Annotated in this window: 38 protein-coding genes; 28 read left to right on the forward strand and 10 right to left on the reverse strand. The window is 59.9% G+C overall.

The annotated features are described in order from the left end of the window. The 4 genes from WBG04_RS10565 to WBG04_RS10580 form a co-directional block, all read left to right on the forward strand. Positions 1 to 602, forward strand: a 602-nt coding sequence (locus WBG04_RS10565) for a DEAD/DEAH box helicase (protein WP_424314396.1), incomplete at its 5' end; no start/stop codon positions are given. A gap of 129 nt (positions 603 to 731) precedes the next feature. Continuing rightward, entirely contained in the window at positions 732 to 1838 is a 1107-nt protein-coding gene (locus WBG04_RS10570) for a Fic family protein (RefSeq protein ID WP_424314397.1), read from the forward strand. 220 nt (positions 1839 to 2058) lie between these two features. Next, a complete protein-coding gene (locus WBG04_RS10575) occupies positions 2059 to 5391 on the forward strand; it encodes an SNF2-related protein (RefSeq protein WP_424314398.1) in 3333 nt (1110 codons plus the stop codon). A 93-nt stretch (positions 5392 to 5484) separates the two neighbouring features. Continuing rightward, entirely contained in the window at positions 5485 to 8862 is a 3378-nt protein-coding gene (locus WBG04_RS10580; RefSeq protein WP_424314399.1) for an AAA family ATPase, read from the forward strand. A 98-nt stretch (positions 8863 to 8960) separates the two neighbouring features. Here the strand turns inward: WBG04_RS10580 and WBG04_RS10585 are convergent, their stop codons facing one another. The 3 genes from WBG04_RS10585 to WBG04_RS10595 form a co-directional block, all read right to left on the reverse strand. Then, the gene (locus WBG04_RS10585; protein ID WP_424314400.1) at positions 8961 to 9698 is read right to left on the reverse strand and encodes a hypothetical protein; all 738 of its coding nucleotides are present in this window, start codon (positions 9696 to 9698) and stop codon (positions 8961 to 8963) included. Between the two features lie 61 nt (positions 9699 to 9759). Next, complete coding sequence (locus tag WBG04_RS10590) at positions 9760 to 11103, reverse strand: DUF1552 domain-containing protein (protein WP_424314401.1); 1344 nt, start codon at positions 11101 to 11103, stop codon at positions 9760 to 9762. A gap of 44 nt (positions 11104 to 11147) precedes the next feature. Continuing rightward, positions 11148 to 13481, reverse strand: a complete 2334-nt coding sequence (locus WBG04_RS10595; protein ID WP_424314402.1) for a DUF1592 domain-containing protein — start codon at positions 13479 to 13481, stop codon at positions 11148 to 11150. Between the two features lie 258 nt (positions 13482 to 13739). Between WBG04_RS10595 and WBG04_RS10600 the strand changes: the two genes are divergently transcribed. The 6 genes from WBG04_RS10600 to WBG04_RS10625 all read left to right on the forward strand — a co-directional run bounded on the left by WBG04_RS10600 (position 13740) and on the right by WBG04_RS10625 (position 19246). Beyond that, the gene (locus tag WBG04_RS10600; protein WP_424314403.1) at positions 13740 to 14138 is read left to right on the forward strand and encodes a hypothetical protein; all 399 of its coding nucleotides are present in this window, start codon (positions 13740 to 13742) and stop codon (positions 14136 to 14138) included. Between the two features lie 97 nt (positions 14139 to 14235). Then, positions 14236 to 15603 carry an efflux RND transporter periplasmic adaptor subunit gene (locus WBG04_RS10605; RefSeq protein ID WP_424314404.1) on the forward strand — a complete coding sequence of 456 codons (1368 nt, stop codon included), beginning with the start codon at positions 14236 to 14238 and terminating at the stop codon, positions 15601 to 15603. Then, positions 15600 to 16289, forward strand: a complete 690-nt coding sequence (locus WBG04_RS10610) for an ABC transporter ATP-binding protein (RefSeq protein ID WP_424314405.1) — start codon at positions 15600 to 15602, stop codon at positions 16287 to 16289. The genes WBG04_RS10605 and WBG04_RS10610 overlap by 4 nt, the downstream gene beginning before the upstream one ends. A 105-nt stretch (positions 16290 to 16394) precedes the next feature. After that, positions 16395 to 17543, forward strand: a complete 1149-nt coding sequence (locus WBG04_RS10615; protein WP_424314406.1) for an ABC transporter permease — start codon at positions 16395 to 16397, stop codon at positions 17541 to 17543. Positions 17544 to 17546: 3 nt separating this feature from the next. Further along, positions 17547 to 18698, forward strand: a complete 1152-nt coding sequence (locus WBG04_RS10620) for an ABC transporter permease (protein WP_424314407.1) — start codon at positions 17547 to 17549, stop codon at positions 18696 to 18698. Positions 18699 to 18715: 17 nt separating this feature from the next. Then, on the forward strand, positions 18716 to 19246 hold the full coding sequence (locus WBG04_RS10625) for a hypothetical protein (protein WP_424314408.1): 531 nt from the start codon (positions 18716 to 18718) through the stop codon (positions 19244 to 19246). A 35-nt stretch (positions 19247 to 19281) separates the two neighbouring features. Here the strand turns inward: WBG04_RS10625 and WBG04_RS10630 are convergent, their stop codons facing one another. Next, positions 19282 to 21069 (reverse strand): SLC13 family permease, encoded by a 1788-nt coding sequence (locus WBG04_RS10630; RefSeq protein ID WP_424314409.1) that lies wholly within the window; start codon positions 21067 to 21069, stop codon positions 19282 to 19284. A 208-nt stretch (positions 21070 to 21277) separates the two neighbouring features. On the opposite strand from WBG04_RS10630, the gene WBG04_RS10635 reads away from it, so the two are divergent. From WBG04_RS10635 to WBG04_RS10675, 9 genes are all read left to right on the forward strand, one after another. Further along, on the forward strand, positions 21278 to 21547 hold the full coding sequence (locus WBG04_RS10635) for a hypothetical protein (protein WP_424314410.1): 270 nt from the start codon (positions 21278 to 21280) through the stop codon (positions 21545 to 21547). Positions 21548 to 21644: 97 nt separating this feature from the next. After that, positions 21645 to 22727, forward strand: a complete 1083-nt coding sequence (locus WBG04_RS10640; protein ID WP_424314411.1) for an SPFH domain-containing protein — start codon at positions 21645 to 21647, stop codon at positions 22725 to 22727. 35 nt (positions 22728 to 22762) lie between these two features. Beyond that, entirely contained in the window at positions 22763 to 23974 is a 1212-nt protein-coding gene (locus WBG04_RS10645) for a zinc ribbon domain-containing protein (protein WP_424314412.1), read from the forward strand. A gap of 318 nt (positions 23975 to 24292) precedes the next feature. After that, a complete protein-coding gene (locus WBG04_RS10650) occupies positions 24293 to 25063 on the forward strand; it encodes a hypothetical protein (protein ID WP_424314413.1) in 771 nt (256 codons plus the stop codon). 310 nt (positions 25064 to 25373) lie between these two features. After that, a complete protein-coding gene (locus tag WBG04_RS10655) occupies positions 25374 to 27305 on the forward strand; it encodes a hypothetical protein (protein ID WP_424314414.1) in 1932 nt (643 codons plus the stop codon). Between the two features lie 112 nt (positions 27306 to 27417). After that, the gene (gene trmD / locus WBG04_RS10660) at positions 27418 to 28113 is read left to right on the forward strand and encodes a tRNA (guanosine(37)-N1)-methyltransferase TrmD (RefSeq protein WP_424314415.1); all 696 of its coding nucleotides are present in this window, start codon (positions 27418 to 27420) and stop codon (positions 28111 to 28113) included. Positions 28114 to 28208: 95 nt separating this feature from the next. Continuing rightward, a complete protein-coding gene (locus WBG04_RS10665) occupies positions 28209 to 31067 on the forward strand; it encodes a PSD1 and planctomycete cytochrome C domain-containing protein (protein ID WP_424314416.1) in 2859 nt (952 codons plus the stop codon). Next, on the forward strand, positions 31067 to 32536 hold the full coding sequence (locus WBG04_RS10670) for a DUF1501 domain-containing protein (RefSeq protein ID WP_424314417.1): 1470 nt from the start codon (positions 31067 to 31069) through the stop codon (positions 32534 to 32536). Before WBG04_RS10665 ends, WBG04_RS10670 begins: the two co-directional genes overlap by 1 nt. 53 nt (positions 32537 to 32589) lie before the next feature. Continuing rightward, positions 32590 to 33543, forward strand: a complete 954-nt coding sequence (locus WBG04_RS10675) for an alpha/beta hydrolase family protein (protein ID WP_424314418.1) — start codon at positions 32590 to 32592, stop codon at positions 33541 to 33543. Positions 33544 to 33786: 243 nt separating this feature from the next. Here WBG04_RS10675 and WBG04_RS10680 read toward each other — a convergent pair whose 3' ends face one another. Together WBG04_RS10680 and WBG04_RS10685 are read right to left on the reverse strand one after the other, a co-directional pair. Continuing rightward, positions 33787 to 35655 (reverse strand): hypothetical protein, encoded by a 1869-nt coding sequence (locus WBG04_RS10680; protein ID WP_424314419.1) that lies wholly within the window; start codon positions 35653 to 35655, stop codon positions 33787 to 33789. Positions 35656 to 35805: 150 nt separating this feature from the next. Further along, entirely contained in the window at positions 35806 to 36405 is a 600-nt protein-coding gene (locus WBG04_RS10685; RefSeq protein ID WP_424314420.1) for an alpha-ketoglutarate-dependent dioxygenase AlkB family protein, read from the reverse strand. A 151-nt stretch (positions 36406 to 36556) separates the two neighbouring features. Here WBG04_RS10685 and WBG04_RS10690 point away from each other — a divergent pair, with 151 nt between their 5' ends. The 7 genes from WBG04_RS10690 (at position 36557) to WBG04_RS10720 (ending at position 41710) form a co-directional block, all read left to right on the forward strand. Then, positions 36557 to 38143: a glycosyl hydrolase gene (locus tag WBG04_RS10690; RefSeq protein ID WP_424314421.1), complete on the forward strand. Its 1587-nt coding sequence runs from the start codon at positions 36557 to 36559 to the stop codon at positions 38141 to 38143. A 76-nt stretch (positions 38144 to 38219) separates the two neighbouring features. Next, complete coding sequence (locus WBG04_RS10695) at positions 38220 to 39242, forward strand: permease (RefSeq protein ID WP_424314422.1); 1023 nt, start codon at positions 38220 to 38222, stop codon at positions 39240 to 39242. Beyond that, positions 39239 to 40054 (forward strand): DUF1980 domain-containing protein, encoded by an 816-nt coding sequence (locus tag WBG04_RS10700; RefSeq protein WP_424314423.1) that lies wholly within the window; start codon positions 39239 to 39241, stop codon positions 40052 to 40054. The genes WBG04_RS10695 and WBG04_RS10700 overlap by 4 nt, the downstream gene beginning before the upstream one ends. A 56-nt stretch (positions 40055 to 40110) precedes the next feature. Further along, a complete protein-coding gene (locus WBG04_RS10705; protein ID WP_424314424.1) occupies positions 40111 to 40563 on the forward strand; it encodes a glycine zipper 2TM domain-containing protein in 453 nt (150 codons plus the stop codon). Between the two features lie 16 nt (positions 40564 to 40579). Then, entirely contained in the window at positions 40580 to 40768 is a 189-nt protein-coding gene (locus WBG04_RS10710) for a DUF4250 domain-containing protein (RefSeq protein WP_424314425.1), read from the forward strand. A gap of 211 nt (positions 40769 to 40979) precedes the next feature. Beyond that, positions 40980 to 41288 (forward strand): type II toxin-antitoxin system HigB family toxin, encoded by a 309-nt coding sequence (locus WBG04_RS10715; RefSeq protein WP_424314426.1) that lies wholly within the window; start codon positions 40980 to 40982, stop codon positions 41286 to 41288. After that, the gene (locus tag WBG04_RS10720) at positions 41285 to 41710 is read left to right on the forward strand and encodes a helix-turn-helix domain-containing protein (RefSeq protein WP_424314427.1); all 426 of its coding nucleotides are present in this window, start codon (positions 41285 to 41287) and stop codon (positions 41708 to 41710) included. Before WBG04_RS10715 ends, WBG04_RS10720 begins: the two co-directional genes overlap by 4 nt. 69 nt (positions 41711 to 41779) lie before the next feature. On the opposite strand, the gene WBG04_RS10725 is transcribed toward WBG04_RS10720, so the two are convergent. Together WBG04_RS10725 and WBG04_RS10730 are read right to left on the reverse strand one after the other, a co-directional pair. Beyond that, positions 41780 to 42337 (reverse strand): hypothetical protein, encoded by a 558-nt coding sequence (locus tag WBG04_RS10725; RefSeq protein WP_424314428.1) that lies wholly within the window; start codon positions 42335 to 42337, stop codon positions 41780 to 41782. Between the two features lie 311 nt (positions 42338 to 42648). Further along, entirely contained in the window at positions 42649 to 43467 is an 819-nt protein-coding gene (locus WBG04_RS10730; RefSeq protein WP_424314429.1) for a glycoside hydrolase family 16 protein, read from the reverse strand. Positions 43468 to 43644: 177 nt separating this feature from the next. On the opposite strand from WBG04_RS10730, the gene WBG04_RS10735 reads away from it, so the two are divergent. Then, a complete protein-coding gene (locus tag WBG04_RS10735; RefSeq protein WP_424314430.1) occupies positions 43645 to 44922 on the forward strand; it encodes a hypothetical protein in 1278 nt (425 codons plus the stop codon). A 24-nt stretch (positions 44923 to 44946) separates the two neighbouring features. Here the strand turns inward: WBG04_RS10735 and WBG04_RS10740 are convergent, their stop codons facing one another. Next, a complete protein-coding gene (locus WBG04_RS10740) occupies positions 44947 to 45930 on the reverse strand; it encodes an oxygenase MpaB family protein (RefSeq protein WP_424314431.1) in 984 nt (327 codons plus the stop codon). Positions 45931 to 46066: 136 nt separating this feature from the next. Between WBG04_RS10740 and WBG04_RS10745 the strand changes: the two genes are divergently transcribed. Beyond that, positions 46067 to 46852: a PEP-CTERM sorting domain-containing protein gene (locus WBG04_RS10745; RefSeq protein WP_424314432.1), complete on the forward strand. Its 786-nt coding sequence runs from the start codon at positions 46067 to 46069 to the stop codon at positions 46850 to 46852. Positions 46853 to 46868: 16 nt separating this feature from the next. Here the strand turns inward: WBG04_RS10745 and WBG04_RS10750 are convergent. Then, positions 46869 to 47452: PQQ-binding-like beta-propeller repeat protein (locus WBG04_RS10750; RefSeq protein WP_424314433.1), on the reverse strand; the 584-nt coding region annotated here is incomplete at its 5' end.

Raw genomic sequence — 47452 nt, forward strand, 5'->3', positions numbered from 1 at the left:
TCGAAGCCCTGCTCAAGCTCCGCCAGATCTGCTGCGAACCGAAACTCCTCAAATTCGAAAACGAATCCAAGATCGAAGCCGACGCCGCCGGCTCCGCCAAACTCGACTACCTCGCCGACCTGTTAGACACCCTCGTCGAAGAAGGTCGCCGCATCCTGCTCTTCAGTCAGTTCACCAGCATGCTCGACCTCATCGCCGCGCACCTCCAGCAGCGAAAGATCCGCTACCTCATGCTCACCGGCGCATCGAAGAACCGCGGCGAACTCGTCGAAAAATTCCAACAAGGCGAGATCCCCCTTTTCCTCATTTCCCTCAAAGCCGGCGGCACCGGTCTCAATCTAACAGCCGCCGACACCGTCATCCACTACGACCCCTGGTGGAACCCTGCCGCCGAAGCCCAGGCCACCGACCGCGCCTACCGCATCGGCCAGAAGAACCCGGTCTTCGTCCACAAGCTGATCTGCCAAGGCACCGTCGAAGAGCGCATCCACCAGCTCCAACAGAAGAAGTCAGAGCTCGCCGACGCCCTCCTCTCCGACGCCGCCAAAGCCGCCGCCCCCGACCACCAAACCCTCGCCGCCCTCCTTGCCCCGCTGGGTTAACGGAGTAAGGGCATTTCTGCCCTTACTTATCGTCCAACCCACTCCAAATTAACCAATTGAGCCGATTAAACTCCTTAATCGGCTCATATTCCTATCGATATTGAGCCGAATAGAGCCTATATTCGGCTCATGAGCTACAATTGGCAGCAATCGGACTGGCCAAACTTCCGTTTCGACCTCGGTGGGATGGAGGAGCAATTGCTCTCTTTTTCTTATCATGCCGGGCAGGTCGGAGGACTCCTCGAAGGGCTCCCGGACGATCTCGGGACCGAGGCGGTGCTCGACCTGATGATCACCGAAGCCGTCCGGACCTCCGCCATCGAGGGAGAAAACCTCCGCCGGAGCGATGTGATGTCCTCGATCCGCAATCGTCTCGGCCTCAACCCCGTGCCCGAACCCGTCGACAGCCGCCTGGCCGATGGCGCAGGCGAGTTGATGGTCGCCGTCCGTAACAGCTTCCGGGAACCACTCAACGAAGCAACGCTCTTTTCCTGGCACGAGATGCTCCTCGCCAAGACTCCCGGACTCCGCGTCGGCTCATGGCGAAAAGGCGGCGATCCCATGCAGGTCGTCTCCGGGCGTATTGATCGGCCGACCGTCCACTTCGAGGCTCCTCCATCCTCTCAGGTTTCCAGCGAAATGGCGCACTTCATCCAGTGGTTCAACGAGACCGCCAGAGGTGGACCAAAAGCGATCCCGCACGCTCCTGTTAGATCGGCGCTCGCCCATCTCTACTTCGAAAGCATCCACCCTTTTGAAGATGGCAATGGCCGCATCGGTCGCGCCCTATCTGAAAAAGCTCTGTCCCAAGGCCTGGATCGTCCGGTGGTCCTCAGTCTATCAGCGACCATCGATGCCGAACGCAATGCCTACTACGATGCTTTGAAAGCCGCACAGCGAGACAATGAAGTGACCGAGTGGCTTCGCTGGTTCGTCGGCGTGGTCGTGAAAGCCCAACAAGGTGCCGAAGCTCAAGTGCGTTTCGTCCTCCGGAAATCGACATTCTTCCAACGCTTCGAGCGCGAACTAAACGAGCGGCAACTTAAAGTCGTCCGCCGCATGTTCGATGCCGGGCCCGATGGATTCACCGGTGGCATGAACGCCCGCAAATACATCGCCCTCACCGGCACCTCAAAAGCCACTGCCACCCGCGACCTCCAGCAACTCGCCAGCGTCGGCGCACTCGTCCCCATCGGCAGTGGTCGCAGCACTCGCTATGAGCTAGGTGGACTTTGATCTGAAACATCTTGTCCACGGCGAGCCAATCACCACCTCACACGCTGCTTCTATCAGAATCGAAGACCTCGTCTTTGACATTGGGAAAACTCACGACCCTACCGGCTATTGACGCTCGGCGACGGTAGCCTCGTCCAAGCATGAAAGTCCGGTCTCTATCCTGTCCTTCCTTTACTTTGACAAGGCGCTTTCCGAGGGTCACGCCCTCAACCCGACGATCATGTCCTTTGCCTTACCCGCCCCCATCATCCGCTGGCTGGAAGACCGTGGATGGCATGGCGAGTTCGAGCGCAAGGACATTTCCCGGGGTCTTGGCTATGCCTACTCTCCTCCCATCTCGAAGCTGAAGCATTCCATCGATGTCGAAGGGGACCTGCTCATCGAGGCGGATGTGCAAGGAACCCGCCGCGCACCCTACCACGTCGAGCTCGAGATCTATGAGCTGGATGGCGAGTTGTTCTGTCATTCCGACTGCTCATGCCCTGTCGGAAGCCAGTGCAAGCACGGCGCGGCAGTGCTCGAATACCTTTCCCGCAAGCCCCCCGCAGCCGCACCTGCGGCAACTTCCTCCGCCAAGCTTCCCGGCGAGGTCTCCCATTGGTTGAAGCTGCTCCAGCTGGAGAATCAGACGAGAAAGAAGCCGGGCACGACTCAAAACTTTCTGGCCTACTGCATCGAGCCGGCCTCGGGTTATTCGTCGGACAGCAGCCCGGTCCTCGAGCTGCGCAAGGCGAGCGAGAAGCCGCGCTCCGGTCTCAAAGTGACCGACACTCGTGCCCGGGCGAGTGTCGCCACGCCCGCCGCGTATTTTGCACCGGAGGACCTTCCCATGGTCGCAATCTATCAGGCCCTCGCCCATACTTCCTACGACACGCCTCAGCTGATAGGTGCCGAATGGAGCTCGGTGCTGGATGACGCCATGCAGGCAGGCAGGCTTTTCTACCGCACAGGGGGGAAAACCTACGTCCGGCTCGCTCCCGGACCCGCCCGCAAGGTGAAGGCCGCCTGGCGCGAAATGCCAGACGGTAGCGCCCAGCCGGTTCTCGCATTTGACGACGAGGCAGACCGTCTCGTCTTCCTGCCGGTCAATCCACCACGCTACGTCGATCCGGACAGCGGTCTCCTTGGAACTCTTGAGAGTGAGCTTCCCTCCGCCGCACTCCAGCGCTGGAAGGATGGCCCCACCATCGCCGCCAACTCGCTCGACCTTCTCGAGAGCGCATTCCTGCCACTCAGCGCCATCGGCATGCCAGCCCCGAAATCGAGGCCTACCGAAACGCTGCCGCCAATCAAGCCCGCACCCCATCTCCACATCACCGAGGCCCCGATCGGACCAACATATCTCCGCCACAAAACCATCCTCGGCGAACTCCGCTTCTCCTACCATCACTCGCCGCCGCTCGACCCTCTGAGCAATCAGCAATCTCCCGAAACCGCCTGGATCAAAGATGAAAAACGTTACCTGACGACCCGCAATCTCAAGCAGGAACGCGCACTTGAGAAAAAACTCGAGGCCATCGGCATGGTTCCACTCCACCGGGTATTCCGCCCTCACGAGTTCCACTCATCGGAAGCCCACCGCATCGTCTTCGAGGACCCCTTCCCCGATGTAATGTCCGCCTGGCTGTTCTTTATCGAAGAGCATGCCGAGAAACTCCGCGCCGAGGGCTGGACGATTTCCGTCGATCCCTCCAGCGGTCTCATCGTCCACGACGCCAGCGACTTCATCCCCGCCATCGAGGCGGAAACCGACCACGGCATCGACTGGTTCCGCTTCGATCTAACAGGCGAGATCGACGGAAAGCGCGTCTCGCTCATCCCCTTCATCGCCTCCGCCATTCGGCAAGGCCTGCCCGACCCCGACGACCCGGAGCTCCCGAAATTCCTGCTCTTCGCCGCCGAGAATCCCGAAGACGGCTTCATCCGCTTCCCGACCCGGCGCTTCCTCGAAATCTGCCAGCACGTCGCCCACCTCTTTCAGGGAAATCCGGACGGCCCACCGAAGCTCGACCGTCTCGCCGCCGCCGACATCGCGCACACACTGGAGATCGACGGCTCGGAAACCGTCCGCCAGCTCGCAGCCTTCGGTCGCAAGCTCACCGACATCCGCGGCCTGCCCGCCACCAAGCCACCCGCCGCACTCAAGGCCGAGCTGCGCCCCTACCAGCTCGACGGCTTCCGCTGGCTGAGTTTCCTCGCCGAGCACCAGCTCAACGGCATCCTCGCCGACGACATGGGCCTTGGAAAGACCGTTCAGACGCTCGCTTACCTCGTCGCCCGCCGCGCGGCGCGGAAGAAAGACCGCAAGCCCTCGCTGGTCATCGCGCCCAAGAGCGTCATCACCAACTGGGAAGCGGAATCCGCCCGCTTCACTCCACGGCTGAAAACACTGCTGCTCCAGGGACCGGACCGCAATGCCCTCTTTTCCTCAATGGCTACGGCAGATCTCGTACTGACTTCCTATCCACTGCTTGTCCGTGATCATGAGATTCTTGCCAAGCAGCAATGGGACACCGTGATCCTCGACGAAGCCCAGGCGATCAAGAATCCACGGACCGCCGCCGCCCGCCACGTCTGCACCCTGCGATCCGACCACCGTTTCTGCCTTTCCGGCACCCCCTTGGAAAACCACCTCGGCGAGCTCTGGAGCCTGATGCGCTTTCTGATGCCCGGCTTTCTTGGCGATTCCGATACCTTCCGTGAGACCTACCGTCGCCCGATCGAGCGCGATCGTTCATCACAGGCCCAACTCGCCCTCAACCGCCGCATGGCACCGCTCATCCTCCGCCGCACGAAGGACCAGGTCGCCACCGACTTACCTGAAAAAACCGAGATCATCCACCACCTCGATCTCTCGCCACGTGAGACCGACCTCTACGAGTCCGTCCGCGCCCTCATGGACAAGCGGGTTCGCGACGCCATCTCCGAGCGCGGTCTCGGCAAATCGCATATCATCGTTCTCGATGCCCTTCTCAAGCTTCGCCAAGTCTGCTGCCACCCTTCCTTGCTCAAGATTCCCGAAGCCAGGAAACCCAAGGACACCACCAAGTTCTCCTTCGTCACCGAAGACCTGCTTCCGCCGCTGATTGAGGATGGCCGACGCATTTTGATCTTCTCCCAATTCACCTCGGTGCTCGCCCTGATCCGCAGCAAGTTGGAAGAGACCGGGATTCCCCATCTGGAACTCACTGGAAAGACGAAGAACCGCGCCGCGCTCGTGAATCGCTTCCAAGAGGGCAAGACACCGGTCTTCCTCATTTCACTGAAAGCAGGCGGCACCGGTCTCAATCTAACAGCCGCTGACACCGTCATCCACTACGACCCCTGGTGGAATCCCGCTGCCGAAAACCAAGCCACCGATCGCGCCCACCGCATCGGCCAGACCAAGCCGGTCTTCGTCCACAAGCTCATCTGCCGCGGCACCATCGAGGATCGCATCCTCGAACTCCAGGCCCACAAGTCACGCATCGTCAAATCGCTACTCAGCGAGGAAACCACCTCGCTGCGCATGGACTCGGAAACCCTCTCCGCCCTGCTGGCACCGCTGGGTTGACGGCACTTGCGGAGCAACGACATTCCTGTCGCTGGGCAAGACCCGCCCCGACCTTGCCTTGGCACAAGGATAAAGACTGCCTAGCTTGCCCGAGTGGACACGACAACCATCGGAGTGATACTTGCCGCAGGGCTGATCGGCATGACTTTGGCCTACTTCGCCGGACGGGCGGCAGGCCCTGCGAGTCCCGTTCCAGAGAAGAAGCCCGATGAGGCGCCGAACTCATTGGAAGACCTAAAAGAAATCACCGATGACCTCGAAGAGGACACCACTGAAGACTCTTCAGATATAACGAGCATCGTCGATGGTCTCAGCGACGCTCTCGACAAACTTCCCGGGCCCTCGTTCATCCGTGAATCCGATCCATTCCAATCCGCACTTCAGAAAATCGCCGAACTCAAACTCGAATCGAACACCCTCCTCGCCTGGTGTGCCCACGCCGACGAAGACAAGGCAATCCTTGCCATCGCGCATGCAGCCGTTCGCGACGACATCGACTCCGAACCCTTCCGTCAGACCCTACTGGCTCGACTGCGCAAGGACCCGACACCTCGCGACGCCCATTTCATTCTGGAAGCACTCGGCGAATTGGACGGCACCATGATTGGAGAAACCTTCGTCCTGCTCGATAGCGATTGGGAAAAAGAACCCTATCTCACGATCCTCGCCGACTTCCTCAGAAAGCGGACGGAGAAAGGAGAGACTTTGAGTTTCGGCAACCATCTCAAAGGGCTCGATTCCTGGGAAGTGACCCAGATCCAGGACATCGTCAAGCGACTGCCCCCTGAGCTCCGCGATTCCCTCAAAGCTGCGATTTCTCCCACCGAAGCAAGCGCAGTCGATTGGCCGGAAACGAGCAAGTTCCTCGAAGAATTCGGCACGCTTCTCAAACCAAAAAAAGACCTCCTCCCCGATGGCTCGCCCCTCATCGCGGATGACACGCTACTCTCTAACAGGGACTCACTACTCCAGCGCCTCGACCGCGAGAAAAACCCTCGCTCCGTTCTTCTCTGCGGCGTGAAGGGTTCTGGAAAGAGCGCCCTCTGCCATGCCCTCGCCGCCGATCTGGTCTCTCGCGGATACCATGTTTTCGTCGCCTCAGCCGCCGAAGTCCAAGCCGGTCAAAGCTACATCGGCCAAGTCGAAGAACGGGTGCGGAAGCTCATCGCCGCCCTCCGCGATCACCGTGTCGTGTGGCTTGCTCCGGATTTCCAGGACTTCGTCCTCGCCGGGCGTCACCGCTTTTCCTCGACCTCGATTCTCGATATGCTGCTGCCCCCGCTGCGTGCCGGAGAGATCCGACTGGTCGGAGAAATTCGCGACCGAGCGCTGGAGAAAGTCTCCGCCGAAGCCCCCGCCATCGACGCCGCACTCGATATCATCCGCCTTCCGGAAAGCAGCAAGCACCGGACCATGGAAATGGCCAAAGAGTGGCTCGATCGCCATCCCGGGCGCTCTAACATACGCCCCGAATGCAATTCGGATGCCCTCCGGGAAGCTGCCGCACTCATCGATTCCCACTCCCCCGGTGAGCATCGTCCGGGCAATCTCATCGAGTTCCTCAAGCGCGCCTTCGAACGCCGCATCGAACTCGACGGTCCCTCCGGAAACGGCATCGCCAAACTCACTACCTCTCATTTCCGCGAAACCATCGCCGCTATTTCCGGCCTGCCCGTCGCCATGCTCGACGACCGGATCCCGCTCGACCTTGGCGCTCTTCGCATCCGCTTCGAAACCAGTGTCCTTTCCCAACCGGAAGCCACCGACGCCCTCGTCCGCCGGGTGGCCATGATCAAGGCCGGCCTCACTGATCCCTCGCGCCCACCCGGCGTATTCCTCTTCGCCGGCCCCACCGGCACCGGCAAGACCGAGCTGGCGAAAGCCCTCGCCACATTCCTCTTCTCCTCAGCGGAACGGATGATCCGCTTCGACATGTCGGAACTCCAAGGTCCGGGTGCCGTCTCGCGGCTCAATGGAGGCCGCGAAGTCGCCGACTCGCTCACCTCCCAGATCCGGCGCCAGCCCTTTTCCGTAATTCTGTTAGATGAATTCGAAAAAGCCGATCGCACCGTCTGGGATCTTTTCCTCCAAGTCTTCGATGACGGACGCCTAACAGACACCGATGGAAATCTCGCCGACTTCAGGCAGGCGATCCTCATTCTCACTTCGAACCTCGGGGCCAAGGCCGCTCAAGGAGTCCCGCTTGGCTTCAACACTCAGACCGGAGCCTACCGCGACGAGGAAATCCGAAAGGCCATCGAGACCACCTTCCGCCCTGAGTTCGTCAACCGCATCGACCAGATCGTCACCTTCCGCCCGCTCGATCGGGAAACCATGCGCGGCATTCTCGGCACGCAGCTCGAACGTCTCACCACCCGTCGCGGCTTCCGCGACCGGCCTTGGCAGCTTGAATTCGATCCCTCCGCGCTCGATTTCCTGCTGACGAAAGGATTCGCCCCCGAGCTCGGTGCCCGGCCGTTGCTCCGAGCCATCGAGCGACACCTGCTCGGCCCGCTGGCTGAAGCCGTCGTCCGCGGCGAGATCCGGCCCGACGAACAACTGCTCTTCCTCTACGCTCGGGACGGCAAGCTTCAGTGGGATTCCTCGCTCGACGAGAATGCGGACGGTCCCGCCCTGCGCTCCACTGACGAAGAGCTGCCTAGCCATTCCGATCAAGCACTCATTCTCGGTCCGGCGGGAGAGATTGGTGAAATCGAGTTTCTTGAGCGACGCCACCATGACCTTTGCGAACTCTTCGATCTCGAAGCTTATCTGGAGACGAAGAACGACTTGCTGAAGAGCATGTCCGACCAGGATTTCTGGCATGACCCATCACGGATTCAGAAGCTATCCCTCGCCGAGTATCTCGACCGCGTCGAGAACGCCCTCCGCATCACCGGCGAACAAATTGAACGTCTCCTTTCCGGTGGTTGGAGCCACCTCAGCACCGACTCCAAACGCCAACGGGTATCCAAACTCGCTCAACGCCTCTACCTACTAGAGAAATCGTATTCCGAGCTTACCCGGAAACCGGAAGCCCGCTTCGATGCGCTGCTCGCCATCCGCAGCGATGACACCGATGCCAAAGGACGTGCATTTCTTCAATTCATCACGGGGATGTATCAAGGGTGGGCGGACAAGCGGGCAATGACACTCGAACCAAGAGAACTCGAAGGCTTCGCTTGCGCCTGGTCCGTCTCCGGACTCGGTGCGGCTGAGATTCTTCGCCATGAAACAGGCCGCCATCAATTCGTCGAGGGCCGGCTCGGAGAGGTGGCACAAGTCGAAGTCCACGTCGCCTCCGGCATTAGTCCCAGCCCCGAAGATTTCATGCAATCCGCTGATCCACTGCCGGTCGTGCGCCGCTATCAGCAACTCCCCACACCCCTCGTCATCGACAAGGTTCACTCATGGCGCACCGGCCGGCTCGACCTGATCGAAGCTGGTCACTTCGATTTGATCGGGCGCTGAGAATCCATCACCCTTGGTATCGACCGTCGGGCTTCAGCCGCAGACTCGCGAACGCAAGCCCACAGCTTCTAAGCAAGTCATGCTGCAATAACTCTAGCTCACCGACACCCCGAATGAGTCCTTCCATCCGGACCTTCCTCCCAACCGTCCGCGTCAAGGTCGATCCATTGGTTGCAATAAACGCAGGTGTTCCAGTGACAGAGGATCGGAACGGGTGGCCATTTGGCGGTGTGCGTTTCACTAAGCGTCCCGGGCGGGGCCACCATGTAGCGGGTCTTCGCCATTTGGTGCATGCCCCAGCCGCGCAGGTAGCTGCGCAGTTTCTCCGTATCCTCCTCATCTCCATTCCACGGCAGGGCCCGTACTTCGTGATCGAAAAAGTCATACGCGCCATCGCGATGCTGAAGCGGGGTAGCATCGAGCAAGACCGCACCAATATTCCCATCCGCACAGCAGCGGACCAGCTGCCGGATCACTTCTCTGCCGTGACCAACACCCCGGAAGTCCGGAAACAGCGCGATGTAATCGATCACCAGCATGCCAGGCCGAGTTTCCAGAAGCCGGGGAAGCGGTTCGCGAAAATCCTCCTGTGAGGGATTCAAAAGCTCTTCGTAAATCGCGCAGGTCTCACCTTCCATATCCCACAGCGCAAAGAAGGCACCAGAAGACGCGAGGTCGATATCAAGCGCGTAGTAGGCCTCCAGTTGACCCGCCACCTGTCCATCTTGTTTGACCTTTCCATCGATCTTCAACAGGCAGCTTTCCTGCCGGGGATCTGGTTCGTCGCCCTCGTCGAGGCGTTGGATTTTCCATTCAATCTCCACCTCGGCATCCATAGCGCCAAGCTCAGGGAATGAAAATCAGAACCTGTGTCTTGGAAGGATCTCCGAGAAAAATTCAACTCAGGTCCAAGGCTCCTCCTCCACAGAGGTTGGCATTGCCAAAGGCCTCGAGCGGATGACCCATCGCTTCAGCAACCGACATCCACAAGCGGTTGTGGGCAAGGAAGTCACGCTTGTTGTTCTTCTTCGTCTTCGCAAGGTCGAGGCTGCGGCCCATGCGGATTCCAGGAGCGCCGCCGACCATGACAAAGGGAATGTCATCGAGTGAGTGGCTGTTGCCTTTACCCAACTCGTTCAGCCAGATGATCAGCGTGTGATCGAGCATCGAACCATCGGTGCCGGGCTCGGGAGTGTCGGCGAGACGCTGGGCAAGATAGGCGAGTTCGCCCGCGAACCAGCGGTTGATCCGGATCAGCTTTTCACGCGAATCCTTGTTGCCATCGGGTTCATGGGAAAGTCCGTGGTGACCTTCCTGCACATCAAGCCAGTGCATGCGCGCCTGTCCGACCGAGCGCATGAATTGCAAGGTGCCGACGCGGGTCATGTCATTGGCCATGGCGCTGACCAGCAGGTCGATCTGCATGCGGCTGAGCTGGGGCGTGTTGTCGTTCACCAACTCCACGCTGGGATCGATCTCGGGAACCGCGTGAACGACTTCCTTCTGCCCCGCCTGAGAAAGCTCGATCTCCATTTCGCGGACGAGCGTCAAATGCTCGTCGAGCATCACACGGTCCTCGGCACTGAGCTTGCGGGCAACGCGACTGATGTCCTCTTTCACTCCATCGACGATCCCCAGCAAGGTCGCCTTGTCCTTCGTGTCGCCGTAGAGCTTGGCGAGCATTTGCTCGGGATCCGAAATGGGAGCCAGCGGTTTGTTTGCGCCGGCATAGCTCATCCGCGTCCATGGATCGGCCCGGTCGGGGACCGCCACACCGAATTCGAGCGAACCAAAACGTGTGCGCGTCGCGTCGTTGCCCTGCAGCCGATTCCGCAATTCCTGATCGATCGAAATGCCACCTGCCCAGCCCGCGGGCGTGTTTCCTCCACCTTGAATATTGCCGGGGAGAAGTTCGGTGCCCGTCAGCAAACAGCTCATGCCGCGCATGTGGCCGTCGCCGTCGCCGCGGATCTTGTTGGCGATCCCGCGAACCGCCAGCGTGCGGTCGCGGAAGGCTTCGAGCGGTTCGAGGATCCGCTTGAAGACCAGCGAGTCGCCGGAAACATCGGGCCAGAACTCGTCGGGAATCGTGCCATTCGGCGAAAACATCACGATCAAACGCTGCTTCCTTGCGCTGGAGGTTTCCGCCCCAAGCAGGCTCGGCAGGCCACCGAGAAACGGAGCCATGGCTGCCGATACTCCGAGATCCCGAAGAAACGTGCGCCGATCGTAGTGTTTCATGAGGGTAATACGTGGATGAATTCGCGGACTTTCTCCTATCAGGCTTAACGATTCGCCGATTCGCCGCTCGGATCTGCCGGACTGCCTTCCAGAGCGGCAACTTCAGCAATGGCAATCAGTAGCTCACGGATCTTGAAGTCGGAAGCCTTGAAGCGCTCATGGAGCAAATCCTGAGTCTCAAAGCCATAGCTTGCCATCCCCTGCTTGATCATGTGGTGGAACATCTGCCGGACGAAGGCGCGGTGGGCAATGGGACTGCCGGCGGCAAACTCCGCGACATCGCGCGCTCCATCGATGCGAATCGTCTCGCCGTCTTCCGGAGTGAAATCGCTGCTCGCATCGATCGGCCGGTTCTTCTCTTGGTGCCTCCATCGGCCGATCGCATCATAGCGTTCCAAGCTGAAGCCAAGCGGGTTGATGGCGGAGTGACAGGCCATGCAGGTCTTGTCGCGTGTCAGCTCGGTGACCTTTTCACGCATGGTCATCGTCGGGTCAAATTCCGCGTCCTTGAATACCGTCGCTTCCGGCGGCGGTTTGAGCTGCTGGCCAATGATGTTGCGGGTAAGAAAGACACCCCGATGGATCGGTGAAGTGTTGTCGTGGTAAGCAAGGGTCGAAAGCAGATAGGGATGCGTCACCACCCCCGTGCGCTTCTTCGGATCGAAGCTCACTCGTTGAAAGCCGCCGCCCTTCAGTTCCTTCCCGTACACTTTCGCCAAACGGGGGTTGAGCATCAGATAATCGGCGAGCAGCAACTGACGAAAATCGGAACTCTCGCTCCAGACCACCTCATCGAGAAAGAGCTGCAACGAAGTCTTCAAATCCGCCATCAGACGATCATCGAACTCAGGAAAGAGCTTGGCATCCTTCGCCGCATATTCCGCCCGCTCCATTTCCAGCCAATGGTGGAAGAACCCACGCATCTTGGCCCGAGCCCGCGGGTCGCCAAGCATCCGCCGGGCCTGACGCGCAATGGCATCACGCGAACCCAAACGATTTTCGCGAGCAGCCTTCGTCAACTCTTCATCAGGAACCGAATCCCATAAGGTCAACGCCAGCCGCGAGGCGGTCTGCCACGGATCCGGCCCCTGCTTGTCGGAAAGTTCCGGATAGAGAAAGCGAGGCGAGCTCAGGGCCTGAATCACGATCGGTCGAATCGCAAGAACGGGACTGTCGGCTTTGGCAAAAGCTTCATCCAGATAGATCTTCTTCTCCTCGGGCCCAAGAGGACGACGCAGCGCCGCTTCCACAAAACGCTCCGCAAACTTTCGGATTTTTTGATCCCGATCGCCCGCAGCTGACTTGGTGTTCGCCAAGGTATTGAGATGGGAATCGACGAAGTCCGCCGCTTCGACCGCACCGCGATTGACCGCTTCCAACCAGGCTTTGGAAATACCCGTTCCGCGGACATATCCGTAGCTCGCATCGTCGGCAGGAAAGGGCGCGGTCACCACCACGGCCGGCGGTGGATTGGCAGGAAAAAGCCTGTCGGATGGAATCGGCTGCAGCACCCCGTGTGGCGTCTTCCAAAGCACTTCCACGCTCGAGTGCTTGTCCTTTGGCGAGACAACGCACTCCAATCGGATCGGATAGAGTCGACCCCCGATGAGCTCGACCCGGATCTTCTCTTCCCGGATCTCCTTGCCCACGGTCACCCATCCGTCGAGTAGCGCGGGCGTGTCGTTAAACTGGTTGAACCAAATCCGAAATCCATTGGCCGTCCGCACCACGAGCTCATGGCTGCCACTTTCCTCGGCAAGAACGGAACCCCGGAAGGTCACGGTGATGTCCGACTTGCTCGTCATCGGCTCCTTGCCGATCTGCTTGCGAATGTCACAGCTCAAATCTTCGCCCGATCGCTCGAAGTTGTGCCTCTTCACCTGATTGAACTTGTTCTTGCCCGCGCTTTCCAAATGGAGGCCATTCGCACTGAACCTCAAGCCGTGCTCCTGAGGAGGTCGGTTGAAGTGCCCGTGCATGAAGCGTCCGACCACATCGGCCACCGAATTCTTGAATTGAGGGGCCGTCAGCCGCATCAGATCCCGCTTCGGCGGATCGAGCTTCGCGCGAGCCTCGGGAGAATAAAATGCCTGATGGATGTAGGCCGCCACCGCCGCCGCGTCTTCGTCCACACAGAGCTCCTCTGCGTCCTCCGGCATGGTCCGGTGAATCCGACGGGCCAGTGCCGCCACCGATTTGTCACCGTATAGCGGGTCAACGAATTCCTCCTCATTTCCCTGCCCCCGCGCACCATGGCAATCGATGCAGAGTTGCTCAAAAATCTGCTGGCCGCGCTGGAGTTCCGGAGTCGCCAGCCCAAGCCCCTGCGTGCCCGTGAGCACCAGCCCTGCCAGCACCGCTTCCTTCAAAGGAACCAAAATGGATAATCGATGGATCAAAACAGCCAAATAGAGAGGCTTCGGCTGCCGGGCGAATCTTCGCCACAAGCAGCCACTGACGCTACGTCATGAGGCGGCAATCCTTTCGCTGAAAGCACGGGGCCGGACCCCAAGACCCTCCGCCTCATCTTTCTCGGAATGATCGGCGCGGACGACCCTCCTATCAGAAGCGATCCGTCCCCCCACGATCCCGCTGCTTGAAACTCCTTCAATTCTGCGCTACTAAAACCTCCTCGGATGATCCGCAAGGCCACATCGTTCCTTCTTCTGATCCTCCTCGGGCTCTATCTGCCCGCGGCGGCGACGTCGGTGTGCCTCTGTCTCGGCCCTCAAACTCAGGCCCCGGACGCGTGCCCTTGCGTCGCCTCCACCTCTTGCTGTGAGGAAACGGAAACCGGCATGAGTTCCTGCTGCAGCGATCCTGATTGCTGCGTCGTCATTCCCGCAATGCCAGACGGAATGGAGCCGCAGTTGACTCTGGCGCCCTTGCCGGTCGCAGCACCTGCTCCGGTCAGCCTGCATGCCGAACTCCCTCCCGTCCCTTCGAGCGAACTGCGCTCGCCGGTTTCGCACCGTGCGCCTCCACCTCTGCGGAGCGCCCCCATTCGCATCGCCTATGGCGTGTGGAGACTCTGATCCGACGAACGTTTCCGTCGTTTCCTTCTGACCGCGGCCCTTCACCGCGCTCTGCAGCTGCCTCGTTTTGATGCAGCGAACTGTCTCCCTATTTGCCATGTCCACCTCCACTCTCGATTCACTCAGCAGGCATCGCGAAAGCGCTCCGCCACCACGGCGTTCCCGCGCCTGGCTCCTGCCGCTCGGCATCCTGCTCGGCTTCGCCCTGCTCTTCATCATCCTTTTCCGCGACCGCCTGCTGCCAGCCACACCCGTCGCAAGCGCCAGCGTGATTGCCATTCCCGGCGAAACGGAAACCACCTCACCCACACCCGACCGGAACTCGCCCGTCATTTTCCAAGCCACCGGCTGGGTCGAACCGGATCCATGGAGCGTGAAAGCGACCGCTCTGATCGATGGCGTGGTCGAAACCGTCCACGTCCTCGAAGGCCAACTCGTCGAGCAGGGTGAACTCCTTGCCACGCTGATCGCCGACGATTCCAAACTCGCTCTCAACGCCGCCGAACAGGAACTCAGCCGCCGCGAGGCCGCCCGCGACGCTCATTGCGCCGGCATCCTCACGACCATCGAGGAAATGAAAGGCATTCAGGCCCAGGAAAAATCCGCCCTCGCGGTGCGTGACGCCGCCAAGGATCGGCTCGACCGACTCGAGCGCAGCGGAACCCGCGCCGTCTCCGAGCGCGACATCGTCGATGCCCGGCTCGATTACGAACGGGTCAGCGCCCTCGTCCGCGCCGCCGAATCGAAGGTCACCGAAATCGCCGCAAGGCTGAACGAAATGTCCTACGAAACGGTATCCATGGAACACATGATCCAGGCCGGACAGGTCGCCGTCGATCAAGCCGCACTCGCCCTCTCCCGCACCGAAATCCGCGCCCCCATCAGCGGCCGCGTCCTGCGTCTGCTGGCAGCTCCCGGACAAAAGCGCATGCTCGGCATGGACGACCCGGAAAGCTCCACCATCGCGATTCTCTACGATCCCGAGAAACTCCAGGTCCGTGTCGACGTGCCGCTCGCCGACGCCTCACAACTCCAGATCAATCAAGCCGCCCGCATCCGCTGCAGTCTGCTTCCTGACCAAAGCTTCCACGGAAAAGTGACGAGCATCGTCGGCCAAGCCGACATCCAGCGCAACACGCTGCAGGCCAAAGTGCTCATCGAGGACCCCGACGACGCCCTGCGGCCGGAAATGCTCTGCCGCGTCGAATTCCTGCAGGCCCGGAACGGCGGAGATACCGCCACCACACACGGCCTCACACTGTGGATCCCGGAGGCTTCCATCGAAGGAAATCGCGTCTGGGTCATTGATCCGGATTCGAAACGAGTCAGCGCCCGCGAGGTCACCCTCGGTGCCAAGTCCGAAGATCGCCAGCAAGTCCTCTCAGGGCTGCGCCCTGGCGAACGCATCGTCCTCAACCCCTCCGGCCTGAAGAACAACCAACGCGTCGAACCCAAGCAGACATGAAGACACCAATGATCACCTGCCGTGGGCTGACCAAGACCTACCAGAAAGGCAGTACTTCCGTCACCCCTCTGGAGTCCCTCGACCTCGAGGTGCCCGAGGGTCAGTTCCTCGCCCTGATGGGTCCCTCCGGGTCCGGAAAGACCACACTGCTGAATCTCATCTCCGGCATCGACTCACCGACTTCCGGAACACTCGAAGTCGCCGGTAGCGACATCAGCACCCTCACCCGTGGGCAACTGACGAAGTGGCGGGCGCGCAATGTCGGCTACATCTTCCAGCTCTACCACCTCGTTCCGATCCTCACCGCCTACGAGAATGTCGAACTCCCTCTGCTGCTCGACCCCATGAGCCGCAAGGAGCGCCGCGAGAAGGTCGAGGCCGCGCTTGATCTCGTCAGCCTCTCCGACCGCATGGACCATCGGCCCACGGAACTCTCTGGTGGTCAGGAACAAAGGGTCGCCATCGCGCGCGCGCTCGTCGCCGACCCCGACCTGCTCGTCGCCGACGAACCGACCGGCGACCTCGACCGCGAAAGCGCCTCCAAGATCCTCGATCTCCTGAAAGCACTCGCCCACGAGCATGGCAAAACGATCGTCATGGTCACCCACGACCCGCGCGCCGCCGCCGCCGCCGACCGCACCCTTCATCTCGAAAAAGGCCTGCTCATCACCCAGCCCGTAGCATGACCGTCTCGGTCATGCTCCAAAAGAGCCACTTCAACCCAACGACTAGCATTCACCAAAAAGAGACACCCCAGCCTTCATGACCGGAACGGTCATGCCACAATTAAGATGAACGCCATCCTCAATCTCCTTTCCCTCGCCTGGAAGCAGCTCAGCCGACACAGGTTGCGTACGGGACTCACCGTACTTGGGGTGGCCTCCGGCATGTTCCTGTTCACTGCGGTGGAGACCATGCAGCGTTCGCTTTCCATCGCCACCCAGACCACTGCGGCGGATACCACCTTGGTCGTCTACCGCGAGAACCGTTTCTGTCCTTCCACCAGCCGCCTTCCAGAACAATACGCCGACGAGATCAAGGCGATCAAAGGGGTTCGCGAAGTGGTCCCGATCCAGGTCGTCGTCAACAATTGCGGCGCATCCCTCGACGTCATCACCTTCCGTGGCGTACCGGAAGGCAAGCTGACCAGCTACGCACCGGAAATCGAAGTGATCGAAGGCAGCCTCGAAGAGTGGAACCACCGCAGCGATGGGGCCCTGCTCGGCGAGGTCTTTGCCAAACGCCGCGGCCTTTCGCCCGGTGACCGCTTCGTCGCTGCGGGAGTGACCGTCCACGTTTCCGGCGTGATCCGCTCACCCTTTCCGCAGGACAACAATGTCGCCTACGTCGACCTCAACTTCCTCCAGCAAGCCTCCAAGAGCGGGCTCGGCATCGTCACTCAGTTCAATGTCCGCGTCGACACCGCCGACCAACTCGAACCCGTGGCCGATGCCATCGACGAGCGCTTCCACAACGACCAGCAACCGACCAATACCCGACCCGAAAAGGCCTTCTTCGCCGAAACCGCCAACGAGCTGATCGAACTCATCGGCTTCACCCGCTGGCTGGGCATCGGCGCGGTGCTCGCCGTCGGCGGACTCGTCGCCAACGCCGTGCTGCTGATCGTCCGTGGCCGGATCAAGGAGAACGCCGTGCTCCAAACACTCGGCTATCCCGGCAAGGCCATCGCCTGGCTGGTGATGAGCGAAGGCGGCATCCTTGGGCTGTTAGGTGGGGCCGTCGGTGTCCTCGCCGCAGCAAGTTTCCTCGCCTGGCAATCCTTCACCCTCGGTAACGAAGGCCAGACCCTCGCGATCCAGCCGGATGCCTTCGTCGTCCTCACCGGATTGCTTGCCTCTCTTCTGCTGGGCCTGCTCGCATCGCTCTGGCCCGCCTGGCGCGCCATGCGCCAACCCATCGTCGAAAGTCTCAAAGGCTGAATCATGCTTCCCTTTTCCTACGCGATCCGGAACCTGTTCCGCGACAAGGCCCGGCTGCTCCAGACCGTGGGCGGCTCGGCACTCGTCGTGCTGCTGGTGATGGGCGCGCTGGCCCTCAATCAGGGCATGAAGCAGGTCCTTTCCGCATCCGGCTCACCCCGCAACGTCATTCTGTTAGGCGCCGGCTCCGAGGAAAGCGTGCAGCGCAGCGAGGTCGCCGAGCAGACCGCCGGGATCGCCGCCAGCGAGATCCCCGGTGTTTCTGAAACGATGGACACGCGCGCGGTCTCGACCGAGATCCACTACATGGGCCTCGCCCAGTTTCCCGACGGTGGCGACGCCCAAGCGCTCTTCCGCGGCGTCACTCCGACCGCGCTGCTCGCCCACCCGGAAATTCAAATCATCGAGGGCAGCTACCCACGCACCGGCGAAGTCATGGTCGGCCGACTCGCCTCGCGACAAATGAAGCAGGACGCCTCCGCCCTTGCCATCGGCGCCACTCTCCGCCTCGAAGATCAGGACCTGAAAATCTCCGGCATCTTCGCCGCGCCCGGCACCGTGATGGAGTCCGAAGTCTGGATGCCCATCGGTGACCTACGCGTGCTGGCCCAGCGCGACACCGTTTCCTGCGTCGTCCTCCGCCTCGACGACCCCGAAGACTTCGCCGAGGCCGACCTCTTCGCCAAACGCCGCCTCGACCTCGAACTGAGCGCCCTCCGCGAGTCCGACTACTATGCCCGCCTGAGTTCGTTCTTCGCACCGATCCGCGCCATGACCTGGCTGACGGCCGGACTCATCGCCGCCGGTGCCCTCTTTGGCGGACTCAACACGCTCTATGCCGCCTTTGCCTCGCGCATCCGCGAAATGGCCACTCTCCAGGCGATCGGCTTCAACCGCCGCGCGTTGCTCGCCAGCCTGATCCAGGAAAGCACGCTGGCTTCGCTCACCGGAGCGCTGCTCGCCTCGATCGTCGCCCTCTTCCTGCTCGATGGCCGGGTGGTTCCCTTCTCGATCGGCACCTTCGCCATTGAGATCTCGCCCTCCGTTGCCTTGACTGGTATTCTCACCGGCCTCTTCCTCGGGCTCCTCGGTGCCCTTCCTCCCGCCATTCGCTGCCTCAAGCCCGCCCTTCCCGTCGCCCTTCGATCTTCCTGAATCTCAATCAATCCATCATGAAACCAAACATCATCCTCGGTCTCCTCGCCGCCACTCTCGTCTCCTGCAGCGAGGACAAGGCATCCAACACGACCGAAGTCAAAACCACCTCGCCCGAACTGGCGGCCGTCTTCGTCGACACCATCGCCGATGAAGCCAGCCCGATTCACCTTGCCCGCACCACCGTGCAGCCCGGCGACCTCATTGTCCTCAAAGGTCAGGTCATGGGGGCCCTTGAACCTTTTGTCGAAGGCCGCGCCGCCTTCATTCTGGGCGACCGCGAAAAACTGACCCCCTGCAATGAGATGGGCGACGGTGACCAATGCCCCACGCCTTGGGACGCCTGCTGCGACACCAAGGAAGATTTCCGCGTCGGTACCGCCACCATCCAAGTCGTCGGCGATGACAAACGCGTCCTGAAGGAAGGCCTCGAAGGCGTCGGGGGCCTCGAAAAGCTCAGCAAAATCCTCGTCAAAGGCCGCGTCGCCGAACAGTCCGGCCCCGGCAATCTGGTCGTCAACGCCACGGCGATCCAAATCGTGGAGTAGTGCTTTTCCGGGCCAGCCCAGCTTCTAACAGAAAATCAGAACGGCCAGAATCTCGGAATCAAGATCGTGGCAGCCCCCCACAACACAAGGTTGAGCGGCACTCCAACTCTGAGGAAATCACTGAATTTGTAGCCCCCCGCGCCGTAAACGTAGGTATTCGTTTGATACCCGATCGGCGTGATGAAGCTCGCACTCGCACCAAACATCACGGCGACAATGAAGGGTCGTGGATCGACATTCATCGACGTAGCAATGGAGATCACGATCGGCGTCAGGATGATGGCCACGGCATTGTTGGTGACTACTTCGGTCAGGAGCGAAGCCAGCAGATAGATCGCAGCCAGCACGAAGATCGGGCCAAAGCCGGAGGTGAGCTCGACCAATTGGTTGGCGATCAGTTCCGCGCCACCGGTCTTTTCCATCGCCAAGCCGATACCAAGCATGCCGTAGATCAGAAAAAGGATGTTCCACTCGATGCTGCGGTAGGCATCCTTTACTTCAAGGCAGCCCAGCAGGGTCACTGCGACGGCAGCGATCAGAGCCGCACTGGTGATCGACATCACACCGAAGGCGGAAAGGGCAACCGCTACCGTTAGGGCAGCGATCGCCAGCACGATTTTTGACTTCCGGGGCGTCTTGACCAGGCTCTCGTTGAGGCTCAGGAAATCATCTTCCTTGCGAAGTTGTGCCAGCCCGTGAATCGGACCTTCGAGCAGAAGCGTGTCACCGAATGCCAGGGTCAGATCCCGGTATCCCTCTTTCAGATTCACGCCCTTGCGATGGACCGCCATCACCACCACGCCATATTTCCGGCGCATGTTCGAGTTCCGGACGGTCTTCCCGATGAGCGCGCTCTGGCTGCCGATGATGGCCTCCACGGTCATGACTTCGGTGCCTACGCCATCCTCGCCGACCTTCTCCGGCAACAACACCAGCCCGTCCGTGGCACGAAAATCCGCCAGCGCCTTGGGCGACGCACGGAACCAGAGCACGTCCCTTTCCTCAATGACCAGGGCATCAAGCGGCACATCCTCGACCCGTCTTCCATTCCGGTTCACTTCATAAACGACAACCTTGTTCCGATCCGCGAAGAGCCCGACCTCGACCAACCTTTGCCCAACCAGCGAAGACCCCGGCGCGATCTCGGCGGCACTGCTGAATCGCCGCGTATCCTCGGCATCGAGCAGGCTGCTCACCGTATCCCGATCCGGCAGCAAACGATAGCCAATGAAGTAGAGGTAGAGGAACCCGATCACCGCATAGATCATTCCCAGCTTGCTGATCTCAAAAATGCTGAAGGCCGGTTCGCCCGCGGATTCCGCAACACCCGCGACGAGCAGGTTCGTCGAGGTCCCGATCAAGGTGGTCGTACCGCCGAGAATACTAAGGAAGGAAAGGGGAATGAGAAGCTTGCTCGGCCGGATCCCCGTGCTTCTCGAGTAGGCCATCAATACCGGCAGAAACACGACGACCACCGGCGTGTTGTTCAAAAAGGCGGAGAGCGGCATTACAATCAGCGCCAGCACCAGCAGCGCGCGCATTGCAGAATTACCCGCCCACTTCGCGAACTTTCCCGCCAGCCAATCGATCGCACCCGTCCGCGTCAGCGCCTCGCTGAGCACGAACATCGCCCCGATCGTCATCGGTGCCGCATTACTGAAAACCTTACCGAGATCCTTTTCATCCAGAACTCCAACGATCAGCAGCACACACATGCCCCCGAGTGCGGCCATATCGACCGGCAGCCATTCGCGAACGAACACGGCAAACACCACGATCAGCACCGCAAAGGTGATCACCATCTCCAAAGTTTCCCAAGTCATGATCCGTGGCAGGCTGTTTGACGCGTAATCTCTAAATGCCATCTTCCGCGCCGGAAGCAAGCCAGACCGAAACCCCCACCCATCGCTCCGATACGTGTCTTGCCCCCTCCGGAAAGGCTTGAGCTGATTTGTCTGGATTGGTGGTCGATGATGCGTTACGACGCCGATCCGCGCACTTCGCAGAAAGCCTGATCGCGGACCATCTTTCGTGAAAATCACTCTCAACTCATCGATTCCCGAAGAACACCGGCCCGCCATCGAGGCCTTGGTCGGCAAACGCTTCTTCAATCCGACGATCATCTGGCTTCCCAGCCGCTTCCCACGCTTCGTGATGTTGGTGGAGCCCGGTGGCGACGGAGGAAGCGAGCCCCTGCCGGACTCGATTTTCGACTCCTCCGAGGAGAACAGCGAATCACCCGCCGCCCTCGCCGAACTGCTGGAAGATCAAATCAAAGCGCTGCTCGCACCGGCAAATTAGCCACCCCACTCCGTGATGAGAATTCCGACGTCGATTTCTCATTGCTTCAATCCGCCTCTTTCCCGAGGCTGCCCGCTGTAACTTACCAATTATCGCTATGGGCATCATGGACTTCATCAAAGGGGAGCTTCTCGAAATCATCGAGTGGCAGGACGATTCACGCGACACCATCGCCTGGCGTTTTCCGGACAACGACGCGGCAATCAAGAACGGTGCCCAGCTGATCGTTCGTGAAAGCCAGACCGCCCAGTTTCTCTACCTCGGTCAGTTCGGCGACACCTTCGGCCCCGGCAAGCACACCCTCGCGACCGACAACATCCCGGTCCTGACCCGCCTCAAAGGCTGGAAATACGGCTTCGAATCGCCCTTCAAGGCCGACCTCTACTTCGTCAACACCCGCCTTTTCACCGGCAACAAATGGGGCACCTCGAACCCCATCATGCTGCGCGATCAGGACTTCGGCATCGTCCGCGCCCGCGCCTTCGGCACCTACGACTTTCGAGTCACCAACGTGCAGACTTTCCTCAAGGAAGTCGCCGGCTCCGATCACGACTTCCGCGTCGATGAATTCGCCGACACCATGCGTTCGCGGATCGTCTCCATTTTCTCCGATGCGCTCGCCACCGCCAGCATCCCGGTGCTCGACGTCGCCACCCGCTACACCGATCTCGGCGACGCTCTGCTCCCGCTCATCAATCCCGTCATCTCCGCCAAATACGGCATCGAGGTCGCCTCATTCATTGTCGAGAACGTCAGCGTTCCCCCCGAAGTCGAGGAAGCCATCGACAAGCGTTCCGCGATGTCGGCCATCGGCAATCTCAACGACTACGTCAAATACCAGATGGGCCAGGGCATGGCCTCCGGTGAAGGCGGCGGTGGAGGATCCGCAGGCATGGCTTCGGAAATGGCGATCGGTTTCGCCGTCGCTCAGGAGATGATGAAGAACTCCGGCCTCGCCGGCTCGCCACCGGCACTGCCCGGTCAGGTTGGCGCCGCCACCTCACCGGCACCCATTGCCGCGAATCCCGACATCCTCGACCCTGCCACCGTCGCGCGCATGCTCGGCGTAACCGAGGCCGACGTGATGACCGAGATCAGCTCCGGCAAGCTCGCCGCCAAGAAGATCGGCTCCGCCCATCGCATCACCCGCGCCGCCCTGGACGCCTTCCTCGCGGAGTAGCGTAAGGAGGGCGGACACTCTTGTCCGCCTGCACCATGAGCGACACCCCGCCATCCATCCCACCTCTTTCTGGCGACGAAGGCGACACCTCGCCCATCGTCGTCGGCAAGCGCAAGATCCCGCCACCGCTCCCCGACCTCCGGGGCGCTGCCGCCGAGGTCCGTTCGCTCGAACGTCACGTCTGCCCGGAGTGCGGCGGCAAAGGCGAGTGGGACCCCGGCAAACGCAAGCTCATCTGCCCCTACTGCGGCACCGAGTTCGAACGCGTCGCCCCCCCGCCGCCGCCCGGCTCCATCAAGGAGCACGACCTTGACCAGATGCTCGTCGAGCTCGGTGAAAAGTCGTCCACCGTCGACACCGCCAAGCGCAAGGTCCAGTGCACCCACTGCCACGCCGTGCTCGTCCGGGAAGCCAGGAACGTCGGCCAATCCTGCGACTTCTGTGGCTCGCCGGAAATGCTCGACTACGCGGACATCGAAAGCCCGCTCAGTCCCGAATCCCTGCTTCCCGCCTCCATCTCCAAGGAAAAGGCCTACCATTCCCTGAAAGCCTTCCTCGCCTCGAAGTGGTTCGCCCCGAACGACCTCAAGCGCCGCAACCTCGTCGACCGCATCCACGGCGTCTATCTTCCCTACTGGACCTTCGACTCCGCCGCCGAGTGCCCATGGACCGCCGACAGCGGCACCTACTACTACGTGACTCGTACCCGCCGCGGTCCTGATGGGAAAACTCAGACCTATCGCGAGCGCAAGACCCGCTGGCGGCCCGCAAGTGGCCATGTCTCCACCTGGTTCGACGACATCCTCATCACCGGCTCACAAGGTCTCGACCCATCGATCCTCACCAAACTCGAACCCTTTCCTACGAAAGATCTCGTACCTTACGAAACCCGCTACGTCTCCGGTTGGGAAGTCGAGCAGTACCAGATCCCGCTCCTTCAGGCCGCCCGTTCCGGCTTCGGCGTCATGGAAGGCACGCTCCGCGAAATGTGCGCCCGTGAAATCCCCGGCGACACCTACCGCAACCTGCGCATCCATCCGACCTACACACGCAAGACCTTCAAGCACATCCTCTGCCCCATCTGGATCCTCGCCTACCAGTACCGCAGCAAGACCTACCAAGGTGCCATGAACGCCGTCACCGGCACCACCTACGCCAAATTCCCGATCAGCCCATGGAAAGTCGCCTTCGTCGTCATCCTCGCCCTGATCGTCATCGGAATCATTCTCTTCGCGATGAATCGCTGACGCCAACGCCGCCGAGGAAAACGGCACCATCTACGACTTCATCGACGTCGGTGAGGACAGCTTCAAAAAGCACGACCCCAAAACCCTCGCCGACCTCACCACCAGCTTCACGCAATACAAATGAACCGAAACGGCATTTCGGCGAGTAAGCCCATCTCTTATTCCACCGAACTCCAGTTCGCTTCAATAAGACTCACCCTTATTCAATCGAAATGCGTTTCGATTGAATAAGGACCGTGATCCTCCCCATCCCGATATGATCAAGCGACCGATTCATCTCCAGTCCCACTTCCAGTCGAACACCGCTTCCTTGATGAAGTGGGGGACACCACATTCTATGGACGGGGTAAGGAACTCATCCTTGGCAGAGAGGGGGTGTCCGCCACATTTGGGATCGGAATCGTCAAATTTGGCCGGCCTCTCCATGAAATCCGCAGTGAAATCGTCGCACTCCAGCAGCAGGTTGAGTGCGATACCTTGCTTAACACCATTCCAAGCGTCGCGAAGCGAGTTCAACGAGATGGCTTCTTCTTCCACGCCTGTAAAGACTCGGATGACGTTCGCAGTATTTTCCTCCACTACTTGCGGGAACTGGACTGCGAGGCCGAGTTCGTGATCGCTCGAAAAAACCCCTCGCGCTTCACTCGCAAACACAACGGCAAAGACGACGAATTTTACGCTGACATACTGTCTCACCTCATTAAACGACGTCTCAAGCGCCCCCAGCGCATGATTCTCAACATTGCTGAACGCGGCTCAAGTACACGCGCTCGAATCCTCGATCAAGCACTGGAGAAAGCGGTTGGACGCGCCTCCAAACGCTGGGAATCAGACGAACTGAAAGGCGAAGTCGTTTTCAACGTCCAAACCCCCTCCCGAGAACCTCTGCTCGCTGTTCCCGACTATCTCGGCTGGGCAATCCAGCGTGTGTTCGAACGCGGCCAAACCCGCTACTATGACTACCTTCAGGACCGAATTCGGCTTGTGGTCGATCTCTACGATGCATCCCGCTATCAAGGGAGTCGCAACTACTACGACCGCAGAAATCCGCTCACGACAAAAAATAAAATAGACCCGCAAATCACCTGAGCGGGATACCCCGCGACGCCATGGAGACGACTTTCAGTGGCAGCAGGCCTGCCGAACCAAAGCATTGTTTCCAAAAAGTTTCCACAAGTTTTCCACATTCCTTACGCCTATCCCAACAGAGCCTCCTTATTTGACTGGAATCCCCCCGCCCCATCGCCGACCACTACGAGCTTTCCGAGACGGAAAAGCGCGACCTCACCCAAACTGCGGCCTGAACCCTTAATGCAAAAGATCCGCGGATGAACGCAGATGGACACAAATTGCAAGATTAGCGGCTGGCCAAATCGCCGTTCACTGGCGACGAATCGGCATGGGTGAAGCGAAACGGAAAAACCAGCGGGCCTGTCCCGCCCTCGGGAAAACCATCAGCGCAGCAGAATGCGGCAGCGGAAGGAACTCGGAAATCGATTGCCCGGCCGATTGCCCGCACAACCCTTTCTCCGCCGTCAACTACATCGAGCAGTTCGGCCCCTTGGAGGAAAAGGTCATCCACAAGCTCACCGCCCTGCTTTCCAAGGAACTCAGCCGAACCGAAGTCCGTGAATTGTTGGAATGCGAAGATGAGTATGATGCCCACGCACTCCATGTCTGGCACATCCATGGCCGTGGCCTTTTCGACCAATGGCGTGAGGCAGGACGCTTCGACGGCTGGAAGAACGACGAACGTTTCATGGCCGAATGCTTCGCCACCATCCGGGTCGCCCTGACCGAAATTCAGCGGATCGAAAATGAGACCACCGTGGTTTTGCGCGATCTCCTCCAGCCGGAACTCGGCGAGCTACGCCTGATCGATACCTCTTTCGTCCGCAACGCCAAACGCTACGACACGCACCTCGGCTGGATCTATCAGATCCCCGCTGGTTGGCGCTCCAGCGGCTCGGCAATCAGCTTTGAGGGCGTCGGATATCAGGATCCTGTAGAGTCTTTCAACATCCTCGTCGAGCACCTGGGCGCACCTGCCGAGGATCGCCAGAAATGGCTTCTCGAGAACATGATCCTTCTCCGCGAGGCCATCACCGAAGTCATGCAGGCCAGAAAAGAACTCTCATTCAGAGCTAGCGACCTGCGCGAAGTGCGGCGAACTTTTCACACCACCGCCGCCCGAGCAAAACAGCTCATTACCTCCCTTTCCAAGAAACCCTTGGTCGATGCCGTGCCCAAATCAAAGCACGACTTCGAAGCCACCGTTCTCGAAGCGTCACAAAAAGGAATGCAAGCCGCCATTGGACAACTCACCTTCAACGGCACCGAGATCGAAGCCCGTGCGATGTCGATGAAACGTGCCGATGCCTTGCGCGATTTCCTCGTCGCTGCCGACCCAGCCCTCAAGATGGCCGACGAATCCGTCATCGACTATGGCGAGGAGGCTGGTTTCCGGAAACGACAGCCCGAGCTTGCCCCTCCCGCCCTCTTGAAAGAAGTCGGCCAAGTCGAACTCACCCAGCACCGTGTCCCACTCGATCCCACCACCGGGATGCCCGTTGTCACGGAAATGACCAGCGGCTTGATGGACCTCCCTTTACCCCTACTCGACGGCCTCAGCCCGCGCGAAGCCGCCGCACGGCCCGAGCTCCGACAAGCCCTGATCCGCCTCATGAAAGGTCATATCACCCGCAGCGACGAGATGCGCCGCAAGGGTCTCGATATCGACTACAACCCCATCCTCAAGGAACTCGGCCTCGACGAACTCATTCAACCCGCGCCACCCCTCGGCGATCCACAGCCACCCGAGCCGGATGCCTCCAATCTTCCCGGCCCACCGCCGGGATCCCGACCCATCGATGCAGAGGAAATCGACCAACGCATCACCCCACTGTTTGAAGACAAGGACAAGCTGGACCGAGGATTGATCCGCCACGAAGAGCTCCTTGATGCGGTTATAGCTCTGCCAGCGGGTGAATTCAGTGAGTTCGAGCTGGAGCTGCTGCGAAGTGCCGCCAATCTCGCGATCCTCGTCTTTCATCCCACGCTCCCCCGGGACTTCCGCCCCGACTTCGACCGCATGACCGAGTGGTATGATGATATTTTGGAAGCCACTAACCCATCCGGCGACCCCCATCAGGTTGCGGAGGCCATGGTGGAAGCGACCGGTCAGGCTCTGCTGGTCAAGCAGGTCACCAGCTTTGTGGCGATCGTCTCAGAGAAGGCCGGGAAGCCACTCCGGAACGAGCACAGCTTCGAATTCATTCTCGCAGTTGCCGCATTGGTCCGGGAAATCGCCCACTGGCCCTGGAAGCGCTAGGCCAGCACCACGCCACAAGCCACGTCCCTTCCGGAGCATCGCCCGCAATGTCGATGCGCCGAAAACACTGGCGATCCCGGCCTCTTGGCGGTTCCCTCGTTCCCGAGCCACGATGCACATCGACATCCTCACCATCTTCCCCGAGATCGCGCTCTCGCCGCTGGGCGAAAGCATCATCAAACGAGCGCAGGAGGCAGGCATCGTCAGCATCGCCGCCCACAACCTCCGCGACTGGGCAACCGACAAACACAAGCGCACCGACGACACCCTCTGCGGTGGCGGCCAGGGCATGCTGATGGTCCCCGGCCCGATCTTCGATGCCATCGCCGAACTCAAACGCCCCGAAACCAAGGTCATCCTGATGACCCCGCAGGGCAAAGCCTTCAAACAGGCCATTGCCCGTGAGCTTTCAGAACAAACCCACCTGATACTCCTCTGCGGCCACTACGAAGGCGTCGACCACCGCGTCATCGAAGAACTCGTCGACCTCGAGCTCTCCATCGGCGACTACATTCTCACCAACGGCGCGATCGCCGCCGCGGTCGTCACCGATGCCATCGTCCGACTGCTCCCCGGGGCCCTCGGCGACGAACGCTCCCCCGAAGACGAATCTTTCTCCGATCCCAGTCTGTTAGAGGCCCCGGCCTACACCAAGCCCGCCGACTTCCGTGGTCTCAAGGTCCCCGAAGTCCTGCTCTCCGGCCACCACGCCAACATCGCCGCCTGGAAAAAAGAGCAAGCGCTCGCACGGACGAAAGCCAACCGCCCGGACCTGCTCGGCTCAGATTCCTCCGCGACGCCGAGTTGACCCAAACAGGCTCCTGCAGCCTATCAAAACCCTTGAAATGACAGGGATCGATGGCAACCAACGTAAGACAAACCACCGTCCTGATCGTCCGATCCATGATGACCCGATTCTTTCCCACGCTCGTCCTCCTCAGCTATCCGCTGGCGGCCGAGCCTGTCGACTTCAACCGCGACATCCGTCCGGTGCTGACAAAGAACTGCACCACTTGTCACGGCGGGGTGAAGATGGCCGGCGAGGTGTCGTTCCTTTACCGCGACGACGTCCTGGGGAAAGGCGAGTCAGGCAAGCCCGTCGTCGTGCCCGGCGATCCCGACGCCTCCGAAATGATCCGCCGCATTCTGTCCGATGATCCGGACGACCGCATGCCGCCGCCGGACCACCACCCGAAGCCACTCAAAGCCGAGGAGGTCGATCTCCTCATCCGCTGGGTCGAGCAGGGCGCCGCATGGGGCGAACACTGGGCCTTCAAGCCCCCCGTCAAGCCGGAGATCCCCGAAGTAAGCGACGCAGCGTGGCCGCGCCAAGCGCACGATGCCTTCATCCTCGCCCGTCTCGAGGCCGAGGGACTCGAGCCAGCGCCCGCTACCGATCTCGCCAAGTGGTTGCGCCGGACTTCCTTCGATCTGACCGGCTTGCCGCCGACACCGGCAGATCTCGAGCATCTGGAATCAGCCGCCGCCACGGACCTCGAGGCCGCGATGGCCGCCGAGGTCGACCGCCTGCTCGCCTCTCCGGCCTACGGCGAAAAGTGGGCCGCGATGTGGCTCGATCTCGCCCGCTACTCCGACACCTTCGGATTTGAAAAGGATCCGCACCGCGACATCTGGCCGTGGCGCGACTGGGTGGTCGACGCCTTCAACGCGGACATGCCCTACGACGCATTCACGATCAAGCAGCTCGCCGGAGACCTGATTGAGAAACCCGAGCCCGGCGACCTCATTGCCAGCGCCTTCCATCGCAACACCCAAAACAATACCGAAGGCGGCACCGATGATGAGGAGTTCCGGATGGCCGCGGTGATCGACCGGGTGAACACCACCTGGACGGCATGGAATGCCACCACCTTCGGCTGTGTCCAGTGCCATGCCCACCCCTACGATCCGATCCCGCACGACGACTACTATCGCTTCCAGGCCTTCTTCAACAACTCGGAGGACGTGGACATCAACAACGATTTCCCCCGGACAAAAGTAGCGAAGGACCCGAACCAGCAGGCCGAGGCAATGCGTCTCGAAAAGGAGATTCAAACGCAGAGGCGGGCGATCAACAGACCGCTGCGCGAGCTCGCCTCGAACGTCGATAAATGGCAGACCGCGCTATTTGACAAGGCCGTGGTCAAGCCTCCAACCGGAACCCTTTCCCAGCGGGACGACGGCATCGTGATCACCGCCGGAACCACGCCGACCCGCAGCATCTTCATCCTCGAAACCGCTGCCGAACCCCTCGCCCTGATCCGTGTGGAGATTTTCCCGGCCCAGGACGATCCGAAGGACTGGCATGGACGCGGCATGGTGATTTCCGGATTCGAGGCAAGCTATGTTGGAGCCAATGGCGAACGTCGGCCGATCGCGCTTCGCGAAGTGGCGGCGGATTTCCTCGCCGGTCCGTTCGATCCGAATGATTCGTTGAAGAAGGGCCATGCAGGTTTCGGCGATTACCCGATGACCAAGGGCCCGCGGACGGCCTGGTTCATCGCCGAAAAAGCGGTATCACCCAATGAAGGTGAGAAGCTCGAATTCCAGATCCGACATGGCGCGACTTGCAACGAAACCCAGAATACGGTGCTTCAGAAGTTCCGTATTTCACTCAGCGATGACGAGCTGCTCACCCGCTACGTCACAGGTGCTGATCATCGAAAGGGATGGGATGGGCTTGAAAAACTAGAAGCGCAGTACAAATCCATCCAAGGCATGACCATCCCGGTCATGCGCGAGCGCTCCGGAGCGGCCAGACGCGAGACCCGGGTATTCATCCGTGGCAATCGCATGACCCTCGACAAGCTCGTCGAGCCCGGCATCCCGGAAGTGTTCGGAGGACCACAGGAATCCCAGGACCGTTTGGACATGGCCGAATGGCTCGTCGGAAAGGACAACCCACTGGCGGCGCGGACTCTGGCAAACCGCCTCTGGGAACAGATCTTTGGGATGGGCATCGTCGAGACCCTCGGCGATTTCGGCAGCTCCGGCGCACTCCCCACCCACCCCGAGCTGCTCGACTTTCTCGCCCTGCGCTTGCGGGACGATCATCAATGGCACCTCAAACCCTTCCTCAGGGAGCTGGTTCTCTCGTCCACCTACCGCCAATCGAACCGGGCAACGGCATCGATGCTTGAGAAGGATCCGCGCAACCGCCTTCTGGCGCGTGGTCCCCGCAACCGACTGACGGCCGAAATGGTTCGGGACCAGGCGCTGCTCCTCTCCGGACGGCTGTCCCGCAAGATGGGGGGCCCACCGGTCTACCCACCCCAGCCCGAAGGTGTCTGGAACTCGGTTTACAGCGGTGCCAAGTGGCAGACCTCGATGGGCGAAGACCGCTACCGCCGCGCCTTGTACACCTACAACAAGCGAACCGCCGGCTACCCCGCCTTCCTCACCTTCGATGGCTCCGCTCGCGATGTCTGCCTCCCGCAGCGCATCCCCACCAACACGCCGCTTCAGGCCCTCGTCACCCTCAACGACCCGGCCCACATCGAGTTCGCCCAGGCCTTCGCCAAACGAATGGCCGAAGCCGGCCCCAAGCTGCCGGTTCAACTCGCCCACGGCTATCGCCTGATCACTTTGGAACATGCCACGCCGGAAGTCATCGAGGTGCTCGCCTCGCTCCATGCCGACGCCGCCGCTGACTACCAACAAAACCCGAACGAAGCCGCCAAGCTGGCCTCCACCCCGGATGAAGCCGCCCTGGTCCTCGTCGCCAACACCCTTCTCAACTCGGACTTCGCGCTCAACCGCTGATGAATCTTTTCCAACAACTCCAACACGACCGCGTCCAGCGTCTGACCCGCCGCCACTTTCTCGGTCAGTCGGCGCTTTCACTGGGTGGCCTGTGGATGGGCACGCAGCAGGGCTTCGGAAGCGTGCTGAAGAAGGATCCCGCCGCACCCCTCGCGCCGGACATCCCCCATTTTGCCCCCAAGGCCAAGCGGGTGATCTACCTCCACATGGCCGGAGCCCCGAGCCAGCTCGAGCTGTTTGATCACAAACCGGAGCTCACCAAATTCGATGGCAAGGACTGCCCGCAGGAATTCCTGGAAGGCAAGCAGTTCGCCTTCATCCAGGGCGTGCCGAAGATGTTGGGATCCCAGTACCCTTTCCATCAGGCAGGAAAAAGCGGCCAGTGGATCTCGGACCGCTTGCCCCATTTTGAGGAAGTCATCGATGATGTCTGCTTCATCAAGTCGATGTGGTCCGACCAGTTCAACCACGGCCCCGCCCAGTTGCTTCTTCACACCGGCAACGCCATCCCGGGTAGTCCATCAGCGGGTGCGTGGTCGACTTACGGGCTCGGTTCCGAGAACCAGAACCTGCCGGGTTTCATCGTGCTCACCTCCGGTGGCAAGAACCCGGACGCCGGGAAATCCGTGTGGGGCTCCGGCTTTCTGCCCAGTGTGTATCAGGGCGTGCAGTGCCGTTCCCAAGGCGATCCCGTGCTCTATCTGGGAAATCCCGACGGCGTTTCCCGGAAGCTCCGCCGCCGCACCCTCGATGCCCTGAACCAGCTCAACCAAAGCGCCGCCACCGAGTTCGGCGACCCGGAAACCGCCACCCGCATCGCCCAGTATGAGATGGCCTTCCGAATGCAGATCCACGCTTCGGACGCCTTTGACATTTCCGAGGAAAGCGCAGCCGTCCACCAAGCCTACGCCACCCAGCCCGGCAAGGAATCCTTCGCCAACAACTGCCTGCTCGCCCGCCGACTCGCCGAGCGCGGCGTGCGCTACATCCAGCTCTTCGACTGGGGTTGGGACTCCCACGGCACCAACGACCAGACCGACCTCCGCAAAGGCTTCGCCGACAAATGTCGCCAGGTCGACCAACCCATCGCCGCCCTTCTCAAGGACCTCAAGCAGCGCGGCTTGTTGGAAGAAACCCTCGTCATCTGGTCCGGCGAATTCGGCCGCACGCCGATGCGCGAAAACCGCGGGGGTGTCGAAATGAAGGCCGTCGGCCGCGACCACAGTCCGTCCGCCTACACCCTGTGGATGGCCGGCGGCGGCGTGAAGCCCGGCTTCAGCTACGGCGAGACCGATCCCATCGGCTACGAGGCCGTCACCGACAAAGTCAGCGCCCACGACTTCCACGCCACGCTGATGACGCTGCTCGGCTACGACCACAAGCGCCTCACCTACCCGTTCCAAGGGCTGGAACAGCGCCTCAGCAATGTCACCAAGCACTCACGCATCGTGCATGAGGTGATTGCCTGAACTCCTGCGCTCATTCCGGGCGACTTTCGCCCTTTCGAGGGGTTGCTCCTGTCATGAAATCCCTGGCCCTCTTTCTCCTTCTGCTGATTCCCGCATTCGCAGCGGATCAGCACTACGATCCATCCCGCAAGTCGGAGAAGGTCGAAACCCGGCTCAGCTCGTTCACCTACGACGGCCGCGAAGTCCCGCTGAAGGTCTACCTTCCCTCCGCCAAAACCGCACCAGTCATCTTGCTGAGCCATGGGCTCGGTGGCTCGCGCGAAGTCGGGGCCTACCTCGGGGAACACTGGGCGGCGCGCGGTTACGTCGTCGTCGCCATGCAGCATCCCGGCAGCGACCATTCGGTCTGGAAAGACGCGCCACCCGCCAGACGAATGGCGGCCCTCAAGGCGGCAGCCAGCGCGGAAGCCTTCCTTGATCGCACTCGGGACGTGCCCGCGACGCTCGACCAGCTGGCTCTCTGGAACGAGGAAAAGAAGCACTTCCTCGAAGGGCGCCTGAACCTCGAAAAGGTCGGCATCGGCGGCCACTCTTTCGGCGCGGTCACGACTCAAGCCGCCTCAGGCCAGCACTTCGGGCTGGCCGGGCCCAAATACACCGACCCGAGGATCGACGCCGCCCTCGCCCTGAGCCCCAGTGTCCCAAGAATCGGCAATGCCAAGAGGGCGTTCGGCAAGGTGACACTCCCCATGATGCTGATGACCGGCACGAAGGATGAAAGCATCATCGGCGGCGGCACTCCCGAGTCACGTCGAGGCGTCTATGCCGCCCTCCCGCCCGGCTCGAAATACGAACTCGTCCTCAAGGATGCCGAGCACATGGCATTCTCCGATGCCTCCCACCAGCGGACTCGGAATCGCAACCCGAACCACCACAAGGCGATCATCGCCCTGAGCAGCGCGTTCTGGGACGCCTATCTTGGTGGAAAGTCCGAAGCACTCCACTGGCTCAAGTCCACCGCGCCGAAGAAGCTCCTTGAGCCCGGCGATCTCTGGCAGAAGAAATAGTTCAGAATGAGCGTTCTTGTGGATTGATCACAGGCCTACTGATCGCACCGGAGGTCCAATCCCAGTTGCCTCCCTCGCATCTATCCCTCTCAGCTACCTTGGACAGGATTCCGGTCTCCACGCGGGTCTCGAACCCTGAGCATAATCAGCGGATTGGCAGAAGATCCTCAGGGACTGTTCGGGAAACCTCTTCATTCGCCAGCCCACCAGGCATTACGACAGGTTTCACGGGACTGCCTTCTATCACAATTCCTCGACAAGACGGAAGAATCCGCAGTCTTGAAGCCTGAAGTCACAAAAGACTGATCGCCGCGGACCGCCAGCTCTAAACGACGACGACGTGATCCAAACCCCATCAAGGTCAACTGATGACTCCATCCGGTACCGGCGTCCATGTGTCAGGCCGCCCACTTCAAGCCTTAGCGTGCCATCCGAACCAAAAAGAAATTCTCCGGTGTGAGGTTTCGGTTCATCATCAGGCAATTTTGAACGGAAGAGGCCGACTCTTCCTTCTGAACTTCTAGCGGTTCCATAGAACCAGCCTTCGGAAACAAGAGCCGTACGATCAACTCTCACGATCTTCCCGAAACCGGAGATGACCCTTCCTTCCCGAATCATGAGATGGCGGTCACCGTTGAGTGTTGTTGCCACAATTCCAATTCGATTGTTTGGGCCCAAGTCGTGGCACTCTATGGGCCCGTAACTAAGGAGGCCTCCTTGATCGATTCTCGAAGTGGATCCATAGTGTCGCAGCAAGTAGCCCGCTCCAGGAAGGGTAACGCGTTCAAAGTTGCCTGGGGTTGGAAGCCCCGAGGCGGTCCAGCTGCCATCAGGCATCTGGACAATACGGAGTGTCTCACCTGAATCGGATTTCCCGGTATAGACAGCACCTTGAGCATTTAGCGACTGTAGCTCCAACCCGCCGGCGAGCCTCCCGTCTGAGTCAGGTATGTCGCCGATCGGACTCAGAACCAGCGGTCCTCCATCAAATGAAAGAATGTATGTTTTCCCGACGCTGTTGTCTGATCGGGTAATCGCAAAATTACGCCCGTCGAACTGAAGCTCCCTCGGAAAAGAGTAAGGAAAGCCACCGTCAGGAAGCTGGGTGTCCGATGAAAACAGCAAGGTTACCCCTTCAGCATCCGCCATGAAAGCAGCATAGGTCTCGCCCTGATACCAATGGTTGACAAAGAGCACCGATCCGTTTCCCGGATTCGGATAGTGAATCCCAGTGACTCCATCATCACCTACGGATGCGAGTTCCCTTACGGTTTCGCCAAGCTGCCAAAAGAGAGTTCCTTCACTCACCCAGGCTCTTTCTCCCGTGGAGGAATTTCCTCCTTCCGAACTTGAAAACTCAGTTGGTTCCGAGAGTTGTTGGCCGTCGATGTCATAGTTCATGCGATAGCTTATATTTCCGGAGGAGGCACTGCGTCTAAGGAGGAGTTCGTTCCCAATTCGTTTTTCCACTCCCCAAGTGTTGGATTCCTCGCCTTCTTCGACGATGGAAAGCAGCTCCAGAGTCGAAGGGTCGTCGTCCTCTTCATCAAAGTCATCCAGCAAAAGACCTCTAACTTCGATATTGTCAAGGGCGACGGAACCATCGAGGACCTCCACATTTGCAAGGCTCGTCCATTCAGGAGGAAACTCAATCCTCTCAAAATCCTCCAAGGGACCGTCGCCGTCGATGATCCTGTCCGGATAGACCGTGTGCTCGACAGCGCTTCCATCAGTCTTGGTCCCCCGGAACCGAACGTAGTACGGCACTGCAACCGTGCTGTATTCAGCAAGGTCGAGGGCAATCAGATCGAATCCAAGACCATCGCAGTGGACCAGGGTCACCGGGGTTGCCCCGGATGAAACCCGAAGATAGGGCGTACCGTTATTCGCCGATATCCCTCCGGGTTGAACTACGCTTAACCACCGTTCTTCCGGGGCAAACAAGCGGTAGCCAAACTGTGTGTAACCCATTCCTGAGACTTCTGAGAAATCAATGACTTTGGTGGCTTTCAGGTGCTCGGGAACTTTGCCAAAAAGCGGATCCATCAGGGTCACCATGGCGAACATCAGGAAACACCGCTTCGCGTTTATCCTCATTAGCGTCAATATCATGAAAAAATGATAGATAGAAAAAAAGATCGAGGAAAGATTTTATCATTAGAAACAACGTAGAGTTCTTGGCATTCGTCAATGACAAGCAAGACGCGCGGGAACCCCTTTTCGCGGTTTCTCTTTATTTCAGAAGTCACACGAGCGGAACGGTCACGTCACAAACGAGCGAAAAGTCAGATTGATCCGCGGCTGGTCGACCTTCTTTGTCTTCGGTAGCGAGTGCCGCCAAAACCGCTGCGTTTCGCCCTTCATCACCAGCAGACTACCCCGCTCTAACATCAGCGACACCGTCTCCTTCGTCTCGCGATGCTTGAAGGAGAACTTCCGCTCGACGCCGAGACTGACCGAAGCGATCGCCGAGTCTCTAACAATGGTCGCTTCGTCATCGCTATGCCAGCCCATGCCTTCACTGCCGTCGTGGTAGAGATTGAGCAGACACGAATTGAAGCGCTCGCCGCAGCGGACTTCCACTAGCTTCTTCAACCCGGTAAGCACCGGCATCCACGGAAGCGCCACCTTTTCTGTTCCGGAGTATTTGTAGGTGAATCCCGCGTCGCCATACCACGCCACCTTCCGGGAAGTGACAATCCGCTTTCCGAACATCACCACTTCGTCGCTCTCCCATGGCACTTCTGCGATCAGTTGCCGGAAAAGCTGCTCCTCTTTCGCCGCGTCGAGAATCTGCCCGTAGTCATGTACCACGCCGTCCTTTGGCAGCAGGTTGGCGGTCGGATCGGTGAAAAGGTCCATGCGGCGAAAGGGTAGCACGATGTCACGAAGCCGCGAGCTCCGGACGGAAAAGCTTCGCGTCTTGTGACCAGCCACGGAATTTCTTGCCAGCTTGCACGAGGAAGCCATCGTTTCCCCAAGCCTGTACTGGCACGCAGGCTTGGAACTCATTATGTTTTCAGAAACCGAGGAGAGCAGAAAGGCGATAGGAGATGTGGATGTTCTTTACCACGACGGGCTCTATCACCTCTTCCATCTGGTGCTGCCGAATCACGATTTCATTGCGCATGCGGTTTCGACCGATGGGGTGAACTGGCGGCGGGTTCGCAATGCCCTCTTCATCGGCGACCCGGGAAGCTGGGATGACCTGATGCTGTGGACGATGCATGTCTCGCCCGATCCCCACCACCCGGGACGTTGGCGGATGTTCTACACCGGGCTGTCGCGGCGGGAGCGGGGACGGCTTCAAAGGATCGGGCTCGCAAGCAGCCACGACCTTTACCGCTGGGTCAAGGAGCCGGTCAATTGGGTCGACCAGCGCGGTAAAAATGATCCTCCGAAAGTACGGGAAGCGCGGAAGCTGAGCCAACGATCGAGCGGCGACATCGAAGCGGCGGCAATCGATCCGGAAAGCTGCTTCCCGCTTGAGCCAGACCCCGCGCACTATGAGTCAGAGCTCTCCGAGGGGCGCGGCGTGATCAGCTTCCGCGACCCCTATTTCTTCTCCTGTGAAAGCGGCAACTGGCTGCTCGCAGCCGCCCGTGTCAAATCGGGACCGCTGGTCCGGCGGGGCTGCGTGGCCGCCATGAAGGAAGATGAGGCAGGGCATTTCCAAAGCCAGCCACCACTACACCACCCGCTGCTCTACGACGACGTCGAGGTGCCAAACGTCTTCGAACTCGACGGCCAAACCTACCTCATCGGCAGTATCCGCGAGGACGCAAAGATTCGCTACTGGCATGCCGACGCGATCGACAAGCCATGGCGGAGCTTTCACGACAATGTCCTGATGGCGCAGGGAAATTATGCCGGACGGGTTTGTCGGGATGACAAGGGGCTGCTGCTGTGGTGCTTCTTCGCGATGAACCGTGACGACCGCACGGTCAACAACCTGATGCCGCCACCGAAACGCCTCGTCCAGGACAGGAACGGACTTCTCCGCGTGAAAAGCTTCGAGATTTTCGAAGAGTGGCTCGGCAAGCAGGTGGACACCTGCTGTGTGCGCAGTCTGAAGCCCGGCGGAAGAGGCGATCACTGCCGCACCGAAGAAGAACGATGGGCGATTCAGAGCGAATTCGGATTCCAGGCATTCGTCTTCGAAGAGGAACTCGAAAGCTTCCGTTTGGACTGCCGGATGAAACTGATCGGAAAAGGAAAATGCGGCCTGGTGCTCCGCGTCGATCCGGAATCGCACGACGGTTACTACCTGTCGCTCGATCTCCTCAAGGGCGTGGCGCAGATGCGAGCTTGGGGCACCAATCGCGAGAAGTCCGGCGAGCACATGATGAGCTTCGAGACGGTACAAAGCGCGTTTTGGTTCACCGACAAGCCGGGCGAAGCCGAAATCTCGGTGCTCGCCTTCGGCAGCTATCTCGAAGTCTCGATCAATGGCTACATCGTCCTCTCCATGGCCGATCAGCACTTCGCCCGCGGCTACGTCGGGCCCTATCTGGAGACCGCCGAACTTGAGATCATGGACCTCAAAGTTTGGCACCTCAAGAACCCGAGCCAGCAAGACGACCAGTTGGTCGGCGGCTGAAGGATGGCGAAGTCCGTCCAGGCACCTGGATCTAGGAAATCCTTGCCAGCCTGCATGAGGAAGCCATCGTTTGCCCGTGTCCGCCGACGCCCAACAGGACTTCGCCTTCGCCTTCCTGAGCATCCTCTTCGAGGGCGCACCCTTCATCCTGCTCGGCACCCTGATCAGCGGGATCATCGATATCTACCTGCCACCCGGCACGATGGATCGGCTGCTGCCGAAAAAAACCCTGCCCGCGATCCTCGTCGCCGGCCTGCTGGGATTCATCCTTCCCGTCTGCGAATGCGCCGTCGTTCCAGTCATCCGCCGCCTGGTAAAAAAGGGCCTGCCGGTCTCCTGCGCCCTGACCTACATGCTCGCCGCGCCGATCGTCAATCCGATCACCGCCCTCAGCACCTGGAAGGCGTTCAAGGGTCCCGTCGTCGCCTTCGGAGACGAAATGACGCTCACTGCCAGCACCGTCATGACCGCCTCGCGGCTCGGCCTCGGCTTTCTCGTCGCCGTCCTCGTCGGATTGGTCGTCGCCCGCATTCCCTTGCGGAAAATCCTCCGTCCCAAACTCCTCGAATCCATCGATCAAGACGACCATCATCACGACCATGATCACTCGTGCTGCGGTCATGAACACGGCCACGAGCACGGCCACGAGCACCATCACCACGATGTGCCCAACTCAGGCCAGAAGCTCGTCGCCGCGCTGCGCTCCTCGATGCGCGACTTTGTCGATGTCGGCGTCTACTTCGTCATCGGTGTGACCATTACCGCCCTCTTCAACACCGGCATCGCCCCCGGTGCCGAGTGGCTCGATACCCTCGCCTCGAGCCCCACCGCCGCTCCCGCCGCCCTGATGACTCTGGCCTTCATCCTGAGCCTCTGCAGCACCTCGGATGCCTTCATCGCCGCCACCCTCGATAAGTTCACCTGGGGTGCCAAACTCGCCTTCCTGACCTTCGGCCCGATGATGGATGTGAAACTGATCTTTCTTTATCAGACCGTCCTGAAACGCCGCTTCATCCTGCTTCTGGCACTTGGCCTCTTCCTCGTCATCGGCCTCGCCTGCATCGGTTGGCAGGCGGCCATCCTGTCGCTCCAGCCATGAAACATCCCGCCCTCCAGCGCAGTTTTCTGGCCATTGCCCTGATCAGCTGGGGCGTGGTTCTGGTCTATTTCCACTCCAGCGGAAGGATCGTCAAATACCTCGCCCCCGACTTCCGGCTCATCGCCTTGGCCGGTGGTCTCGGCCTCTGTGTCCTCGGGCTCTTCAACCTCCTGACCTCCCGCATGGTGGCCGCCTGCGGCCATGACCATGGTCCCGAAGACACGCACGATCATGAAAGCCTCGACCTTCATCCTCTCGCCGCCCTTTCGATCATGGTCCTGCCCATCTGGCTCTGCACCAGCTGGACCAAGGACGGCTTCTCCATCAGCGCTCTAACACGCAAGGGCCTCAACGACACTCCCGCTGAAGCCGGAGCCCTTTTCCTCTCATCCGTCCTTCCCCCCCTGACCAGGGAAATCATCGAGGCCCAGCACCCGATGAACTCCGATGGTTATCGTACTTTCCCGCTGATGGAGCTGTTCTTCAGCAGCGCCGATCCGGAAATGCGCGAGCTGGTCGGAGGCATGCAGATCGTCACCGAAGGGCGGCTGGTTCCCGACCCCGACCCCGAAAAAGATCAGTTCCGCCTCTACCGCCTCTTCATCACCTGCTGTGCCGCCGACGGACGCCCCGTTCCGATCATCGCCCGCTTCAAGGGAGAAGCACCCGCCGTCGAACCGAACTCATGGATCAGCCTGTCCGGCACCATCACCTACCCGGATGAAGGCGAAGGACACATTCCCGTCCTTGAAGTCGACTTCGCCAAAGTCACCGAGGCCCCGATGGAGGAGTCCTTCATGCGCGGCTACTGAGGCCGTGGCGTCTTCTCCCTTTACTTTCAGCGATTCCGAATTTAGCTCAGAGCATCATGAAAACTCTCTTCATCATCGCGACCATTCCCTTCTTTTTCGCATCCTGCGCTCAGGATTCCCTCACGGGCGACAGCTACTCACGCAGTGGCGCCGGTCAGGCGCAAACCGTCCGCATGGGGACCATCACTTCCATCCGCTACGTGAAGATCGAAGGAAACGCCGCCGCTGGCACCCTCATTGGTGCCGCCGCTGGTGGTCTCCTCGGCAATCAGATCGGGAGCGGCTCCGGCCGCACCGCCGCCACCGTCGGTGGTGCTCTTGCAGGTGGCGTCGGTGGCTCCTATGCGGGGAAAGCCGTCACCTCCAGGCAGGGGCTCGAAATCCAGGTGAACCTTGATGAAGGAGGCACCGTCTCGATTGTCCAACAAGAGAACCCACGCGAACCCTTCGCCGAAGGCGAGCGTGTCCGCGTGCTCTCCGGTGGCGGGCGCGACCGCGTCACTCATTGATCAAAGGAGACCACCCATGGACCTTCGCAGCTACACCAGCATGGACCCCCATCTGCTGGTCGGTCTGGTGAATACCGAACTACGCAATCGCAGCGAATCCCTCGATGACTTGGTGAAAACCCACGATCTCGATCAGGACCTTCTGGTATCCCGACTCTCCGAGGCAGGATACGACTACCGGTCGGAACAAAAACAGTTCCGCTGATCGGAGCACCCTTTGGAGCGAAATAGAGCTGGGAGCCCGCATGGCTTCCCGGCGGCCAAATCAACAGATCAGTAATCCGCCGGTAGCAGCATGCAGGTCGATGATCGACTCGCATTGGTGACTATTCAGCCGATCTCTCTTCCACTGCCATCGGGGTGCGCCAAATCATTCCGAGTTGACAACCGAAGCAAATCGATACATTTTGTATCGGTTGCGCGTCATCAAAGAACAGTTCCTCAGAGAGGCGGCATCGCCGAAATCGAAGGCCGCAAAATGGCTCGAAGTCTGGCGGACCGTCGTCAGGTCCGCCGACTGGGGGAACATCGAGGATGTCCGCAAAACCTACCCTTCCGCCGATCCAGTGAAGGTCGAGAGCGGCCGAACCGTCACGATCTTCAACGTCTGCGGTAACGATTACCGCCTGATCACCGCGATCCATTACGACAAGCAACGCCTTTACACCCTGCGCTTCCTCACCCACGCCGAATACGACAAAAACAAGTGGAAGAAGGATCTATGAAAACGAAACACTCCCACAGCTTCGACGCGATGCCCCGCGATTACGCGGAACTTTGCCGTCTTTTCCTGCCTCGTCCAATCCATGATCAGACCGGCTACGAGAACACCGTTGAGATCGCCGACGTATTCGCCGGTCACGAAGACAGCATGAGCGACGGCCAGAACGACTACTTCGATCTGCTCTGCGATCTGATCGAAAAATACGAGCGCTATACGGTGTCTGCCCCCAAGCTCAAGTCCTTGGCCCTCTTGAAGCATCTTGTCGCCGAACACGGCCTTTCCGGTGCCGATCTCTCGCGCCTCCTGGGAAAATCGCTGCCGCTCGGACCGATGATTCTTCGCGGCGAGCGCAGGATTACCGCCGCCCATGCCATCCTTCTGGGCAAACGTTTCGGGCTTCGACCTGATGCCTTTATTTCCTGAACTACCTCAAGTGCGTCAGGTTGAAAAACATGGCTACACCCCCCAAGAAAAAACGATGATCCAAGCCACCTACAAGGGCATCGGAATCCTCAAGCCACTCCCCGGCACTCCGAGAAAATCATCGACAAAATCGTCAATCCGGCCGCGCGTTTCCTTCGACAGGATTTGAGCAAGGTTTTCCAGTTCCTCGCCGCCGATGGCGTATGGCAGGTAAGCCAGCATCAGGTCGCCCCCGTCACATTGACCGTAGATTTGATACTCATCCCCGAGGGGTTTTCCCGAGAGAAAGCATTGGGAAATCCATGCCTCCCAGTCGGCGGGATCGCGTGCGGCGATCGCTTTCTGCCGGTCGACCAGATCGACCCGCTCACCAAAGTAGTGCGCGATCCGTTTCATCGAAGCAGGGGAAATCTCCGTGGCGATCTGCGAGTGGCAGTCAAAACACATCGCATACTCAAACGCCGTCTCGCCGCGATGGAATCCCTTCTCAATCAAATAAGCGGTCCCATCTTCGCCCAACTCGCAACGGCAGGAAATGCACTTTTCAAAGGGGCGGCCCGTCTCGGCGGAGAAAAACACTTTCGGAATCGGGACGAAGGGAACGGGACCAAGCGGTGGCAAATCCATGGCGACTCAAGCATGTCGATCCCACCCGAACTCGCAATCTCCATTTCCCCCAGGAATCAACAGGGCGATCAAGTTAGGGGAGGGATCGAAATGAAACCGCAGATGGACGCCGATGAACGCAGATTGAAAATGGATGTTTTCTTGAGATTTGCCATTTTTCGGTAACGAGGCATCGGATTCCGGATTAACATTCAGTATTTCACGAGATCTGCGTCCATCCGCGTTCATCTGCGGTTGAAAATGGAAGTTCTAAGGGCTAGCAATGCCTTCGCTTGATCACCCTGCACGAATCGATCAATGCGGCGTGGCTCCTACTTCTCTTCCCGCTGATAGACCCGGACGTAGTCGATCAGATAGCTGACAGGCAGGATGGATTCGTCAACGCCTCCAGCGGCACCCCACGAACCACCAAAAGCCAGGTTCAAGAGTAGATACTGCGGTGCGTCAAATGGCCACGATCCGACACCGCTACCATCATTCTTGATGGCGAAGTATTCTTTCTCGTCGAGGAAGAAGCGGATCTCGTCCTCGGTCCACTCCATCGAATAGACGTGGAAGGCTTCGGTCACCTTGTCGGCCTTGATCTTGCTTCCGCGCCCTGTGCCCCTGGTATGGTTGAAGTCACGGGTATGAACGTTTGCATGGATCATCGCAGGCTCATTGCCGACGAACTCCATGATGTCGAGCTCACCACAAGTCGGCCAGCCGACCTCCCTGATATTCGTCCCGAGCATCCAAATCGCCGGCCAGGTCCCAGAACCGGCCGGAACCTTCGCCCGAACTTCAAATCTCCCGTATATCCAGCTCTTCGTCTTCTCGGTCGTCAGTGATGCCGAGGTGATGGGAGCCACCTTGACTCCCTTGGTCCGCTTGGCATCGGATCCTAGTAGCAGGTTATCTTTGCGTGCCTCGATAATCAAATTCCCACCTTCCACCCGGGCATTCTCCGTTCGATTCTCGGTGTAGTATTGAAGTTCATTGTTGCGCAAGTAGCCAACTTCGTAACCCCACTTCGATGAATCAGGCGGGCCATCGACATCAAATTCGTCCGACCACACCAACTGCCAACCCTCCGGGGCTGCAGATACGCCGTTCATCATCAATCCCAGTATCGCAATGACTCGTATCATTTTGGGTGAAACGGGGAAAAGCCGACGACTCTTTCATGCCACGCCGCCGATCAAGACATAAGGTGAATGAGAGCATTTCCTCCCGCAATTGGGCCGAGATTTCCCAAATCCCTCCAAAGCTAGCTTCTTGCGCAATTTCAATCCTTGTCTAGGATGCCACCCATGTCGGGAAAATTCATGAAGTGGCATTTGGCCTGGGCGGCCATGGCTGTAGTCGCATTCGTCGTGGGTAAGGCCACGACATCCGACTCAGAACCAGACCGCTCCGCGGAGTCCAAAGTCGACACCCTCCGCGCCAATGCTTCGCGCGCCAACGGCATTGATGCGGATGGCACCAAGCTCACCCGGAACTCGGGATCCGCTTCCGAACGCAGCCCGGTGATTGATCTCTTCGGCAGCCTCTCCGCAAATGGTGCCGGCTTGAATGCCTTGGCAGAGCAAGCTTTTCGCGACCCGAATCCGATCACACGGCGACTCGCATTCGGCCAACTCCTCGCCTCCCTGACACCAGAGAATGCCGGAGAGATTCGAGACCTGCTCGTCGCAAACCGTGCTGGTGGTGACGAATGGCGGGACTTCCACTACAGCTGGGGAGCCATCTCAGGACGGGAGGCTGTCGATTTCGCCGCCAAGTCAGGCGAGCAGGACATGGAAGCCACCATGTCGGGCTGGGCCTCCGCAAACCCTGCCGAAGCCCTCAGTTTCCTCGACAATCTGCCTGAAGATCTTGCCGGTAGCCGGACGGAGATCGCCCAGAGCATCGTCGCCGGGCTTGCCGATCGAGATCTCGGATCCGCCACCGACCTCGTGATGAAACTCGCTGCCGATGGCGTCGAAGGAGCCGATCGCATGATTGAGGTGGTCGCATTCGAAGCCCTTCGCAGTGGGGGACCGAGCGAGGCCGCGGCATGGGCCACGACGCTTGCCGACGGCTCGGTCAAAGGAGCCGCCATGAATCGCATCGCGGGTGCCTATGTCCGCGAGGACCCTCAAGCGGCGGCTGCTTGGATCGAAAATTTCGCCGCAGAAGACTACGCTGCCCGGGCGGTGGCTGAAGTCGGCGAAGAGTGGGGTGAACGGGATCCCACCTCGGCGGTCAGCTGGCTCGAAACCCTGCCCGCAGGCCAGGGCCAATCCTCCGCCTTCCGCGAAGTGCTCGGAGATTGGGAAGACACGGACCCGGTCGCCGCCAGCCAGTATCTTTCAAACATGCCTCCTTCACCCCAGCGCGACGCGGCGGTCAGTGGATTCGCCCGCGGCTACGCCTGGCAGGACCCACAAGCAGCGATCGCGTGGGCTCAGGACATCTCCGATCCCGCCTTGAGGCAACGTTCACTCACCGAAGCGGGCCAAGCCTACTACCGTCGCGATCCTGAATCCGCCCGCGCGTGGCTCGAAAACAGTGGCCTCCCGCCAGAAGCACAGCAACAGGTGCTGGAGCGGCGGCGGCGTTGATCGCGGAGCACCTCCGCCGGAGCTTCAGCTTCCAGACTCTGCATCTTCACTGCGGGCAAGCAGCTTGCCATCCTTCATCAGACCCGCCCGGTGAAGACGTTCAATCGCAGCCTCCTCAATCGGACTTTCCGGACCGATCGCCAGCCGGATGAACTTGAGAAGATTCACCGTCACCGGCCGGATTAGCCGCAACGAAGGCTCGCCGAGACCAATCATCTGCTGATAATCCCGCGGCATCGAAGCCAACGCTGCCTTGAAAAGAAACGTATAAGCCGGAAGCGAAGTCGCCGGCAGGGGCGGATTCTTGATCCAGCGGATGACATCCCGCGTCTCATCCGTGACACAAAGCTCAGGCCGATAGCGTTCCAAATCAGCGCGCATCTCGGACTCCGACATCGGCACCTCGTCGAGCCCAAGAGGGATCACCGACTTCGACCAGAGACGGATGTAGGCGTCCGCCCCGCCGGGAATCGGTCGCGGCGAATACTGCTGATGGCAACGAAGGAAGGACTCCATGAAGGCAATGTGAACCCAGCGGAGAAGATGCGGATCGGCAGCCGTGTAGTCGACCTTACTGCCAGACGAGGTCGTGTACTTCCCCTTCACATGGGCATGCATGTGGTTCACCCGATCCGCCTCTTTCCCAACCGAAGCCGTGGAAGCAAAGGTCGTCACTGTCAGCCAACGAATCGTCCCCGAGAGACGCCCGAGCGGATCGTTCTTGTAGCGCGAATGCTCGCGAACACCCGTGAGACTCCCCGGATGAAGTGCCTGCATCAGCAACGCACGGATCCCCCCGACCAGCGTCGCCAAATCCGCATGCACCACCCACGGCGCCTGATCCGGCAAGTAAAGCCCCGGTTCGTCACTCGCGGCCACCGCACCCAGCCACGGCGGCACGCCATCGGGATCCCCCGTGAGAAGGGTCCGAAAGCGTTTGGAAAAGACTTCCTGGAGCGCGTTGTTCTTCAAATCACCTGAGACTAGCAGGGCTTCATGGACTTTCATCAGGAAGATGTCGGCGGGCCGAGAAGACTTCTCCCGGGGGGGGCCTGCAACAGCGAGCTATTATAAACACGATCTCGAAAAGCCTTGAGGCTCTTACGTAAAAGCACTGATACTGCCTCCGAATCTATTTCGCGCCATGAACACCTCATTTCTTTCATCGACTCGCGCCCTGCCTTTGATTTTTTCCCTTCCCCTTTGCGGCATCGCCAACGCGGCCTGGACCACCAATTTTGAGTCCGTCACACCCGGAGTGGGCGGCTCGGCCGCGGGTGTCTGGAGGGAGGTCACCAACCCCCTGACCGGAGCGGGTTCCGATACCGCTTTCGCGGTCAATCTAACCACCAATGGAGAGGTGAAGGCCGTCGACGGTAGTAGCCTGACCTCCCGGATCGACGAATCCTTCCCCTGGCGCGACCTCAATGCGGGCGAAATTCTTGATTACGAAGGGTCTTCGATCGGGCCGCTGCCTTTTGCCGTTCCCCTTCCTTTCGAAGCAGGAGTCAACGGAGACTTCATCAACATTCAAACTGAAGCCGGAGGGGCGACGGTGATCACCTTCACTTTCGGAGCCACCATCAAGGACCCAATGCTGAGTTTCACCGACATTGAGGTGAACTCCACCCTCACCTTCAGCAACGCATTCAGTATTGTCTCAAGCACACCGAATCTTTCGGCTACGGGACTTGTCATAGGAAACAACGGCTTTGGTGCCACTCCACCCTTCAATGACGAGGCGGCAGGCTCCCTGCAATTCACGGGAAACTTCACCGAGTTGGAATTCACCGTGAACAACAGCTCATCGACCATGGAAGACCGGACCGGCTACGTCGTCACCACCGCCTTCGCACCCGTTCCCGAGCCAACTCCTCTGGCCTTGATCGGACTCGGATGCCTCGCATTCCTCAGGCGGCAACGCTGGTAAATCACCACCCTCTCCCTCATCGGCTTTCCGCACGCAGGTCGTAGCAGATCAGCCTCGGCTTCTTCCCACTCACCGAATCGGAGGAGTTCTGAACCACGTAGAGCCGCCCATCGTGAAGGCTCGGTAGCGTCCAGGCCTCACGCGCAGTGAAAAGCCGGGTCCTCTGGACTTCCTTCGAACCCTCGGGGTCGAGTTCCAATTCAGCCAGGATCCCATCCTCTCCGAGAGCGAGGTATCGATTGCCAGCCTGCAGCAAGCTCGCCCGGAAAAGCCCCTCGATCTGACCATCTTCCTTCTTCCAGCGGTAGTCTTTCGTCCACCTCACTTCGCCGGTTTCGAGATCAACACACTTGAACTCGGTGTCGGGTGGATTGCGCCCGGCAAATCCGTAGAGATAGCCATCCTTCGCGATCGGCATCATGAAATGCATCCCGAACTCAGGCTGCTTCCATAGCGGCCTCGATTTACGGGACTCATCGTACTCCAGCAATACACCACCGCGTTCATAGCATTCGGAAATGAAGACGCGCGACTCGTCGATAGCCAATGGTGAAGAGGCCAGCACCGACTCATACTTCCTCGATCGCCATGGGAAGCGGT

Source organism: Haloferula sp. (assembly GCF_049672945.1).
Taxonomy (GTDB): domain Bacteria; phylum Verrucomicrobiota; class Verrucomicrobiia; order Verrucomicrobiales; family Akkermansiaceae; genus Haloferula.

Bases quoted from the DNA above. Each gene is read 5' to 3' on its own strand.
- WBG04_RS10570 (WP_424314397.1), top strand. From the start codon at position 732: ATGAGCTACAATTGGCAGCAATCGGACTGGCCAAACTTCCGTTTCGAC.
- WBG04_RS10575 (WP_424314398.1), top strand. From the start codon at position 2,059: ATGTCCTTTGCCTTACCCGCCCCCATCATCCGCTGGCTGGAAGACCGT.
- WBG04_RS10585 (WP_424314400.1), bottom strand. From the start codon at position 9,698: ATGGATGCCGAGGTGGAGATTGAATGGAAAATCCAACGCCTCGACGAG.
- WBG04_RS10590 (WP_424314401.1), bottom strand. From the start codon at position 11,103: ATGAAACACTACGATCGGCGCACGTTTCTTCGGGATCTCGGAGTATCG.
- WBG04_RS10600 (WP_424314403.1), top strand. From the start codon at position 13,740: ATGATCCGCAAGGCCACATCGTTCCTTCTTCTGATCCTCCTCGGGCTC.
- WBG04_RS10605 (WP_424314404.1), top strand. From the start codon at position 14,236: ATGTCCACCTCCACTCTCGATTCACTCAGCAGGCATCGCGAAAGCGCT.
- WBG04_RS10610 (WP_424314405.1), top strand. From the start codon at position 15,600: ATGAAGACACCAATGATCACCTGCCGTGGGCTGACCAAGACCTACCAG.
- WBG04_RS10615 (WP_424314406.1), top strand. From the start codon at position 16,395: ATGAACGCCATCCTCAATCTCCTTTCCCTCGCCTGGAAGCAGCTCAGC.
- WBG04_RS10620 (WP_424314407.1), top strand. From the start codon at position 17,547: ATGCTTCCCTTTTCCTACGCGATCCGGAACCTGTTCCGCGACAAGGCC.
- WBG04_RS10625 (WP_424314408.1), top strand. From the start codon at position 18,716: ATGAAACCAAACATCATCCTCGGTCTCCTCGCCGCCACTCTCGTCTCC.
- WBG04_RS10630 (WP_424314409.1), bottom strand. From the start codon at position 21,069: ATGACTTGGGAAACTTTGGAGATGGTGATCACCTTTGCGGTGCTGATC.
- WBG04_RS10640 (WP_424314411.1), top strand. From the start codon at position 21,645: ATGGGCATCATGGACTTCATCAAAGGGGAGCTTCTCGAAATCATCGAG.
- WBG04_RS10645 (WP_424314412.1), top strand. From the start codon at position 22,763: ATGAGCGACACCCCGCCATCCATCCCACCTCTTTCTGGCGACGAAGGC.
- WBG04_RS10655 (WP_424314414.1), top strand. From the start codon at position 25,374: ATGGGTGAAGCGAAACGGAAAAACCAGCGGGCCTGTCCCGCCCTCGGG.
- trmD (WP_424314415.1), top strand. From the start codon at position 27,418: ATGCACATCGACATCCTCACCATCTTCCCCGAGATCGCGCTCTCGCCG.
- WBG04_RS10665 (WP_424314416.1), top strand. From the start codon at position 28,209: ATGATGACCCGATTCTTTCCCACGCTCGTCCTCCTCAGCTATCCGCTG.
- WBG04_RS10670 (WP_424314417.1), top strand. From the start codon at position 31,067: ATGAATCTTTTCCAACAACTCCAACACGACCGCGTCCAGCGTCTGACC.
- WBG04_RS10675 (WP_424314418.1), top strand. From the start codon at position 32,590: ATGAAATCCCTGGCCCTCTTTCTCCTTCTGCTGATTCCCGCATTCGCA.
- WBG04_RS10680 (WP_424314419.1), bottom strand. From the start codon at position 35,655: ATGATATTGACGCTAATGAGGATAAACGCGAAGCGGTGTTTCCTGATG.
- WBG04_RS10685 (WP_424314420.1), bottom strand. From the start codon at position 36,405: ATGGACCTTTTCACCGATCCGACCGCCAACCTGCTGCCAAAGGACGGC.
- WBG04_RS10690 (WP_424314421.1), top strand. From the start codon at position 36,557: ATGTTTTCAGAAACCGAGGAGAGCAGAAAGGCGATAGGAGATGTGGAT.
- WBG04_RS10700 (WP_424314423.1), top strand. From the start codon at position 39,239: ATGAAACATCCCGCCCTCCAGCGCAGTTTTCTGGCCATTGCCCTGATC.
- WBG04_RS10705 (WP_424314424.1), top strand. From the start codon at position 40,111: ATGAAAACTCTCTTCATCATCGCGACCATTCCCTTCTTTTTCGCATCC.
- WBG04_RS10710 (WP_424314425.1), top strand. From the start codon at position 40,580: ATGGACCTTCGCAGCTACACCAGCATGGACCCCCATCTGCTGGTCGGT.
- WBG04_RS10720 (WP_424314427.1), top strand. From the start codon at position 41,285: ATGAAAACGAAACACTCCCACAGCTTCGACGCGATGCCCCGCGATTAC.
- WBG04_RS10725 (WP_424314428.1), bottom strand. From the start codon at position 42,337: ATGGATTTGCCACCGCTTGGTCCCGTTCCCTTCGTCCCGATTCCGAAA.
- WBG04_RS10730 (WP_424314429.1), bottom strand. From the start codon at position 43,467: ATGATACGAGTCATTGCGATACTGGGATTGATGATGAACGGCGTATCT.
- WBG04_RS10735 (WP_424314430.1), top strand. From the start codon at position 43,645: ATGAAGTGGCATTTGGCCTGGGCGGCCATGGCTGTAGTCGCATTCGTC.
- WBG04_RS10740 (WP_424314431.1), bottom strand. From the start codon at position 45,930: ATGAAAGTCCATGAAGCCCTGCTAGTCTCAGGTGATTTGAAGAACAAC.
- WBG04_RS10745 (WP_424314432.1), top strand. From the start codon at position 46,067: ATGAACACCTCATTTCTTTCATCGACTCGCGCCCTGCCTTTGATTTTT.